This window comes from Streptantibioticus ferralitis (assembly GCF_029223525.1).
GTDB classification, from domain to species: domain Bacteria; phylum Actinomycetota; class Actinomycetes; order Streptomycetales; family Streptomycetaceae; genus Streptantibioticus_A; species Streptantibioticus_A ferralitis.
The window spans coordinates 1-52651 of the sequence record NZ_JARHTQ010000042.1 but is presented as its reverse complement, the minus strand read 5'-3'; the positions used below and the strand labels follow the sequence as shown (position 1 = coordinate 52651).

General features: G+C 69.7%; 23 protein-coding genes and 6 pseudogenes. 14 read left to right on the top strand and 15 right to left on the bottom strand.

The features are described from left to right. Positions 1-27: 27 nt before the first annotated feature. Together P2L57_RS35825 and P2L57_RS35820 are read left to right on the top strand one after the other, a co-directional pair. The gene (locus P2L57_RS35825) at positions 28-29079 is read left to right on the top strand and encodes an amidoligase family protein (protein ID WP_275821956.1); all 29052 of its coding nucleotides are present in this window, start codon (positions 28-30) and stop codon (positions 29077-29079) included. Positions 29080-29829: 750 nt separating this feature from the next. Continuing rightward, positions 29830-30111, top strand: a pseudogene (locus tag P2L57_RS35820) (transposase); the annotation flags it as partial. A gap of 85 nt (positions 30112-30196) precedes the next feature. On the opposite strand, the gene P2L57_RS35815 reads toward P2L57_RS35820, so the two are convergent. The 7 genes and pseudogenes from P2L57_RS35815 to P2L57_RS40460 form a co-directional block, all read right to left on the bottom strand. Next, entirely contained in the window at positions 30197-30667 is a 471-nt protein-coding gene (locus P2L57_RS35815; RefSeq protein WP_275821954.1) for an NUDIX domain-containing protein, read from the bottom strand. Between the two features lie 3 nt (positions 30668-30670). Next, positions 30671-30814 (bottom strand): annotated as a pseudogene (locus P2L57_RS35810) (XRE family transcriptional regulator); the annotation flags it as partial. A gap of 197 nt (positions 30815-31011) precedes the next feature. Further along, a complete protein-coding gene (locus tag P2L57_RS35805; RefSeq protein WP_275821952.1) occupies positions 31012-31653 on the bottom strand; it encodes a helix-turn-helix transcriptional regulator in 642 nt (213 codons plus the stop codon). Between the two features lie 98 nt (positions 31654-31751). After that, a pseudogene (locus P2L57_RS35800) lies at positions 31752-32025 on the bottom strand (IS5/IS1182 family transposase); the annotation flags it as partial. Between the two features lie 4 nt (positions 32026-32029). Beyond that, on the bottom strand, positions 32030-33004 hold the full coding sequence (locus tag P2L57_RS35795; protein WP_275821949.1) for a CPBP family intramembrane glutamic endopeptidase: 975 nt from the start codon (positions 33002-33004) through the stop codon (positions 32030-32032). Between the two features lie 91 nt (positions 33005-33095). After that, entirely contained in the window at positions 33096-33467 is a 372-nt protein-coding gene (locus P2L57_RS40465) for a serine hydrolase (protein ID WP_344184603.1), read from the bottom strand. A 23-nt stretch (positions 33468-33490) separates the two neighbouring features. Further along, positions 33491-33919 (bottom strand): serine hydrolase, encoded by a 429-nt coding sequence (locus P2L57_RS40460; RefSeq protein WP_308292551.1) that lies wholly within the window; start codon positions 33917-33919, stop codon positions 33491-33493. A gap of 494 nt (positions 33920-34413) precedes the next feature. On the opposite strand from P2L57_RS40460, the gene P2L57_RS35785 reads away from it, so the two are divergent. From P2L57_RS35785 to P2L57_RS35770, 4 genes are all read left to right on the top strand, one after another. Beyond that, positions 34414-34782: a hypothetical protein gene (locus P2L57_RS35785; protein WP_275821947.1), complete on the top strand. Its 369-nt coding sequence runs from the start codon at positions 34414-34416 to the stop codon at positions 34780-34782. A gap of 133 nt (positions 34783-34915) precedes the next feature. Continuing rightward, on the top strand, positions 34916-35596 hold the full coding sequence (locus P2L57_RS35780) for a DJ-1/PfpI family protein (protein ID WP_275821945.1): 681 nt from the start codon (positions 34916-34918) through the stop codon (positions 35594-35596). A gap of 45 nt (positions 35597-35641) precedes the next feature. Next, positions 35642-35980: a hypothetical protein gene (locus tag P2L57_RS35775; RefSeq protein WP_275821943.1), complete on the top strand. Its 339-nt coding sequence runs from the start codon at positions 35642-35644 to the stop codon at positions 35978-35980. After that, positions 35977-36573, top strand: a complete 597-nt coding sequence (locus P2L57_RS35770; protein WP_275821941.1) for a DUF3159 domain-containing protein — start codon at positions 35977-35979, stop codon at positions 36571-36573. The genes P2L57_RS35775 and P2L57_RS35770 overlap by 4 nt, the downstream gene beginning before the upstream one ends. Before the next feature lie 161 nt (positions 36574-36734). On the opposite strand, the pseudogene P2L57_RS35765 reads toward P2L57_RS35770, so the two are convergent. Both P2L57_RS35765 and P2L57_RS35760 read right to left on the bottom strand, forming a co-directional pair. After that, positions 36735-36948, bottom strand: a pseudogene (locus P2L57_RS35765) (IS1182 family transposase); the annotation flags it as partial. A 125-nt stretch (positions 36949-37073) separates the two neighbouring features. Then, positions 37074-37535 (bottom strand): DUF8821 family protein, encoded by a 462-nt coding sequence (locus tag P2L57_RS35760; protein ID WP_275821939.1) that lies wholly within the window; start codon positions 37533-37535, stop codon positions 37074-37076. A 616-nt stretch (positions 37536-38151) separates the two neighbouring features. On the opposite strand from P2L57_RS35760, the gene P2L57_RS35755 reads away from it, so the two are divergent. The 3 genes and pseudogenes from P2L57_RS35755 (at position 38152) to P2L57_RS35745 (ending at position 39826) form a co-directional block, all read left to right on the top strand. Beyond that, positions 38152-38787 carry a hypothetical protein gene (locus tag P2L57_RS35755; RefSeq protein ID WP_275821937.1) on the top strand — a complete coding sequence of 212 codons (636 nt, stop codon included), beginning with the start codon at positions 38152-38154 and terminating at the stop codon, positions 38785-38787. Between the two features lie 196 nt (positions 38788-38983). Continuing rightward, a pseudogene (locus P2L57_RS35750) lies at positions 38984-39345 on the top strand (transposase); the annotation flags it as partial. A 91-nt stretch (positions 39346-39436) separates the two neighbouring features. Next, positions 39437-39826 carry an integrase core domain-containing protein gene (locus P2L57_RS35745; protein ID WP_308292550.1) on the top strand — a complete coding sequence of 130 codons (390 nt, stop codon included), beginning with the start codon at positions 39437-39439 and terminating at the stop codon, positions 39824-39826. Between the two features lie 142 nt (positions 39827-39968). On the opposite strand, the gene P2L57_RS35740 is transcribed toward P2L57_RS35745, so the two are convergent. Continuing rightward, complete coding sequence (locus P2L57_RS35740; protein WP_275821933.1) at positions 39969-40907, bottom strand: NADP-dependent oxidoreductase; 939 nt, start codon at positions 40905-40907, stop codon at positions 39969-39971. A gap of 18 nt (positions 40908-40925) precedes the next feature. Continuing rightward, entirely contained in the window at positions 40926-41375 is a 450-nt protein-coding gene (locus P2L57_RS35735; protein WP_275821931.1) for a MarR family winged helix-turn-helix transcriptional regulator, read from the bottom strand. Between the two features lie 134 nt (positions 41376-41509). Here P2L57_RS35735 and P2L57_RS35730 point away from each other — a divergent pair, with 134 nt between their 5' ends. From P2L57_RS35730 to P2L57_RS35720, 3 genes are all read left to right on the top strand, one after another. Continuing rightward, a complete protein-coding gene (locus P2L57_RS35730) occupies positions 41510-41857 on the top strand; it encodes an alpha/beta hydrolase family protein (protein ID WP_275821929.1) in 348 nt (115 codons plus the stop codon). Then, entirely contained in the window at positions 41809-42096 is a 288-nt protein-coding gene (locus P2L57_RS35725) for an SDR family NAD(P)-dependent oxidoreductase (protein WP_275821927.1), read from the top strand. The genes P2L57_RS35730 and P2L57_RS35725 overlap by 49 nt, the downstream gene beginning before the upstream one ends. A 117-nt stretch (positions 42097-42213) precedes the next feature. After that, a complete protein-coding gene (locus tag P2L57_RS35720) occupies positions 42214-42738 on the top strand; it encodes a hypothetical protein (protein WP_275821925.1) in 525 nt (174 codons plus the stop codon). Positions 42739-42836: 98 nt separating this feature from the next. On the opposite strand, the gene P2L57_RS35715 is transcribed toward P2L57_RS35720, so the two are convergent. The 3 genes and pseudogenes from P2L57_RS35715 to P2L57_RS35700 form a co-directional block, all read right to left on the bottom strand. After that, positions 42837-44039: an acyl-CoA dehydrogenase family protein gene (locus P2L57_RS35715; protein ID WP_275821923.1), complete on the bottom strand. Its 1203-nt coding sequence runs from the start codon at positions 44037-44039 to the stop codon at positions 42837-42839. Positions 44040-44228: 189 nt separating this feature from the next. Then, positions 44229-46289 (bottom strand): ATP-binding protein, encoded by a 2061-nt coding sequence (locus P2L57_RS35710; protein ID WP_275821921.1) that lies wholly within the window; start codon positions 46287-46289, stop codon positions 44229-44231. 424 nt (positions 46290-46713) lie between these two features. After that, positions 46714-46839: pseudogene (locus P2L57_RS35700) on the bottom strand (NAD(P)-binding protein); the annotation flags it as partial. A 499-nt stretch (positions 46840-47338) separates the two neighbouring features. On the opposite strand from P2L57_RS35700, the gene P2L57_RS35695 reads away from it, so the two are divergent. Continuing rightward, entirely contained in the window at positions 47339-48301 is a 963-nt protein-coding gene (locus P2L57_RS35695) for an AraC-like ligand-binding domain-containing protein (protein ID WP_275821917.1), read from the top strand. Positions 48302-48737: 436 nt separating this feature from the next. On the opposite strand, the gene P2L57_RS35690 is transcribed toward P2L57_RS35695, so the two are convergent. After that, positions 48738-48902 (bottom strand): hypothetical protein, encoded by a 165-nt coding sequence (locus P2L57_RS35690; RefSeq protein ID WP_275821915.1) that lies wholly within the window; start codon positions 48900-48902, stop codon positions 48738-48740. 544 nt (positions 48903-49446) lie between these two features. Here P2L57_RS35690 and P2L57_RS35685 point away from each other — a divergent pair. Beyond that, positions 49447-52503: a non-ribosomal peptide synthetase gene (locus tag P2L57_RS35685; RefSeq protein ID WP_275821913.1), complete on the top strand. Its 3057-nt coding sequence runs from the start codon at positions 49447-49449 to the stop codon at positions 52501-52503. Positions 52504-52651: the final 148 nt, after the last annotated feature.

Genomic DNA, 52651 nt, shown 5'->3' with positions numbered 1-52651 from the left:
GGTTCGTCTGGCTCGGCGGACGAGCGGGTGGCGGCTTGGCAGGAGTATCAGCGGGCGTCGGCGGCGGTGGTGCGGGCGGAGCAGGACGTCGATCATTATCGGCAGGACGACGGTGGTTCGGGCTGGCAGGCGCGGCAGGCTCTGTACGTCGGGCTGCAGGCCGTGCAGGACCAGGGGCGGGCCGTCGGTGTCCTGCGGGGTCTGGGGATGGACCCGGAGCAGGTCAGGGGGAACCTCGCTGCTGCCGCTTTCGACTCGATGCGGGAGCCAAACTCCGCCCTGGGTGATGCGTCCGACCAACGTGGCGCGCCGGACCAGACCGAGACCCACGACGAGCCGGAGCCCCCGTCCGCGACGGACGCGCCGACGTCCACCGTGGACACCCCCATGGCGCCCGAGCCGTCCCTGGCACCGAGGGCGGTGGGAGGCGAGGCGGACGCCGCTGCTCCTGTCGAATGGAGTTCCGGTCTTGAGGCCCCGCTGGGGGGCGCGCGGTATGAAGGCGTCGGTGACGATGAGGAGGAGTTGCCGACCCTGGTCGAGTACAACGATCAAGGTGAGGCCACCGGGGTTCTGGAGTGGACGGACGTCGTCGCGTCGCCGTGGTACCAGCAGTTGCACCCGGGACAGCGGGAGCGGCTGCGTTGGGTGGAGGACTTCAGCGCTTTGCGGGACGCGCTGGAGAGCACGCGCAATACGGTCGTCGCCGCGGTGGACGGCGGGGCCGGGCCTGAAGACGTCGAGTTCCTGGCGAATGCGCTGCGGTTGCGGGGCAACCTGAACGCGTACGACCCGGTGATGGTCCCGTACATCGAGCAGCCGCTGATGGCACGAGCTGCGGGTGCGGGGTCGGTGTCGCTGGTCGCGGGTTCGTTTGCCGGGTTCGGGCAGCATGTGCCGTACACCGATGTGATCGTTCCGCATCCTGGGCCCTGGGCGATGGAGGGGGGACCAGGCGGTCTGGCGCAGCTCATGGAGCACGTCATGGGGCCCGGCAGCAGGGCCTGGGTGCTGACGGACAACGAGGGTCTGGATGCCAGCCAGGCAGGGGAGCTGGCGGCGAACATCGCAGCAATCAACGAGCGCAACCGGTACACGCCCGGCTACCTCCCCTTGCAGGTCGAGGTCACTGAGCCGGACCTGACGTTCTCCGGAGGCCGTGAGATCACCGATGTGGGCGGCGTGCCGCTTCTCATCCGTCATCATGGCGACTACCGCCTCGTCACCGTCACACGCGCCGCCGCGGCCACGGCGGTCACGACCGCGACCTCGGCCGACACGACCAACGCGACCATGGCCGACACGAGTTCCGTGACCACGAGCGCGGCGGTCACCACCACAACAACGCCGGCCACGGACTCGACCACCACTGCCACGGACTCGGCGGCCACCATCACAACAACACCGGCCGCCACCCCCGTCCAGCAGGTAGCCCCCGACCGGCAGGGCGAAGCGATCGACGCCATCGAGGCGGCGGGACCCGCCTCCGAGCACGAACAGCTCCCGCAGGACGACAGCCTGGGCCGGGACCCGGATCTGGCCGCCGCGGTCAACCGAGCCTTGCAACTGCAGCCGGAGTGGACCGGCGGCACGGTGAGCCAGGAAGCGGTGGCGGAATGGCACGGCAAGCTCCCCGCGCACTGGCGCCGCCCGGTGCCGCGTCTGCTCAAGGACCGGGCCCAGGGGATCGTCGACCTGATGGTCCACGGCGAGCAGCCCCGACTGGGTGGCGGGGCGCCCCCACAGGCCGTGCCCTATCCGACGCAGCAGAGCGCGCCCGGAGGGCAGTGGCACAACGGCGTCGAACTGCCCGACGCCTCCGACGCGGGCACCTTCGCGGAGTCCGGTCCCGTGCCTGACGAGCCGGTGCCGATGATGAACGTCGACCCGGTGCTGTACAAGGCGATGGCCGACCATCTGCCGCCCGGAACACGCGAGTTGGGTACCGGGGAAGGTGCCACGGTGCAGGTGCCGCTGCGGGCGGTGAGTGCGTATCAGCGCGCGATGTGGGCGCAGGGCGAGCACGCGCCGCCGACCGGTCCGGCGGCGTTGCGGGAGGTGACCGACCAGGTCGTCGCGCGGCTGGCCGCTGGGAAGGAAGAGGCCGTACCGTATCTGCTGGAGGACGCCACCGACGGCCTGGCCGACCCCGAACGCGGAGCCATGACCTTCGGTCTGGAGGTTGAGTTCACCTTCCCCGAATCGTTCAGCCGAGAGAAGCGCTTCGAGGGGATTGACAAGATCCTCGCCGATCTGAAGCGTGCGGGGCTCACCCGGCAGGATGAGATCGGTGCTTACCACACGGCGGCCGAGCAGGAGGGTGGGTATCGGGAGGACCCGGGCGGCTGGGTGCTCGAAGGGGACGCCTCGGTCGGTGCCGAACTGGTCTCACCGATTCTGCGTGACACGCCGCGGACCTGGCAGGACCTGGCCACGGCGATAAAGATCATCAAAAGTCACGGCGGGATCGTCGACGCCAGCGCGGGCGGCCATGTACACGTGGGAACCAGCCAGTTCGGCAGGAATCCCGCGCTGCCGGCCGCCGTGCTCGACTTGTTCCGCGGCTACCAGGCGGTCTTGGCCCGGCTGGCCACGAGCACCCGTTCCCAGGCCCACCGCGGCGGCACTTACGCCGCCGAGATCCCGCCGCGGCAGACCTCCGGCGAGCAGAGCCGGCCGGCCGACGCCGTCGCCCCGGACTGGCTGCCCACCACGCACTACGACGCGTTGAACTTTTCCGCTGTGGTCGGCGAGGTCACCGACCATCTGGAGTTCCGGTTGTGGGACGGGACGCTGGATCCGGGCGAGATCCAGGCCAGGGTCAAGCTGTCGCTCGGGCTGGTGCACACGGCGCTGCGGATGGCGGGCGAACCCGGCTGGGAGGCGCCGGCGTACCAACGGATGGGTGAGCATGGGGAAGTCACCCAGCCGGTGCGGTACCCGGCTGACGGCGTCCGGCCGCCCGGGGGCCAAGTGGTTTTCGAGCCGGATGATCCGCGGTACACACCGGCTCTTTTCGCGCTGCTCAATTTGGTTTACCGGCGGCAGGCGGACCGGGACCAGGCCATGGCGGTGTTCGCCACCACCCCTTGGTTCGGCGGCAAGGGCGCGCAGGCGGGCGTCGTCGGCGCCGAGGTCGGCTGGGCCGTCCCGGCGGGGGAGCCCGCGCTGGCCGCGCTCGAACCGCTGGGCCGGCTCTTCGTCCATCCTCTGCCGGGCGGCGCGGTGTTCACCAAATCCGCGGACGAGCCCGCGACCGGCGTGAGTCCGGCGGACGTCTCCGGGGTGCGGGACCGGTTCGGCCAGGACGCCTTCGTGGTCCAGGTCGCGCCCGGCGCCCGGCGCGCGCCGGGAGTCTTCGGCCTCGGCGGCAGTCACCAGCCCACCGGCCAGGAGTTCGCGGCCCTGCTGCCCCATCTCGGCCGGACCGGGCGTCAGCCGCTGGTGATCGCCTACCCGAGCGCCGAACTTCCCGCCTCCCTGTTCCGGTGGGCCCAGGGTGTTGCCGACGCCCTCGGCCAGCCGGTGCACGTCACGGCCACCGACGAGTACCTGCCCGGCGAGATCGACTTCCCGCCGTCCCGCATCGATGGCTTGTTCGTACCCCATGGTGGCCAGGTCCAGATCGAGGACGAGGCGCTGGCCACCGCCCCCGGCACCGCCTTCCTGCGGATTCCGCCGCGCGCCGCGGCGACCGCCGCCCAGGACGCGGTGCGGCCCTCGGGCGCGCGGTACACGCGGTACGGCGACCAACGAGCCGAACCCACACAGACTGCGGCCGGATCCGCGACGACCGCCGCCACCTGGCAGGGCGGGGACCCGATGGCGCCCGACACCGTGCAGTCCGACTCCGTGCGGCCTGACATCGTGCGGTCCGACTCTGTGCAGTCCGGCTCCGTGAACCAGGTCCAGGTGGACGCCGCTGCTCCTGTCGAATGGAGTTCCGGTCTTGAGGCTCCGCTGGGGGGCGCGCGGTATGAAGGCGTCGGTGACGATGAGGAGGAGTTGCCGACCCTGGTCGAGTACAACGATCAAGGTGAGGCCACCGGGGTTCTGGAGTGGACGGACGTCGTCGCGTCGCCGTGGTACCAGCAGTTGCACCCGGGACAGCGGGAGCGGCTGCGTTGGGTGGAGGACTTCAGCGCTTTGCGGGACGCGCTGGAGAGCACGCGCAATACGGTCGTCGCCGCGGTGGACGGCGGGGCCGGGCCTGAAGACGTCGAGTTCCTGGCGAATGCGCTGCGGTTGCGGGGCAACCTGAACGCGTACGACCCGGTGATGGTCCCGTACATCGAGCAGCCGCTGATGGCACGAGCTGCGGGTGCGGGGTCGGTGTCGCTGGTCGCGGGTTCGTTTGCCGGGTTCGGGCAGCATGTGCCGTACACCGATGTGATCGTTCCGCATCCTGGGCCCTGGGCGATGGAGGGGGGACCAGGCGGTCTGGCGCAGCTCATGGAGCACGTCATGGGGCCCGGCAGCAGGGCCTGGGTGCTGACGGACAACGAGGGTCTGGATGCCAGCCAGGCAGGGGAGCTGGCGGCGAACATCGCAGCAATCAACGAGCGCAACCGGTACACGCCCGGCTACCTCCCCTTGCAGGTCGAGGTCACTGAGCCGGACCTGACGTTCTCCGGAGGCCGTGAGATCACCGATGTGGGCGGCGTGCCGCTTCTCATCCGTCATCATGGCGACTACCGCCTCGTCACCGTCACACGCGCCGCCGCGGCCACGGCGGCGCGGCCCGGCGTATATCAGTCCGCCACGCTCCCCGATGCTGCGGCCGCCCTTGAGGAGCACGGCGCCCAGACGCAGGCCCTGCCGCAGCCCCAGACCGAAATGGACGCGGCCACCGCCCCGTCCGGGCCGGTGCAGTCTGAGCCTGCGACGACTCCTGTCCCGCGCCCGGTGCAGTCTGAGCCAGGACCGGCTACGGTCCCGTCCGGCCCGGTCCAGTCCGAGCAGGTGCCGAAGAGCGCCCCGTACGCTCCGGTGTTCGGGCAGCGGGGGCCCGGCGGGGCGGCGTCGGCCGTGCATGAGCCGAGGTACCCGCTGCTGTTCGCCGACCCCGACTACCTGGCGCGCTCGGCGGAGTACGGCCGCGCAGTCGCCGAGGTGCTGCGGGGAGCCGACGCCGTGGACTCCAGCACACGCGGTGCCCTGGAACTGCTGGCGAAGCATGCTCAGGAGCACTACGGCGGCTCCGGCCAAGTGCGCGGGTTCGTTCAGGCGCTGTTCAACCATGAGCAGGCGTTGGCCGGTCTGGCGCAGCACCCCGCGGGTTCCAGCCGGGTGACCGGCCCGAAGAACCCGAAGAAGAGGCCGGTACTGCCCTCCTTCGGAAGGAAGTCGAAGGCCAGGCTCTCCGACGATGTCACCTCCGCCGTGCAACCCCTGCTGCTCAAGGGCGATCGGGAGCGGTTCGAGTCGTCGTTGAAGGCGTTCATGGGCGGTGCGGCCTGGTATGCGACGCAGCACCCGGAGCTGATGCCGGCTGGTCCGCGGTCGCGCGGACCGGAGTGGGACGCCGCGATGCACGCCCGCGGATACCGCGGATTCGCCGATCTGACCGACAGCCAGCGTGAGCAGGCCCGGCAGGTCGAGCTGCTGCTCGGCGTCTACCAGCACGTGGGCGGCTCGGACGTGGACGCGCTGATGTTCCGGGACGCGCTGGCGCACTGGTACATGGCGCAGCCGGACGCCCTGCCGTGGGAGTGGTTCCTCGACGCGTCACACCGGGCCGGGGTGTGGGACCGGGAGATGGAACCCGATCCGTGGGTGACGGACCTCTCGCGGGTGCACGGATGGATCCACGGCGTTCTCGCCCCCTGGGCACGGTCGGAGAAGGCGTCGGACGGGGCGAAGAATGCCGTTGAGAGTCCCCCGCACCTGGAGCCCTACAAGCGGGCCGCCGAAGGGCTGTTGAACGCAGCCCTGACCGGTCGGGGCGGCTGGGCCGACCCGGCGGCACTCATGCACGCCCCGGTCACCAGGACCGGCACCGGTGCCACCTCCCACAGGGATTGGCCGCAGCGCCAAGCGGCCATGCGCGACCTGCTGCGCGGCCCCGGGGCCCTGGACCACCGGTCGGTATTCGGGCCGCTGGCGCACCGTTATGCGCTGAGCCTCGCCGCGGGTCCGGATGCCCTGTTCTTCGAGCCGGGCCTGACCGTGGACCGGTTGCGCGACCTCATCCGGCAGGCGGGGGCGCAGGCCGACCCGGCGGACGTGGCGACTTGGCCGCTGCTGATGCTGCGTGATCCGGCGCTGCGCGACGCCCTCGGACCGTCCGGGTCCCCGGCCGCTGTACGGCAGGCGGTGGACGCGCTGGCTTCCAGCGCGGACGAGCAGCTGCTCGGTGAGATCCGCGGGCACGCCTCTATGGCGGAGGAGGCGCTCGACCGGCGCCCGGCCGTGCCGGCCGACAGCGGCTCGATGTACTACGTGGCCCACGCGCCGGGCCCGCTGCTCACCGCGGACCGAGCCTACGCCGCGCCGGGCCGGGAGGAGGAGCTTCCGCCGTTCGCGAAGTGGACGTCGGACCGCGGGGTCGCTCTCAGGAAGCTGTCAGAGCTGGCGGAGGGGCTGCCGCCGGGTAGCGGCCACCCCGTGCTCGTGGAGCTGCGGGAGCCGGTGTCACTGCGGAAAACGGCACTGCACGCGCCCAGCCCCGGTGAGTTCACCGCGCAGGCTCCTGGGCCCCTCCGGCTGCTGGTCGACCATGCCGGGCTCGGCGGTGACCAGAAACGGGGTCCCTGGTATGCACATGTCGTCGTCGGCGAACTCGCGCCCAAGACGCCCCGTGTCCCGTGGGACCGCGAGATCCTCATGCGCGAGGTGCGCGGCGACGACGGCACCTTGACGGGACTGGAAAACCACAACCTGGAGGAATACGAGGGCCGCCGAAACTTCTATCGCGGACTCCTGCGCCTCAAAGAGTTCGACGTCTGGCCGACGGCCGACTCGGGCAAGAAGCCGGACGGGACGCGGGTTCCCGGGCCGGCTGCCAGCCATGTGGCCGGCAGCCCGAACGGCGCCCACGGATATGTCTTCAGCGCTCAACACGGCGATTCGCAGGGCGTCAGGGGAGTGGGTCGATACGGCCCGGGAATGATCAGCGGCTCGCAGAGCGGCCGCTCTGTCGCCGAGCGACTGACAGCGCAAGGAGTGAGCGCACAGACGTCCCTCCTCCTGTGGCAGTGCTCGGCCGGCATCTCGCCCCCCGGACTGAAGTCCCCGGCGCAGTTGTTCGCCGACCAGCAGCCCGCGGCCCGCCTCGTCCGGGGCGGCAACACCACTGTCGGCTTCTGGGGCAAGAGCACCCATCTGCGCCCCGGATGGGGTTCCGTGCCCCTTTCCGAGATAGCCGTCAACCCTTTCCGGTCGCGGTCGGCAGACGTCCGAGACGTGGCCGCCAACATCGTCGACCCGTACGTCGTGGGGGAGACCGGACAGCACTGGAACTACGGAAGCGCGTGGGGTCCGATCGCCGAGGACTACGAGACCGCGCTCGGCGCACACCTGTCCCGTCAGCCCGACGTGACCGACATCGCGAAGCGGGCCGCCCGAGCGCTGGAGCCATTGCTCGGGCAGCCGGCGCCGGGTGCGAACCGCCCGGACGTGCCGCTCAACGAGCTGATGACCGCCTTCCGCGACGCCTCCCAGCACGCGTACGGCCTGTCGCAGAGCCGCGGCGCCGCGGACGACGCCGCGCAGCGGCGCCTGCTGGAGCAGCGGGGGATCAGGCTCCACATCGGCTCGGTGCCGAGCACCGAGCCGATGTACGCGCTGTACTACGCCCTGGGGCTGCCCAGCGAGGACTTCCCGGCGTTCGTGAAGGCCGTGTTCGCGTACGGGCTGACGACCGGTCGTACGTTCGCCGCGCTGGTCGCGGACCTGAGTGCCTCCGGCATGAGCGCCAACCAGGCCGCGTTGACCGCTGCTCTGGCCAGCAACGGCAGGCACCTGTACGGCCTGGCAGACACCCTGTTCGTGCAGGGAGAGAGCGTGCCGCAGGACCTGGCCGGCGATCTGCGCCCGCCACACCTGACGCTGTACGGGAAGCTCGCGGCACCGATCGACGCCCTCCCCTCCGGCGCTGCCCCGCTCGCAACAGGCGGCCTCGACCCGGCGTACGCCACCGCGCTCCGGTTGCTCGGCAGCGGACCGGACCGAGCCCTGCTGGAGGCGTCGCCCGGCGCTCTCGCCGGGGCGGTGCGCGGCGCTGTCGACGACGCGGTGCGCCGAGGCAGCCTGGGCGACCTGCCGCTGCTGCTGTTGCAGGACCCGGCACTGCGGACATCCGCCAACCAGGCGGCCAAGCTCGACCCTGGCAGCGCCGCGTACACCGAGGTCCACCAGGATCTGCTGAGGCGTGCCGCCGCGCTGGTCCCGGGCCTGCTGGAGCAGATCCCCGTGCACCAGGCCATGGCGGCCGAGGCGTTGAGCCGTCAGCCGGCGTCGAACGGCCTCGCCTACCTCGCCCTGCCGGTCCCCGCCGAGGCTGACGTGGGCGGCCTGACCCGGCTCGACGTGACGTCGTTGGCCCCCGATCCGCAGACCGCCCTGGCCGAGCTCGGGCCGCTTCCGGCCGGGACCCGCCCGGTGCTCGTCAAGGTGGCGAACCCCTCGGCTGGCACTGTGCCGGCCGGCGGTGGGGACCGGTTCCGTTACGCCGTACCAACCGAACTGCGCATCACCGCGCATGGCGGCCGCACCGCTTCCGACGGCGTCTCGTACGACGTCCTGGAGGCGACGGAGGCACCCGCGCCGCACCGCCAGACAGGGCTCGACGCGGTCAAGGCGGCGCTGAGCGCCGCCGAGATGGACAAACCCCCGCGGTCCGTGGCCAAGGGCAGCACCCCGCCGCAGAACACCGCGGTGCCGGTCGGCACATCGACCGACGTGCAGACCGCCGCCGCCCCGTCCGTGGACGCCGTCACCGAGGCCGACCCCTATGGCCGGATGGGCACGGTCCAGCAGCCGATGGCCCCGGACGTGGCGCAGCGCCAGGGCCGGTACGTCCCGGAGAGCCCGTCCGTGGTGCGCGATGCCCGTGCGTTGCTGGGGCGGTTGGCGGGGCCGGGAGTCGATCTGGGTGTGCTGGCTCGGCGGTTGCTGCACCTGGGCGATTCCGCCTCGTTGGACGCTCAGCGGATGAACGCGTTGTTCAACCTGGTGGCGGCGGCTGACGCCGCTGGGCGGGCTGGGAGCCTGGCGGCTATCGGCGCGTTGGACCTGGAGCGGCGGGGTGTGCTGGACGAGCGGTCGCTGATGTACGGCCCCACCGGAGAGGTGGAAGGGCGCGACTACACCGGCAGCATGTCCCCGGCGGCGGACCTGGACATTTACGGTGTGTTCGGTGACGACGGGCGGCCGGCGGGACCCCGCGAGGCCATGCCTTGGGGCTCCAACCGGTGGGCTGTGGCGACCCTCGGTGGGCCCGGGCTCCCGGTCCTGAGGGGAGCGGACGACTCTGAACTGAGGGTCAATGACTGGGACGAGTTCGCCGAACTGATGCGTCACGACTGGGCGCGTCCGGAAGACGCCCCCATGGTCATACTGTCGCCGGACGTTGGCTCCCTGGCCGCGGACGGGCTGCAGATCGTCGCCGATGTGCTGCGGGTCAGGGCTTGGGCGCCGAACGGCGGGTTCCGTCTGCTGCACGATGGCCGGGGGACGGCACACGTGGTCCTGGTGGGGCATGGCGCGGTCTGGGTGTCCCGCGACCCGGCACGCCCCCCGCGCCCGCAGGCGGACACCGCTGGCGATGCGCAGGGCGAGTTGCAGATGGACACCTCGCCTGACATTGGCGTGGATGTTCTTGCTGGCAGGCAGGTCGTTACCGCTGGCGGTGTGCAGGGCGAGGTGCGGACGGATACCTCGTCCGACGCCGGCGTGGATGAGCAGATGGCTCAGCCGCCCCCCTTGGTCGCGGCGTTCGGCGAGGATGTGGTGAACCACGAGCGTTATCCGGTGTTCGCAAGAGCCGTGGCGGTGTTGGAGCGGGCGCGGGTGGGTCATCCCGTCTTTGGTGCGAGTGAGTTGGATCTGGCGGGGATCGTCCGGTGGATCGCGGGGAGGGATTCCGCGGTCCCGGTGGAGCCGGGCGTCTTCGAGGCTGCGCTTGGGATGGTGGACGAGGCCGCCGGGTTGGGGCGGGCGGGGAATCTGTTCCAGCTGGCGGCTCATTACCTGGTGAAGAACGGTGTCCTGGACGCTTCGACGGAGGTGACTGGTACCGGCGGTTCGTTTGCCGGGCGTGATCTGACAGGCGAGGCTCCCCGGGAGTTGGACTTTGGGCAGGTGGCCGTCCAGAACCGCGATGGCCGGATCGGCGCAGCGGTACCGGCGCCGTGGCGCGGTCAACCGCACGTGGTGTGGGCGAAGGTGGCGGCTTCGGGTCGGCCGCTGGTAGGTGGCAGGGAGGTCGATGAGGAGGTATTGGCGGCTCTCATCGCCATGGATCCGAAGCGGCGTTCCCGCGTCGAGGTGTTGCTGCTGATTCCGGGTGCAGGCGGGGGGCTTCGGACCCTGCCGAGGAAGGTCGCGAGTGCGACCTTGGGGAAAGTGTGGGCCCCCGACGGTGAGTTCGATGCGCGGGAGTTGCGCAGGGGCAGTCGGCGCAAGCTCGTTCTGGTCAGCCCCGACCCGGGGAATGTTCCGGTCGGGAGATGGATCCCCAGTCAGCCGGACCCGGTCTCGGCTGCGCCGGAAGCGGCGCAGGCGCGCACGGCCCGCGCGGTGTTGGAGCGGGCACGGGTGGGTCATCCGGTCTTTGGTGCGGGTGAGTTGGATCTGGCGGGGATCGTCCGGTGGATCGCGGGGAGGGATTCCGCGGTCCCGGTGGAGCCGGGCGTCTTCGAGGCTGCGCTTGGGATGGTGGACGAGGCCGCCGGGTTGGGGCGGGCGGGGAATCTGTTCCAGCTGGCGGCTCATTACCTGGTGAAGAACGGTGTCCTGGACGCTTCGACGGAGGTGACTGGTACCGGCGGTTCGTTTGCCGGGCGTGATCTGACAGGCGAGGCTCCCCGGGAGTTGGACTTTGGGCAGGTGGCCGTCCAGAACCGCGATGGCCGGATCGGCGCAGCGGTACCGGCGCCGTGGCGCGGTCAACCGCACGTGGTGTGGGCGAAGGTGGCGGCTTCGGGTCGGCCGCTGGTAGGTGGCAGGGAGGTCGATGAGGAGGTATTGGCGGCTCTCATCGCCATGGATCCGAAGCGGCGTTCCCGCGTCGAGGTGTTGCTGCTGATTCCGGGTGCAGGCGGGGGGCTTCGGACCCTGCCGAGGAAGGTCGCGAGTGCGACCTTGGGGAAAGTGTGGGCCCCCGACGGTGAGTTCGATGCGCGGAAGCTGCGCGGGGGCAGTCGGCGCAAGCTCGTTCTGGTCAGCCCCGACCCGGGGAATGTTCCGGTCGGGAGATGGATCCCCAGTCAGCCGGACCCGGTCTCGGCTGCGCCGGAAGCGGCGCAGCGTCACGGCCGGTACGTCCCGGAGAGCCCGTCCGGGGTGCGCGATGCCCGTGCGTTGCTGGGGCGGTTGGCGGGGCCGGGAGTCGATCTGGGTGTGCTGGTCCGGCGGTTGCTGCACCTGGGCGATTCCGCCTCGTTGGACGCTCAGCGGATGAACGCGTTGTTGAACCTGGTGGCGGCGGCTGACGCCGCTGGGCGGGCTGGGAGCCTGGCGGCTATCGGCGCGTTGGACCTGGAGCGGCGGGGTGTGCTGGACGAGCGGTCGCTGATGTACGGCCCCACCGGAGAGGTGGAGGGACGCGAATACACCGGTGACATCACCCGCGTGGACTTGGACGAGTACGGGCTGCTGGGTGGCGACGGTCAGGTGCGGGGCCCCCGGGCCGCTCCCTGGGGCTCCAACCGGTGGGCGGTGGCGACCCTCGGTGGGCCCGGGCTCCCGGTCCTGAGGGGAGCGGACGACTCTGAACTGAGGGTGAACGACTGGGACGAGTTCGCCGAACTGATGCGTCACGACTGGGCCCGGCCGGCGGACGCCGAGATGGTCGTACTGTCGCATGCCGCCGGCTCCTTGACCGCGGACGGGCCGCGCATCGTGGCCGAGGCGCTGGGGGTCAGGACGTGGGCACCGGACAGCGGGTTCCGTCTACTGCCCGATGGCCGGGGGACGGCACACGTGGTCCTGGTGGGGCATGGTGCGGCCTGGGTGCCCATCGGTCTGGCACGCCCCCCGCACCCGCAGGCGGGGACGGCTGGCGATGCGCAGGGCGAGTTGCAGATGGACACCTCGTCTGACACCAGCGTGGATGTTCCTGCTGACGGGCAGTTCGTTACCGGTCAGCCGGACCTGTCGGGCGCGGGTGGGCAGCTCAGCGGGTCGGACGGGTCCAGTGATGTGGAGATGGAGGACCTGGGACCGGATTTCCAGGGCGGGCAGGAAGAGCAGGGCGAGCAGGGCGAGCGGGAAGATCAGGAGATGTCGGATCTTCCGGCGAACCTGGGTGATCTGGTCAGGTCGTGGGTCCCGGATGAGTCGGGTGGGGATCTGGACCTTGATCTGCCGGATCCTCCGGAGGAGCTGCTGGGAGTGCGGGTCCCGACAGCACCGCTGCAGTCGCCGGTTGGGTCGGTGGTGGAGTCGCTGGTTGGGTCGGGGGTGGGTGTTGATGAGTTGCGGGGTGTTCTCGGGGATGGTGCGGGGGGGTTGGATGATGGGCTGCTGACTGCTGGTGGGCGGGTGCTGGGCGGGTTGGAGCCTGGTCTGGATGGTCAGGCTGGGGTGGCCGATGCGATCGACAGGGTGGCCCGGGAGGTCATGGGGCTTCCGGCGGGCGGGGAGGTTTCCGGGCGGGTGAGGGCCGAGTTGGTGGGGCTGCTTGCTGAGGCGGGTGGGGCCGGGCGTGCGGGCTCGGTGGAGGCGGTGACCGCGTTCTATCTTGAGCGCACGTACAACGCGCTTGGCCGCTCGGGGGGTTCTCTGGTTGCTGGAGTGGACCTTACGGGTGGCAGTCAGGAGGTTGACAGCGGCAGTTACCGGTCGACTTCGGCTGCCCGGTCTGGCGGTGGAGTGCTGCGTGATTCCCGGCAGACTCCGTGGGCTGTCCAGGGTGGTGTTCCCCCGTGGCCGATTGTGGTGGTCCCCCGTGGTCAACTCCGCTCTGGGGCCCGTATCGGACTGGTGGGATGGAAGCGCAGCCACCGTAAAATGGGGAGGGATTTGCCGTGGGGTGTTTTCAATGAGCTGATCAAACATCACAGGAGAAGGCCGAGGGGCGCCGATATCCTGCTGGTGATGCCGACGGTCGATGTGCAAGACCGTTCGCGTTGGGTCAACCTCGGCTCGTATATTGACGATCTGGCCCGGTCCATTGCTGACGCGGTGGGCGTTCGTGTGCGGTGGACGAGTTACAGCACAGACCTGGACAGCGGTGCGGGGGAGCGTCAGTCGCTGGTGGTTTACGGTGTGCCAGAGGCCGTGGGCGGTGAGGTCTGGAAGTCGGTGGAGCCGAGTGGCTCGTACCGGGAAGAGGCCGGTCCGCCGTTGTCCGCGGATCTGGTGCCGTTGTTGGGGGACAGTGCGACGGGGCTGAATACCGGGTTGGTGAACGCGGGTGCGGATTTGCTGCGGCAGTGGGGCGGTCTTTCGGCGGCGTCGATCGCTGCGGCGGCGCGGGAGGTGTTGGACTGGTCGCAGGAGGTCACTGCGGCGGTGCGGGCTGAGGTGCTGACGGTGATCGGGGAGGCGCTTGATGCCGGCCGTGCCGAGTCGATACACGCGGTTACCGCTTTCCAGGTGGAAAGCCAGAACTTCTCCGGGAGGCATCCGTTCGACCGGCCGATGGGCACGCCTGAGCATCCGGTTCAGGGAATCAACGCCACTGCGAGGTACTTCGTTTTCGATGCCGGTCGCTATCAGCGGACGGTGGGCGGCGTGGAGGGTTCACCGTGGCCGGTTGACACGAATCCCCTTGTGGTGTCACGGCCATCTGCAACGGGGCACGTGCCATGGCGAACGCAATTCGGTACCACGGCGCCGGTCAGGCAGCTGCACCCGGAGGCCGTCGCTCATCTCCTCAAGCACTTCAGGAAGCGGCCGCAGGGCGCTGACATGGTGGTGCTGGCAGAGGGAGAGCACAATTTCGAGCCCGGGCAGGTGGTTCCGGGCAGGCGCGTGCTGGCGGAGGCGGTCAAGAACATCGTGGGCGTGAGGGTGTGGCACATACCACACCCGGTCAACATCCATGGTGTCAATGGCCGTGCTGGCGGAGACGGCGGGCTTCGCCCCGTTGGTATCCGGTCCTCGGGCGGCGAGGTAACTGAGCTGTTGGAGCCGGCTGAGGGGGCGTACCGGGAGCCGAAGCGCGCGGTTACCGGGCGGGCAGGCCGGCCGGGGTTGAGTGCCCCCCGGCGTCTGCTCCAGCGCAGGAAGGCGGGTCCGCTGGACTGGGAGCGTCTCAGGGAGGTCGAGGGGGTTGAGTCGTGGGTCCTGGAGGAGCTTCTCGGGAACGAGATGCCGTCTTGGGGTACGGATGCTTCCACCCTGCTGTCTGCTGGTGGGGGTGTGCTGGAGCGGCTGGGAGGCGGCCGTGCGGCTGAGGTGATCGACCGTGTGGTCCGCCAGGTCATGCTGCTGACGGACGAGGAGGACGCCACCACCCCCAAGTGGAGGGCCGAGGTGCTGAAATCCCTTGCACACGCCTACTCGGCCGGTCGCGGGGGCACGGTGCACGCCGCTACCGCCTACTACTTGCAGCACCGCGGCGCACGACACGGTGTGGCCCTCCGGCCGGTGGGCCCTCCGCCGCTCCCGACCACCGGAGGCAACCTCGCGTTTCAGAAGTACGCGATCGACATCAGTCGTTATCGGCTGGAGGGCGACCCCGAGCTCGGGGTGCTGAACACGGGATTGCCGGACAACACGTGGACTGCCGTGGTGAATCCCGGCCGCCGGGACGAGCACGTGAGCTGGCGGGACGGCGATAGGCGGCGGGACATGCCCTGGGGGGTGGTCGCTGAGCTGATCAAGTATGCGGACCGTCCGAGCGAGGCGCCCGTCCTGCTGCTGATGACGAGCGGCGATAGGCAGAACCCGCGCAGCCTGCCGCCTGCATTCGCCGACATGGTTGCGCGCACCGTGGGTGGCGTCCCCGTCTTCTACATCCCCCACTCGACGATTCTCCAGGTTCACAGGGGGGCCCAGTCGCGGAATCCTTTGCGGATCAGGGCCGACCGTACTGTCGGGTCACCCATTGTGCGGGCCAACCCGCCCGACGTGGCGGAGCAGGGACATGGGCTTGCTGGAGGACAGGCGCAGCCGTCCGCCGGACCGTCGGCGGTCCACATCCAGACCGAGAACTCCTCGACCCTGACGTCCCCGGACGACGAGCAGCGCGGGAGCGGGGTCCCGGATCGACAGAGGCCGGTCCAGGGCCGGTCCGGAGCGGACGAGGACGCGATCGAGGTCATCGGGGCGGCCGAGGCCGTCTCCGGTCATGATCGGGCTGTGCAGGTTGCCGTTCCGAGGCTGGAGTACCTGACGTCCGAGGTGAACCGTGTCCTGGAGGCGCGCCCGGAATGGACCAACCGTCCGGAACGGAACGGCGAACCTGTCGACGAGGAGACCGTGGCGGACTGGTATCGCCGGTTGCCGTGGAGCTGGCGTGGTCCGGTGCCGCGCCTGCCGGAGGAGCAGGCGCGGGGGATCGCCGACCTGATCATGGGACGGACACTGCCCGGTCTGTTCGGTGGTGCGCCCGGCACGGGCGCCTACCGGCAGGCGTCGGCGAACCCCTTCGGGGCCGAGGCGGGCGATGTCGCTTACCGCTCCCAAGACGCGGCGTGGGGTGTCATCCGGGATTGGCCGGAGTTGTCCGCGGTTTCCGGCCAGCGGCGTTCGTCGGCGTTGCAGCGGATCGACCACGCTGTGGGCAGCGCCCTCCAGCGGCCGAGCGAGCGTCGTCTGCGGCGGGTGTTGGATGCGGCGTCGCAGTGGAAGGCCGACAAGTCGCCGCGGAGCAGTCGCTGGCAGGCGGTCAGTCAGCTGGAGGCGGCGGTCGGGTCCCTGCTCAGCCCGGAGCCAGCCCCGCAGTACGCTCCCCAGCAGTACGCCTCCCAGCACGGTGCCTCCCAGCAGTACGCCTCCCGGCACGGTGCCCCCCAGGAGCAGGCGGGTCCTGCACATGAGCCGCCGGCAGTGCTGGTTGAGGGGTACGCACCGGCTCTCGGGTTCGAGGCGCAGTTGAACGGGTTCCGCGTCAGGCTGCCGGTGGGCACCGACGAGGAGGACTACGGCGTGCTTGTCCTTGTCGAAGTGCCCGGTCTGCTGAAGGTCGTCCTGGACACGGTCGACGGTGTACCCATCCTGGAGGTCACGTCCGAGCCGGCTCGGGGCCTGTCCGGCGGCCGGCCGGACGGCCGGGCGGACAAGGACGAGGTGATGGCCGCGTTCCGCGACCTCCTGGGGAGGTTGGAGGCGGCGCGCCCTTATGAGTCGCTGTCACGTATTTTCCCGGCGCACGCCGGATACGAGGTCGATCCGCTGGCGGCTGATCTGCGGGTCACGCGCAATGGTGATGTCACGGGCATGCTCATCCACTACACGGTGGCCACGCCCGTGGCCGGAGTCACCGGCGTGATGGGGCATGTCGCGGAGCGCATGCGCACGGAGTCGTATGCCACCCGGACCGCCTACGGTGATCTGTTCGCCGCGCGGGAGTTCGGAGAGTTCGGAGCCCGGGAATTCAACCGGTGGCTTCAGATGTATCCGGGGGCGGTTTCGCGTGGGGTGGATTCGCTCGAACTGGAGAATGCCCTCGCCCTGGCGTACTCCCAGGTCGCCGCGGCCGCTCGCCGACGGATGGGTGGGGCGGCCCTGGCGAAGGAGTTCTCCGGGGTGAGTTCGCGGGATCAGCTGTCCGTGGTGAGGGCCGCGCTGGGGGTGGCTCCCCGGGCGTTCCTGGAGCATATGCAGGAGATATTCAAGGCCGAGTTCGTCGAGACCTATCGGAGGTACACCAGGGATTTGCCCACGCCGGTGGACCTGTTGTCCCGGCCGCTTCCTCACCGGTGGGAGGGGAGGCCGGATGCGACGCTCGGCGATTACCTGGACAACATGCTCAGCGAGTCACCCCGGCATGTGGTGAGTCAGCATCATGCGCTTTACATTCGCACGGAGTTCGGGCGGCTTGACAGCAATCCGGTGGATGGCGAGCCGCTGATCGATCCGGAGGGCGTACGGCTGGAGCTGCGGCATTACGCGCCGCTCGCTTCCACGGTGGAGACCCTCAGCGAGGGCTTCTACACCCTCGCGCAGCTGTTGGTCGACCGCTACAACGACGTGCGTTACGTGTACGGGTTGCCCCCTGTCGGACGGCCCCTTGACTTCTCCGCCTCGCAGGCGCCCCTTCCGAGCGGGTCGTCCCAGCCGGGAAGGCGGCCGGGCGGTTTCCTGCCGGTCACCGAGGCGCTGCACACCGACCCGGTTCACACCGAGGCGCCGCACACCGACCCGGTGCACACCGAGGCCGATGCAGGCTCCGCGACGGCTCAGGCGGGAGCCGCTGGCGGCCAGGCCACCGCGCCCGCGGTCGGTACGGCCCAGCAGGGCAGCACGGGGGGCCAGCAGGCGGCGGTGTCCGGGCCGGCCGCGACGGCGTTCCCGGCCGTGCACGAGCCGCGGTACCCGAACCTCTTCACCGGGCCGTCGCGGGCGGAGTACCAGGCCCGTTCGGACGAGTACGGGCGTGCCGCCGCCCGGACGCTGGCGGCCGATCCGCTGATGCGCGCGCACCTTCAGGAGGCCCTCAGCCAAGTGGTGCAGATCTCCAGGAGCAGGCCCGGCGGTCTGACGCCCGCCTTCCTGAGCCTGCTGCACAGCGGGTCCTCGCTGCACGGTCTCGCCGCCGTAGCCGCCGAGAAGCGGCTGCTGGATCCCGACAATCCGCCTCCGTTCGACGAGCTGATGGCTGCGTTCCAGCGGGTGGCGCCGCACTTCGCGTCGGCGCAGCAACTGCCCGTGGTGGCCGGTATCCAGGCACGCGAGGCCGCGTGGGATGCCGAGATGCGGCGGCGCGGCTACCACGGATCGGGCGAGCTGACAGCTGGTCAGCTGCAGCAGGCTCGGGACGTCGAGCTGATGCTCCGTGTCTATGACGAGTTGCGGATCCCCGGTGGTGACAAGTTCATGTTCCGGGAGGCGGTGGCGGGGTGGTTCCTGTCGCGTCCGGACGCGTTGCCGTGGGAGTGGTTCCTGGACGTCTCGCACCGGGCCGGGGTGTGGGACGAGGAGGTGGAGCCCGACCCGTGGCTGACGGACATGTCCCGGGTGCACGGATGGATACACGGCACGCTCGACCCGCGGGAGCGGCTGCCGCACGGCACACTGGCGGGCGACCAGGCCGTGCGGGACGCGTTGCGGCCGCCGCACGTGGTGATGTACGCGGCGCAGACGGAACCGCTGCTCGGCCATGAGGTGACCGGACTCGGAGTCTGGTTCGATCCCACCCAGGTCCTCGGAGTGGGATTCAATCAGCTCACGGGTGTGACCGGCCGCGCTTCGGAGCTGTGGGGCGCGCGTCGGGAGGCGCTGCGAGACCAGTTGCGCGACCCCGCCACCCTGACGGTGCTGCAGCGGCTGTCGGCCGGGCACTGCATGGCGCTGACGCTGGTCTCCGGGCCCGATGCCCGGTTCTTCGTTCCGGGGGTGCTGGGCGGGGGACCACAGGCGCTGGACCGGCTGCGCGCCGAGTTCCAAGCCGCGGGCCTCAGCACGGACCCCTCGAACAGGGCGCAGTGGCCACTGCTGATGCTGCGCGATCCAGGCATCCGGGCCGTCATCGGCGGGTCAGCTCCGGCAGCCGACCTGAAGGCCGCGGTCGACGCGTTCGTGCAACGGGTCGACGAGCGGTTGCTGGCCGAGGTGCGCGGCCATGCGTCCATGGCCGAAGAGGCCCTGGACCTGCTGCCGGCCAAGCCGGCGGACGGCCGCTCGGCGGTCTACACCCTGATCGCGCCGGGGCCCCTGTTCGGCGGGACGAGCACCTACCCGGGCAAGGGCAAGGAGCTGCCGCTCTCCGCGTTCCACATCGGGTCGTCGGACCGTGCGGCGGCGCTGAAGGATCTCAACGATCGGCTCAAGGGGGTACCGCCGGGGACTCGGCATGGGGTGGTCCTCGAAGTCGTGCGGCCGCTGTCGTCCCGCGAGACGTCGATCTTCTCGCTGACGCCGGGGAAGCGCCAGGTGCAGTCCCCCCGGCCGACCACGCTGCGGACCCTCGGACACTCGTACGGCAGGGACGGGAAGACCGGCCTGTGGTACGAGCTCATCGTCGCCACCGAGGTGCAGCGGCCGACGTCGAAGATCGCCTGGGACAACGAGGTCCTGGTCCGCGGCGTCCGCACGCCGAGCGGAGTGCTGTTCGGCTACTCGAGTCACAACTCTCGGGATCACGCGTTTCGCAGGGACGCCTACGCGCGCTTCCCGTTCGTCAGCCACCACAAGGTTCACGACATCCGGAACGGCAAGTCCGGCCCGCCTCGGCCGTGGCCGCTGCCGGTGGGGGTCAGCCAGCACACTGGCAAGCCGGGCTTCGCGGTGTTCGCCGCGCACGGCTCGCCTCACTTGCTCGCCGTGATCGGCCGTTTCGGTCCCAAACTGCTGAGCGGTACGCAGAGCGGAGCAGAGTCCGCCCGGCGGCTGGCCGAGGCGGGGATCGCCAACGACACGCCTTTGCTGCAGTGGCAGTGTTCGGTGGGCACCAAGCGCCCCGGCCTGTCGTCGGTGGCGCAGCAGGCGGTTGGCGAGCAGCCGCCGCAGCGCGCCTCCTACGCGGGGAACACGGTTGTCGGCACCTCGGGCAGAGGGCAGCAGAACTACGTCGAGCTCGCGCCGGGGTGGAACGCCGCGCCCGATGTGGACGTCGCGAGAGTCCAGCCACCGGCCACGCGGGGTTCGGGCATGCCGGCGCCCTCGACCGAGCCGTACTTCGCCGGCCAAGCGGCGCGTTACCCGGTGACCAGCGAGTGGTTCGGGTACGCGGCGGTCTACGACGCGGCGCTGGGCGAGCGGCTGTCGGGGGATCAGGGGTCGCTGGCGGTTATGCGCCGGGTCGTCAAGGCGATCGCCGACTCCGGCCGGTTCGAGATGGCGATCGATCCCAGCGGACCCGGGGTGACCCTGAACGAGCTGATCGACGTCACCCGTGCCGCCGCGAACGACAGGTCTCCGGCCGACGCCACCCCGCTGATCGTCAGCGCACCGGTGCACAAGCAGCTCCTTGAGGAGCGCGGCATCTCGGTCGCACCGCAGACCCCGCGCACGCGGGCGATGTACCACCTGTACCGGGATCTGGACCTGCCCGGTGAGCGTTTCCCGGCGTTCGTGCGGGCCGTGTTCGGCTGGGCGCTGTCACAGCGGCAGCCCCTCGCCGGACTCCTGCTCGAACTCTGGCTGTCCGGGATGAGCGGGAACCAGGCGGCGCTCACCGCGGCGCTGGCCGGCAACGGGCCGCATCTGTACGGCCTGGTCGACACCATGTTCGCGCCGCGCGACGGGCTGCCTCCGGGGGATCTCGCGGAGCGTCTGCGGCTGCCGCATCGGCGGACCCACTCCGAGGGCATGTCGTGGCTCGCCGCACATCCGGACGGCGTCCAGGTGCCACAGGGTCTGATGCAGGCCGTGCGGCTGCTCTCGGCGTCGGAGAAGCTCCCGCCGGTGCCGGCCGGGGCCGAGCCGCAGCTGGGCGCGCGCACTTGGGCGGACAGGCATTCCGCGGCTCGTGACTGGGGCAGTGGTCTGGTGGACCGCCTCGACCCCGCGCACGTCATCGAGTTGTACCAGCTCAGCCACGACGGCAACCGCTGGCTGCTGGAATCGGGCGCCGACGAACTCCCCTTCGCCGAGGGCGCGGCGGCGCTGAAGCCGCTGCTGTGGAAGGAGATCAACGCGGCGGTGGACCGGATGGAGGAGGGCCACGAGCTGTACCTGCCGCCGCTGCTGCGGCACCCGATCCTGCAACGGCACACCGACCGGCTGGTCGTCGCCCTGCCGGACACCGACGCCTTCGACGAGATCCACCAGGACATGCTCAACACGATCCCCACGCTGGCCCGTGCCCTGCGTGCCCAGCTCCCCATCCATCGGGGGCTGGCGGCGGAGGGCCTGGCGGAACTGCCCCCGGTCAAACGTCCGGTGTTCTACGCTTTCGAGGCACCGGTCGCCGGGGCGGGCGGGAGCCTGGCGAGGCTGAGCGTGCCGCAGTTCCAGCGGGTCGCACTGGAGGAGGCCGACGCGCTGGCGCAGTTGGGAACGGTCGCGGACCCCACTCGCCGGGTCGTGGTCGAAGTGGCGAACTCCACGGCCCGCGACTTCACCGCTCTGGCGCACGATCCCGGTCGGCGCCAGATCCGGTACGCCGCGGCGACCGTGCTGGCGGGACGGTCGCGTCACGGCCGCACGGACGGCGACGGCAACCCCTACGAGCTGGTGCGGGTGGAGGAGCTGCCGTCGGCTGACCCGCGGAACGCGCTCGACGCGGTGAAGGCCGTCGCCACGGCCGCGGAGACCCAGATGGCACCGCTGCCGGGAAGCGACGCGCTCGACCAGAGTTCGGCCGACCGGCACTCCGGCCAACTGACCGGCGCCGCAGTCACCCCGTCATACGCGGCGGCGCGGCGGTCCTCCGACGCGGCCATGGACGACGCGTCCGAGGCGGGGGAGTCCGGTTCCGAAGCGTCCATGGACGACGAGTCGGACGCCGCCGAGTCCGGCACGGTTGTGCGGCGGAGGCGTTCCGGCGACGAGTCGGACGCGGGCGAACGCGACGATCGCGCACCGGCCTACCCCGACCCCCGGTTCCGCAACGACGGCATCGCGGCCTCGCTCGCCGTGGAAGACGCGGTGTCCCGCGTCCCAGGGCCGTCAAGGGACCGCGCCAGTGATGTGGCGTCATCGGCCACGGCGCAGCCCCACGCATCGCAGTCGGAAGCGGCCGCCCCCGTGACCAAGGCGCCGCCGCGGGTGGTCGCCACGCTCCGGCTGCCTCCGTACCTGGAGTCGATGAGGGCTCCGGGACTGGCCCATCTGCACGACCTGAGCGTCCTGCCGTGGGTCGCCGAGCGGATACGGACACTGACCGAGGGCGGCGATCCGAAGCCCGTCATCGACGAACTGGAGTCGAACGGCGGCGCCTTCATCGGTGACGGCGTCCCGTTCCAGGTCCGCGGCGGCGACGGCTGGTACGACGTGACGGTCGCCGTCAACCGCGCCGATCGCGAGAGACGACCGCTGATCACCCTCGTCGACCGGACGAAGGGCGAGGGCCCGGACATCGCCGGTCTGCAGATGGCCACCGGCACCGACGCCCGCTCGACGAAGTCGACCCACGGCTGGGCGGTCAAGGCGAGTGCCACTGTGCTCCTGCCGACGCCGACGCCCGGCCTGCTCGCCGGCGGCACAGCGGTGGTGAACCTTTCGTTCGGCCAGACCTCGCGGGAGTCGGGCGCCCAGGAGACCCTGTCCCTCAACAGCCTGCTGGCCAGCGCCGACGGCTCGGTGGACGTCCCGCGCCAGGTCACGGTGAGCGTTCGGGTGGAGAGGACGGGGCGCCTCGGAGTGCCCAGGGTCTTCCGCGCCAACGGTCCCGCGACCGTCACGGTTCCCGTCCGCTTCCTCGTCGCCGACGGCCCGCAGCCCGGCAGCGCATCCCTTGAGCCGCTGCCCGCGAAGACGGCACGCGCCCTGCGGTTCGCCGACTCGCTGGACATTCTGGGAGTGACCGACACGGGCGGTCAGTTCGCGGGCGGCAAGGGCCTGTTCGACGTGATCCGCTCGCTGGTGCATCCGGCGCTCACCGCACCCGGCGCTCCGGGCCGGTCGACCGCGTTCAAGGCCGGGACGGCCGACCGGCTCACCCACGACCTGCACTCCTTCTTCGAGGGGTGGACGGACTCCGAGGAACTGGTCAGCGCGGACGGGTATCTGCGCGGAGGGTACCGGGCGCGGGGCGAGATCGTCAGGATCGCGCCGGCCTTCCCGGTCGACGACATGTTCTCCCGCCGCTACCGGCAGTCCGACCGGCAGCGGTCGGTGGAAGTCAGCCACGGCATTGGCGGTGAGGTGGGGCTCGGTCCCGCGGTCGGTCTGGGGCTGATTCCCGGCGGCCCTCGGGTGCGACTGGCTGTGCGGCCCGCGCTGATGTCCGCGATAAGCCGGGCGGTTTCGTCGAAGTCGATCGTCACGACGGCAGCCGGGCCGCAGATCACCGGTGGCCGGATCGTCTACCAGGCCCGGGTGCGGATCTGGGCGGAGGGCACGGGCGCGCGGTCCAGCGCGATGCGCGCGGGGCTCGCCGGCGGACCTGCGTACAAGGACGTGACCGCCTGGCTGAGCCTGCGCCCCGACGAGGCCGCGTCGCTGGGGCTGAAGCTGCCCGGCGACATGTCGACGATTCCGCCTCTGCTGCGGCCCCCGGGCTACGAACGGACCATGCCCTTCGGCCCGTCGAGCCCCAGCGTGGCGCTGTCGAAGGTGGATACCGCACAGCTCGTCCAGCACATCGAGGCGCTGTTCGTGGAGGACCCGAGGCTGGATGGATTCCTGCCGGGATTCGGCGACGCCAACAAGTCCGGCTTCTTCCAGACCGCGCCCGACCACGCGCGCATGCGGACCAACCACCGGAACCTGATCAAGGCGCTCTCACCGTCCAACATGACCGCGCGCAAGGGCCAGTTGCTCAGCACGGGCATCCCGGTGCGCCTGCGCCGCAAGGGCTGGACCAGCAACGAGTACGTCCTGGTGCGGGTCAAGGGCCGCTTCGTCACGGCACCGCAGTACAAGGGGGACATCGCAGACTGGAGGATGCGCAGCACCGCCAAGCTGGTTGGCCGTGCGCACAGCGGCGAGGGCGGGCAGTACGGCGCCTCGTTGGTGGGATCGCTGTCGGCCAAACCCATTCCGGGGCACTACTACTTGACGTTCGCCGCGGCGTTCGGCGCGACCCGGGCACGGGTCAACATGGCCGGTCCGAACATGGAAGCCCGATGGCTGACCACCGGCTCCGCCGACACCAGCGCGTACGACTCCGTGCTGGCGTTCGACGTGGAGGTCACATCCGTCACGCGGCCCAGGACCTGGCGGCGGTACGCGACGCCCGGACTGCCCGGCCGGCAGAGCCCCGAGGTGACCGTGATCGCCCGTACCGGCGCCGCCTCGGGCGCGGCCGCCGGAGTGCGCCCGCTGGCTGTCGATCCGGTGCCCGTGCAGTTGACGACCCCGACGGCTCTCACCCTCGCGCCCTCCGCCGTCCATCTGCCGCACATCGCAGCGGATACGCGGACCATTCCGGTGCCCGAGCTGCGCGGGATCAACACGATGTACGACCCCGCGTGGGCCGCTCCCGCGCCCGAGAAGCGGGCGCTGAAGCAGTGGCTCGCGCTGGAGATCGTCGGCGACGGTGCCGAGATCCGCGAACTGGCGCAGGAACTGCTCGCCGACGCCGCCGGCGGCGACGAGGCGTTCACGGTCCCTGGCCTGGACCCGGCGCTGTGGATCGAGGAGCGGTTCAGCGCCGACACGCTCCCGTCGGGTCTGGCCCGCGGCACCAAGAGCGCCTGGATCGCCGACGACCTGCGCTACGAGCGCCGGGCGGGCACGCTGAGCGGTGCGGTGGGCAGCCGCTTCCATGTGGTCAACCCCTCCGTGGTGGAAGTGCTCGACGGACCCGCCACCGAGCAGTGGCTGACGGGCGGTCACCAGGTGGTCAGCGCCAAGGACGCCAGCAGGTTCGTGAAGACCTCGCTGATGCTCGCCGGTGCGGGAGACCCGTCGCAGACGACGTTCTTGTTCGGCGGTCTGGCCCCCAGCTTCGGCTTCAACAAGTCGCTGCAGTCGCTGCTGGCTTCCGCCGCCGCGATCGACCGGATCACCGTCACCGGCGCCGACCAACGGGTCGTGCTGGTCCAGGGAGACCTTGAGGTCCTGATGGCCGCCGAGGCGGCGGTTGGCATCCTGCCGGCGAAGTTGCGCACCGGTGGCCGGCTGCTGTCCCGGTCCGCCGCCGCGCTGCTGACCGAGGAACAGGCACGTGCGCTCGGACTCGGCACACAGATCGACACGCGCCTGAGGGCCCGGGGGATCACTCCGCCGGCGCCCGATGCGGAAGGCTCCGAGGATGCTCCGGAGGTGCCGGTCGGCGACGGTTCGCATGCCGCCGTTCCGGAACCGGCCACGGCTGCGACGGCTGCCGCCGGGGGTTCCGAGGCCGAGCGCACGGCTGCCGAGCCGGCGCCTGCTCCTCAGCCCCAGCTCCAGCCCGAGACCGAGCCCGAGCCCGATCGTGCTGCCGAGCTGCGGTTGGCGGAGGACGGGCCGCTGGGGCTCGGCACGGTGGAGAACGCACCCGATTTCGGACGGCTGCTACCCGCACTGCGCGGCAAGCTGACGGCCCGGCAGGGCAAGCTCACCAAGGACCTCATCCCCGTTGACCTGCTGCCCGAGCGGCTGCTTGACGATAAACGGCACAACACCGAACGGCTCGGAGCGGTGCTCGACGGTGCCGTCGGCCTGCTCAGCAGCCTGATGGACGACGACGTGTCGGTGGAACTGTTCGACCAGAACCGCGGCACCCGGGCCTACTGGGCGCGGTTGGTGCTGAGCCGCGGGGACGGCACCTTCCACAGCCGTCCCCAGCAGGGCCGGGCGATCGCGTACCAGACGACTGCGGTGCTCGACGGCGGGACGACCAGCTCGGAAGGCAGGGGCCCTGGGCTGGATGCCCCCACCGTTGTGGACGGCACCCTCTCCGACAGCGCGGGCGGCCTGGCAGGGCTGCCGGCCGGCGGTACCTCTGCCCAGCGCACCTTCGCCGACACCGTGCGCAAGGCGCTCATGACCAGCGTCAAAACCGTCATCCCGGACAAGGCCGGCATGGTCCACATCAAGATCCCGGTGTCGGCGCGGCTGGAACTGCACCGCGCGGGGTCGCCGGATGACCCACGGCCGATTGTCTCCGTGGACCTGGAGGCGCCGCTCCCCGCGCAGGACGGATCGCCCGTCGAGGACGACCGCTACCTGCTGTTCCGTATCCCGGAGTCGGATCTGCGGGCGCTGATGGGGCTTCGCCCGCCACGCGAACTGCCGCCGGTGGACCAGCCGCTCGCGTCGCTCGCGCCGCCCGCGCAGTGGAGCGCCTCGGGGGTGCGGCTGCCGAGGGAAGCACAGGCGAACGGCTTCCGGGGAGCAGCACAGGTGCGGGCGGGGATGGCCGCCCTGACGCGGAAGCTGGGGGCGTCGCCGAACTTCCAGACCATCGGCAAGGCCGTGGCGTACACCGTGCGGGAGGAGGTGTCCACGGAGTGGCTTGAGTCGGCGCTGCCGGTTCTCACCACGTCCGGGCTGCCGCTGCCTTCGGCGTTCGTCAAGCGGTTCTTCGGCACGGAGGACCTGGACGTCTTCCTGCACGCACGACTCACCGACGGCGAGGTGCTCGGCACCGGTGAGAAGGCCGACTTCGAAGCGGTCTCGGGGGCGAGCCCAGGCAGCATGGGGCTGCTGGACAGCGGGCAGGGCGGCAGGCTGGCGGACAGCGGCGGTGTCGCGGGACAGGGCGCGCCGCTGCCGGCATGGCTGAACTCCGGCGCCCACTTCTACCACGACTACGAGACGACACCGGCCCGCTCAGCCGGGCACAGCACCACCGAGACCGCCCAGCGCAGCAGCGGAAACGTGACCACGCTGGTCTTCTCAGGCCCGTACGCGATGGTCCAGTTCACCGTCGACCTGCGCCTGGTCGCCCGGTTGCGCGACACCGCCAGGCACGCCATGGCGATCAAGGACGCCGAAGCAGAGCTGGACGTGCCGATCGCGCACCCGGTCCCGATCCGGATGACCCGCGACTCGGCAGCCCGGATGCTGGCCGCGGGCGCCATCACCGACCCGAGGAACCATGTGCTGCGGTCCCAGGTGAAGGTGGAGAGGATTCTCGACCGCCACGGGCAGCCCTCAGGACTGATGTCGTACACCCGCGAGGGTGCCGCTGCGCGGCGGGACGCCTATCGGGAGGTCCCGGGCATACGGGAGTACACCCAGTGGCGGCGTGACGCCGACGGCCATCTGGTGAGCACACAGCGCCGGTTGCCGGTGGCGCCGGACGCCAAGGTCGTGGTGTGGGGCTCGCACGGCGGCGGCGGGCGGTTCACGGGTGCCACGGAGGAAGACAAGGCCATCGGCTTCGATGCTGAGGGGCTTCTGTCGCTGTTCGAGGGCGAGTTGCCGGCGGACGCGACGGACATCCTGCTGACGTCGTGCTCCTCCGGTGCCGACCAGAGGACGCAGAAGGAGGTGGCGCGCCGCATCCAGGAGGCGACCGGGCTCGGTGTGCACCTGCCCGAGTACGACAGCTCGGTCACCCCGGCTACCGCGGATGAGCCGGTGCGCATCCACACCCACGAGCGGCCGGACGACAGTCCCACGCGCTTCGTCTCCGCACTTCCGGAGGGCCGTGCTGAGGTCCCGCAGACCGTGGTGGCCGGACCAGCGCAGCGGCAGCCCGACTATCCGGCGGCGCGGTACCGCAATGCCGGCCCTTCGACGGCCCTGGCGGGTGACGCCGGCGTCCAGACCGCCGCGCCCGCGCCCGGCGCGGCCCAGCTCCCCGACGACCTGTACCCCGGGGAGGCGGTGATCGAGCGGCTGAGCGGGTCGATCGAGGGCCACGTCGTACTGGCGAAGGCCAAGGCGAACATCTGGGCCCCGGGCACCTGGTGGCCCGAGCATTGGATGACGCCGGGTCCGGCCCGCCTGCGAAGGGCACTTGAGCGCCGGGTGGTCCGGGGAGAGGTCTTCGGCGACCAGGACCTGGCAGACATCGCCACGCTCTCGCGGGTGGACCCCCAGTGGCTGTCGGACGTGGGCATCGGCGCCCTCGCGGAGGCCGAGGCGTACGCGGACGGCGGCTACAAGGACTGGCTGAAGCTCGCGCCCGGCAAGCGCCTCCTCGTCGCGACCCTCTCCTTCCGCTCCCACGGCCCGGACGCCCGCGCGTCCGGCGAACCCGTGCCGATCAGTCCGGACTACACCCTCGGCCGCTTCATGACCACCCAGGGTGCCGTGCCCCGGGAGGGCAAGCAGCCCCTGTACGACGAGCGCGACGCGCAGATCCGGCAGACCGCCGTCGACACCCTGCACCCGGCCGGGCTCGCGCCGGAACGCCGCCACGACGAGGCGGACAGCCCCGCCGTCGAGGCAGCAGCGGTGAAGGACGCCAAGGCCCGCGAGATCCTCACCGCCGTCCTGCTCGTCCTCCAGCACGGGCTGAAGGTCTACGACCCGCAGCAGCGAATGCACGTCGACTACCGCGAGGGCGACGTGATCCGCGCCCTCGCCCACGGCGGACGGGTCAACATCCGCGTACCGGCACTGCGCGAGGGCGAGTCGCGCGCGTCGCTGACGGACTTCCTGGGCGTCACCGAGGGCGGGCGGCGCGCGAAGTCCGTGGACAAGCGCCGGTTCGCCACCCACCGCACCGCCGTCGGCAAGAACAAGGGAAACGAGCCCGGCGCGTTCCGGGAGAAGGGCGGCGTGGGCGCCTCCCTCACCAACCTGTTCACGCCGTCCGCGCCGGTCCTCGGGCTGGAGCCCCCGGAGCTGATGGGCATCGACATCTCCGGCGGCGGCCTTGGCTCGAAGGATTGGAACGGCGACGTCGTCCTGCCGAACGGCTCGTACGGCCACATGCTGCTGGTCTTCACAGCGCCGACCCCGAAGAAGGACGGTTCCCTGCTGGTCGGCATCGAGACGATCAAGCCCCACGCCGAGAGCCCGGTCGGCTACGAGCACGACTTCCGCTCAACCGAGGCCACAGCCAACCCTGAATCCGTCCTGCACGGCCACAAGGGCGACAAGATCGGTTCTGGCGGGCTGAAGCTCAACGAACGGCTGGTGGACCTGCGGGAACTGGGCACCGCCCAGGGCAGCGGGGACTGGCGTGCCTTCCTGGACCAGGTCAAGCAGGAGTGGGACGCGAAGCTGACCGCGACCGCAGACGGCACGCCGGAGCGCCGGGCGCTGTACGAAGAACTCGTTGGGCGCCGCCGGTTCGACGGCGAGACCGGATAACCGCCACGCTCCGGGGTGAGGAAGTCCGGGAGAGGACCCGAAAGCGGTCTGGTTACGGCCGCGGGCATCGCAGTGTGCGCTCTTGGTCCCGCCTTCCGCGCTGCGGTGTCACGGTTTTCACACCACGAAGGATCCTGGTGGCCAATTTTTCACCGTGGTCAAACAACGAAGGCCGCGGGCCTGGAGCACACCCTCATTGCCGACAAACCAGACAGGAAGCGGCACCTCCGTGACGCTGTGCCAATTAGCCACCAAGAGTACGTCCAGCAGCTCGGGCGTCTGTAGAGATTGAGGAGGTTGAAGGGATGTAACCGAGCGTCAAGCTCAGGGCAGTCAGCCGGTGCAAGTCCGGTCCGGGGAGACGCGCAGGGTCCCCGGTAGCTGACTCCCGGCGTCGTTCGAGAGGGCGGCGTCGAAGTGGGGTGACAAGCGTCCTTCGGGGGCGTGCGACCGACCGGTCCGCAGCATGAAGCGAAGCCTGCAGCGTCGTCAGTTGATCCCGCTCCTGAGGGGCGGCCAAGGAGGAGCCGAGCCTGTTCTTGTTGGGGGAAGGCCATGGAAGGCGTCCGGGAACCGGTTGCGTCCCGGGAAGCGGTGTACGGGTTCCCGCTCGTTCCGGGGGTTTGATCCGGTAACGGGGTGAGGGCCCGGATAGACGAACGGCCACCGGCTGATCTTCAAGACGTCCAAGTCTTTGAAGGAGATCAGCACGATGACCGCACGAGGCAGTCTGACGTTGCACCGCTCACCGAGGAGAACCTCGCCTCGGCGAGTCCGGACCTGCTCCGCTCGATGATCAAGACCTTCGCGGACGCGTTGATGTCCGCCGAGGCCGACGCCCTGTGCGGCGCCGAGTATGGGCAGGTCAGCGAGGAACGCGTCAACCACCGCAACGGCTACCGCCCGCGCGAGTGGGACACGCGGGCGGGGACCGTGGAACTGGCCATCCCCAAACTCCGCAAGGGCAGTTACTTCCCCGCCTGGCTGCTCGAGCGACGGCGCCGCGCCGAGCAGGCCCTGATCTCGCAAGTCATCCGCAAAAGTATGTCTTTTTCTCAGGGGCTTGAGCGGCGTGCTGGCCTGCGGTGACGGGAGTCTGACCTGGGGGTTCATGAGGTCAGCCGAGATACGGTCGGTCGCGGTGCTCAAGGAAGTGACGGAGTCGGAGCAGCTGTGTGTGGTGCATGGGCAGAGCGGCAAGTTCCTCCGGCGGGACGAACCGTAGTTCCGTCGACTCGTCGGAGATCGCGAGCTGACCGCCGACGATGCGGGCGGTGAAGCAGACGTTGAATTGTCGGCGGACCTCGCCGTTCGTGTAGGCGATGACGTGACGTGGGTCGGTGTATGTGCCGACGAGTCCGGTGATCTCTACGTCGAGTCCGGTCCTTTCCTTGACCTCGCGGACTGCCGTTCCCGGTAGCGAGTCGGTCATCTCCATGCCGCCGCCGGGCAGTGCCCATAGATCGTTGTCCCGGCGGCGCTGGAGCAGGATGCGTCCGGTCTCGTCGGTGACGACGGCCGACGCCGCGACAACCAAGCTGTTCGGCTCGGGGGCGTCCGGATCGTCGTAGTACTCGGTCCGCGCCATGGGTCACCCTTCCTGTACCGGCGTCGCTGTCGCCCACACGGCGTCGAAGCTCTGGGCGTAGGTGTCGAACATGCCGCCGTCGCCGTGACGGCGGAGGTGCCAGACGGGCGCGCCGTACGCGTTCACGCCCCAGACGTGGGCATTTACGTGCCCGACTTCGATCGCTTCCGGTCCCGCCACTGCCCGGTCGGCGGTCGCCGTCCCAGCCGCGGGCCTCTTCGGCCACGGGCATCCGGATGTCGACGCGGGCGGGAGCGTCAGACCCGGCTTCGTCGCGGGTGGCGGTGCGGTGCGCCCCTGCAACGGACCGGGACCTCGAACGACGCCCCCAAGGGGATGGCACGTCAGATGAGGCCAGTGCGTATGGCGTAGGAGACGGCGTGGGCACGGTTGCGCAGCTGCAGACGCCTCGTCAGGCCGTAGAGGACGTATTTCACGGTGCGTTCCGAGTAGCAGAGCATGGTGGCGATCTCGGACAGTTCCTTGCCCTCGGCGATCAGGCGCAGTACCTCCACCTCACGCGGGCTGACTGCGGCCGCCGTCAGGCCGTGTGGGGCGGTGACTTTCCGGTGCGTTGACCCGACCTGCTCCCTCAGCGTGCCCTGGAGCGTGTGCGGGAGACTGCCGCCGCCGTCGGCGATGGTGAGCAGGGCGCGGACGAAGGCGGCGGGGTCGAAGGAGTGGCGCCACACCACGGCGCGGACTCCGCGGTCGGCAGCCGTCGAGACGTCGACCTGCCAGCGTTCCCCCACGACCAACATGAAGCGTGCCTCGGGCTTGTCGCACAGGCCGCGCAGCAGATCCAGGGCGGAGGCGTCGACGACCTCGACGGCCGCCACGATGATGTCGGCTTCCTGGATGCTCTCGATTGGGACTGCGCGAACGCGGTGGTCGTCTTCGAGGAAGCTGACCAGTCCGGCGCGGGTGACCGCGTCGGGTGAATGAACCGCCACGCGCACCGTGCCCGTGAGTACCTGCCGAGGCATTCGCCCTCCTCATGAGGTCGAGATCGTTGATGCTGTTATGCGGAATTCCGCTGTGCCGCCTCCGCCGTCGTTTCGTCCGCTATGAGCTCGTCTCGTCCGGTCAGCCTGCGATAGCAGGCGAGGGTGCGGGCGATGCTGGTGAAGGCGGCGAAGCGGTCGGCTCTGCGCTCGCAGCGTCGGTGGCGGCGGCGGCCGGTGGCCATGCAGACGGGAGGTATCCCGCGCACGAGGGGTTCAAGGGCCTGGCTGTCGTGCAGGTTTGCCCCGGAGATGCCGCTCGAGAGGGGGCAGACCGGTTCGCTCGGTGAACAGGTGGATCTTCGAGCCGCTTCCACCCCGATGCCCATCAGGATTCGGACCTGTCAGGTCCCCCGTTTCAAGGCCCACATGTCTGGTGGGCGGCCTCCCGCCCGCGGCCAGAAAGGATCAGCCGCACGCCGACGAGGTTGACGGCGAGCAGGATGATGCCCTGTTCACCGACGAACAGCCACGCGTGCGATCCCTTGGTGGCCGGGCCGAATGCGCCCTGGATGACGGCGTTCCACGTCGCGTGGTAGGCGACGCTCGGCCAGATGCTGCCGGTGCGCAACCGCAGCCAGGCCATCAGCTGGTTCTGCAGCAGGATGGACAGCAGGAAGAGGAAGGCGATGACGGCCACCGGGCCACCGCCCTCGGCGAGGTACACGCCGCCGAAGATGACCGGCAGGTGCCACACGCCCCAGATCACACCGCCGACCAGCACTGGGCGGGGCACTTCCGCGTCGATGAGCCGGGTCAGCAGGTAGCCGCGCCAGCCCAGTTCCTCACCGAGCACCGGAACGACGTTCACCAGCCCGCCCAGAACGGTCACCAGGAACACGGAGAAGGCGACCTGCGCCGCGGCCGGCATGCCCGTGGGGAAGTGGATGCCGAGCGTGTTCCCCGGAGCGATCAGGCGGGCGAGGTGGGTGGCCCATCCCGCGCTGTAGGCGATAGCAGAGATGGCCACGGGGTACAGGGCGCCGAGGGCGATCGCCCGGCCGACGCCCCGGGACCTGAGCTTGAGGGAGATGTCCGAGAAGCCTTCTCTGCGAACCAGGCGGGTGATGATCGCGGCGGCTCCGGGGGACCACATCTCCATGAGCAGCCAGGGGAGTTGCTTGCCGGTGGCGATGGCGCCCACGTCCGAGCAGGCGGTCAGCACCACCAGGAGCAGCAGGTACGTCTTCAGCCCCGCGCGTGCCTCACTGCGGCGGCGCTGCCTGCCGTACGTGCTGCCCCAGGCTGGGGTCGTCGTGTCGGACGCGGGGGCGACGCCAGTGTTCCCGGCGCGGACGGTCCGGCGCTGGTGCGGGCTTCGGCCGGTCGTCATGGCTCTTCCTGCTCTCTTCGGTGGCACGTGTCGGATCGCACGGAGCGGGCGTGAGGGCGGGCTTCCACTCGGTGACGGGCCCGCTGGGCCGCTACTTCCGGTCGGAGGCGCGCAGTTGCCGGCCCAGCAGGTCGACCCGGGCCTGGTCGCTGCTGAGATCGGCGGATCCGTCGCCCGTCGACTCCACCACCACGGTTCGTCGGCCGTCCGCGCTGACGCCGGCGATGTAGCCGGGGATGTCACCGCCGTGGCCGTAGTAAGACCCGCCGCAGGGCAGCGGCGCCTGGATCAGCCCCAGGCCGTAGCGCGCACCGGGCATCGCCGGGTCCAGGTTCGGCGCCGGCACCGTCGTCTTCATCTCGGCCAGCTGGGCCGGCCGTAGCAGCCGGCCGCCCAGGAGCGCCGCGTAGAACCTGGACAGGTCGCCGGTGGTGCTGATCACGGCTCCGGCCGAGCCGGCCACGGTGGGGTCGAGGTCGCTGACGTCTATGGCCGGTCCGGAGCGTTGCCGTTGCCGGACACCACGCCGGGCAGCCAGTGGTCAACGGTGTCGTCCAGCGACAGCCGGTGCTCACCGGCCAACTGCAGGACCACCGTGGCGATGAAGGTCTTGGTGATGCTGCCGACCCGGAACCTGTCGCCGGGGCTCACCGGGTCTCCGGTGGCGGTGTTGGCTACCCCGGCGGTGGCGTAGCTTCGGTCGCCGGGGCTCGTTGACTGGGCCACGACGCCGACAGTTCCGGTCTTCTGGAGCGCGTTTACCTGGTATTGGAGCGTGCTCTGCGTCGGCGTCGGCGTCGACGCGTGCGCAGCGGGCGCCAGAGGCCCGGTGCCGGTGACGGCGGTGACGAGGGCGGCGGCCAGCGCGGTGGCGGCGAGGCCGGAGGTCAGAGAAGTTCGGGTGCGCGAGGTCAAGGGGCGAGATCCTCGGTGAGATGGCGGTGACACCGCGTTCGCGATGTGCTCATCAGCGTAGGAATGGAGTCCGTGCCCACACGATGACGCCAGCAGGACAGTGCCGGGTACAGCCTGCTATACCTCCCGCGTCCTTCCGCGTCCCTGGTGCTGCGTCAGATCACCCAGTGCCGCTCGAAAATACGAGACAGTGCCGAACCGCCCACTCCGGCAACGGTCACCGACCTCCAAGTCCGCCGGATACGACGATTTTCTGTCCTGGGCGGCCTCACGAACGGGTACTGCCACGCGGCCTGACCGGTCAACATCGTCGCAGGCCACAGCACCGAATCGTATTTTCCGGTGGCGCCCTCGGCCTCGATGGGGCCGATGCGATCGACGCACATCTGGTCTCCGGAGGCCTGCCCGGCATCCTGCGCAGTTGGCCGCACGGCATTCCGGCCCTGTCCTTCATCCAGGAGGAGTGCGCCGACCCCGCCTCGCCGCTGTTCAGCGTGCCCGAATCGTCCCTGCTGGCCGAATTTTCCTCGCCCGACCAGGCGCGCCGGGTGTTGGAAGCGGTGGGAAGCGGGGACCGTACCCACGCCAACATCGCCGCAACCGCGGGGGGTCGGCAGGGCTCGCTGCCTTCCGGCTCGCTGTCGCCGTTGCTGCGCCGCATGGTGGAGGAGAAGCGGGTTCTCGCTGCCGACGAGCCGCTGTCGATTCGACCGGGCAAACCCGCGCTGTACCGGGTCGCCGACAGCAATCTGCGCTTGTATCTGGCGGCGCTGCACCGGGACCACCCCGCATGGCTACCGCGGCGCGCTCCCTGGACAAGGGACGGAGCGAGTAGGGCGGACGCTGCCGACGAGCGGCCCTGAACGACGGCACACGACTCGTGGCGAGATCCCGTTGGAATGTGTCATTCGAGCCCATCTCCGCTGTGCGCATCGGCTCTTAGCATCGAGGCGAGGTCGGTGACCGCCGGATCCCGGTCCAATGAAAGGCACTCACATGCATGTCCAGATCGTGTTGTTCGACGGGTTCGACCCGCTTGACGCCATCGCGCCGTTCGAGGTCCTCCATGCCGGCGGCACTGCCTCCGGGGGCGCTGTCAGCGTGGAGCTGGTCAGCGCCGAGGGCCCGCGGGAGGTCGTCAGCGGTACCGGCGGCCTGTCGCTGCGCGCCACCGGCACCCTCGACCCCCGTCGTCCCGGCGTCGTCCTCGTCCCCGGCGCCTCCGGGCGCGTCGGCGACCCCGGCGACACCGCGGACTTCGAAAACGAAGGTACGCAGGACGACGCCATCCCGGTCCGGCTGGCCCGCGCGCTGGACACCGAGCTGCCAGTGCTGCTCAAGGCCGCCATGGAGGACGCGCGGATCACCGTGGCGACGGTCTGCGGCGGCTCGCTCGTCCTGGCCATGGCTGGCTTCCTCCAAGGTCGCCACGCCACCACCCACCACCTGGGCCTGGATCTGCTCGACGCGACCGGCGTCCACGCCGTCCGCGCACGCGTCGTCGACGACGGCGACCTGATCACCGCCGCCGGGGTCACCTCTGGCCTCGACCTCGGCCTGTACCTGCTGGAGCGCGAAGTGGGTCCGCAGATCGCCCACGCCGTGGAGGAGTTGTTCGCCCATGAGCGCCGCGGCACCACCTGGCTGTCTGACGGGCCCGAGCCCGCCGCTGTCTGAGCGTCCCGCACCGCCCGCATGTTACGAGCAAGGAAGCGCCACTTCATGTCCACTGAAATCGAAGGTGTTTGGGACCTGACCATCGTCACGCCCATCGGGCGGATGCGACCCGTCGTCGAACTGCGCACGGAGGATGGGCTGCTGGTCGGCACCGCCCACGGCGCGGGCGAGGACCTGCCCCTGAAAGACATCGCCCTCGACGGCGACCGGCTGACCTGGAAGCAGTCCATCACCCGCCCGATGCGCCTCGACCTGACCTTCGCCGTCACCGTCGACGGCGACAGGCTCACCGGTACCTCCCAGGCCGGTCGCCTCCCGTCCTCAAAAGTCACCGGCCGACGCCGCTCCCACGATGTCGCCGACACCGCCGAGCCAGCGCGATGACAACACCACGCGCCACGTCTGTGGCCACTGCTGCGGCTGCGACAGGGGCACCCACACTGGTGTTCCTGGCCGCAGACGGGATCAGCAGTCTGCGGCCCGCATCTGCCGCCGCAACGGTGACCGCCGTGCTCGTCCTCGCGTGGCGGCTGCGCGCCCGGCGGCAGGTCCGGCACGCGGTCATCGGAGCCCTGCTGGCGACAGCGTGCGCGGCCGTGGCCGCCTGGACAGGACAGGCGCGGGGGTTCTTCCTGCTCCCCATGCTGATTCCAGCCGTGGCGATGGCGGCATGCCTGCTGTCTCTCGCGGCCGACCGCCCTCTGGCCGGTCTGGTCGCGAACAGGGTCGTGGGCGGCCCACCCGGCTGGCGCTCGCACCGGGTGCTGCACCGCTTCTATGCGGTAGCAACGGTAGTGATCGCGCTCGTGAGCCTGGCCGCGCAGGTGGCACTGTATCGCTGGAGCGAGGTCGCCTGGCTGGGGCTCCTACACATCCTCATGGGACCTTTGTGGGCCGCCATCACAGCACTCTCCATACTGTTGGCCCGCATGACGGTCACCCGCGAGCGGAACGCCGCTGAGGCCGGCGACTGCTGACGGCCGGCCGGATCAGCCGCCAGCGCCCGCCCATCGCCCTGGTCGAGGCAGCTGATGCGACACGCTCACGCAGCCAGCCTCGGGGGCGAATGACAGGCAAACCGGGGGGAACGCAGTGGCTGAGCGACGCTGCAGCACGAACGGGACCCGATGGACGGCCCATCCGCTGCCTGGCGGTCCGTCAGTCGCTCGGCAAAACTGCATCACCGACACCAGCGCGAGCATGCCCGGCGACAAGCCCGGGCCGCCCCGCGTGGGGAACGCTGCCGCGAAGTCTGCGTCCTGGAAAAGCACGCCCAGCTCGCCAAGGAACCGCATCGCCAAGCAGCCCTTGGGGAACGCCGCCCGGGCCACCCGCGCCGTGGCCTCCGGGATCCCGGGAACAGGGACAGGGTGAAGCGAGTGGAGACGCAGGATGCACGCTCTATCTGGGCGGAGTTGAGCCCATTCGCGTCGAACCGGTCCAGGACTGAGCCTGAATCCACCGGGTTGGTTCGGGCTCAGTATTCGCCCTTGATCACGAAGAAGGAGCCGCGGATCACGCCAGCCAGCTTTGACTTTTGGCGTGCGAACTTGAATGACGCCAGTTCCTCGGGAATTTCCATGCCTTCTGAGAGCTTGAACCCGACTGCGCGCTTCTCCCCGGCCTCGATGCCGTACATCACGTTGATTGACAGGCCGGACTCGTAGAACACGTAAACCATCCGAAAGCCGTCCACCTCGAAGGAAGTCACCTCGAGCGGACGGGCGGAGATGACGATGTCGCGCTCTTGGGCAAGGATGCGGTTCAGCCAGTCGAGCGCTTCCGGTGCCTCGCTTGCGGGGCTGACGGTGAAGACGTGATCGTACTTGTTCTTGTAATAGCGCGCCTCGTTGGCGCGTAGTCCAGCGAGAGCCTCCGCGACCGGGGACGATTCCAAGCCGACAGTGGACACGTTCCCGAAGTCGACGATGTGCGGCATGCGCCCTCCTGGTGACGATCTATCAAGGCGAATTTAGCGGATAGGCCACTTTAGTCGCGCGTACCTGAGGCACACGATGTCTGGAGAGGGACCAGGAGGGGACCAGAGGATCGCACTTACGGGATGCCCGGTGTATCCGGGCTGAGCCGGATACACCGAGCCCCAGCATCGCCGGACCAACATCACACGGTCCCGGGATCGCGCTGAGCCCCACCTCGTCCACAAGTCCTGACTATTGCTCTTTCCAGGCTTTGTGAGGAGTCGACCGGGACAGCGGCCCACAAGATGAAGCATCCCGCCTGCGAACTCGTCAGGCGGGCTGCACTCGCGGAAGTGACTGGAGTAATGATCGCGCCGCCGTTGATACACGCCAGCAGGATCCGAACTTGCGACCCCCGCTTCAGGAGAGCGGCATACGCAGGTGTTGGCAATGCTCCGGTGTCGATTGTCGCGACGTGTATGACGTTACGTCACGGGGCTGTAACCGGTGCTGACGTGGGCTGTTGTACATGCCAAGGTCGTTGCAGCCCCTGGTGATTGCGTCCATCCGGGGGCGGGACCGGACTCATCGCCACCGGATGCGGGGCGACACCGTCGAAAGCGAAAGAGGGACATCATGCCTACCAAGACTGCTCGTTGGGGACTGTCGACTGCCGTGCTCGTCGCAGCGGGGCTGGCACTGACCGCGTGCGGACCCAACGACGCGCCCTCCGCGGCCGGAACCTCCACCAGTTCGTCCGCCCCCACGAGTTCCGCACAGCCCAGCAGCCAAGGCTCCGCCCACGGCAAGCCGTCGGGCACCCCCAAGAAGCCTGGGGTGAGCTGCACCGACCAGATCAAGTACGCGGGAGACCGGAGGTCCAACGCCGAAATCAACACCATAGGCGAGCAGACCGGCTACTGCCCGCCGGTGTCCGCCTCCGGCGGGAGCGGCGTCGCCAACGCGGGTGACCACCACACGATCGTCGGCACGCTGGAGTACCTCGCGCCCGGCAAGCTGATCGTCAAGCCCCAGGGCGGCGGCATGGACCAGGCATTCTTGGTCTCCAACGCCACGCGGATCCTCGGCGCGGCCGCGATCTGCTCCGACACCGACGGCCGCGTGACCATCGGCCACGACGGCTACGGCACCTCGAAGTGCACCGTGGACCAGCTGGAGAAGGCCGCGAAGACCGACAGCGTGACTGTCCGCGTCACCATGAACTCCCAGTCCGGCGGTGCCGAGACGGTCGAGGAGAAGTACCACCCGTAAGCCCCCGGCACCCCATGCCATGCGTGCCCCGTGGACCTCTCCCCGGCCTACCGGGAGCCGGGAGAGTTGTCCTGGGTGAGCGAAGCTCAGCGCGCAGCGCCGCCGTAGGCGCTCTTGGCAACTCGGCGCGGGCCACACACTCCATGAGCGGGCAGCCCGAACGCGCTGAAGGCGGTCACCGCGTTCGCGAAGACACTACGGCGTCAAGCTCCCCCAAGGCGGTCAAAAGATCACCGATGTGGACGAGCCGCTGGCGTTCTACGACTTCCCCGCCGAACACTGGATCCACCCGCGGACCACGAACCCCATCGAGTCGACCTTCGCCACGGTGCGCCTGCGTACGAAGGTCACCAAGGGCGTCGGCAGCCCGGACGGCGCGCTCCCATGGTCTTCAAGCTCGTCGAGTCAGTTCAGCAGGGGTGTCGGGCCGTCAACGCACCGTACTTCGTGGCCCTCGTCCGCGTCGGAGCCCGCTCCGAACGCGGTCACCTCGTGGAACGCCCCGAAGCTCACGCCTGTGCCGCTCGAAAATGCGGTTCGTGCTGTGACCTGTGCTGATGTCGTTGGTTCAGGCAGCTTGGTACACATTCTCGGGACGACCTCCCATCCGGACGGGCCCTGGCCCACGCGGCAGATTCGCAACCTCCTGATGGACCTTGGCGACCGCGCTACCGAATTCACATTTCTTGTACGAGGCCGGGCGGGCCGGTTCAGCGCGATGTTCGACGCTGTCCTGGCGGGCGCGGGGATCGCCGTGGTGAGGGTCCCTTCGCGTGGCCCACAAGCGAATGCGTACGCGGAGAGGTTCGTGCTCACCGTCCGCTCGGAGGCTACCGGCCGGGTGCTGATCTTCGGTCAGCGGCATCTACGGACCGTCCTGGACCAGTACGCCAAGCGCTGCAACGGACGCCGACCCCACCGCGGACAACGTCTGCACCCGCCACGCCCCGACCACCTCATCGCCGATCCTTCCCACAAGCGGATAGAGCGACGCCCAGTTCTCGGCGGCCTCATCAACGAGTACGAGCCAGCGGCGTAGAGGCGCAGCTCAGCGTAGGTGGCCGTGTTCCGGAACCCCACAGGCCCCCGTCGACGCCGGGCGCGCCGCCGACACCTCCTGAACCGCTCGCGCGACGAACGGGACGGCCGGGACACCATCCGTGTCCCGGCCGCCGTGCTGTTCAAGGGACGAGGACGATCTTGCCGTGGGTGTGGCGTTGTTCGAGCTCGGCGTAGGCGTCGCGCACGTGGTCGAGGGGGTAGGCGGCGGCGACGGTGATCTCGATGCGGCCACCGGCGGCGAGGTCGGCCATCTCGGTAAGGACCTCGCGGTTGGAGCCGACGGCGCTGCCGTCGTGCTTGGTGCCGTACCGGGCGGCCAGCTCGAAGGAGATGATTGTCTCGATGCGGTCAGGCGGGATGCCCAGGTCGACGGCGAGTTGCACGTACTGGGGCCCGAACAGGTCGATGAAGACGTCGATGCCGCCCGGTGCGGCGGCGGTGAGGCCGGCGGCCAGGTCCTCGCCGTAAGAGACAGGAACCGCCCCGTTGGCGGTCAGCCAGGCGGAATTGGCCGACGAGGCGATGCCGAGGATGCGGGCGCCCCGCAGGCCGAGGAGTTGGACGACGATGCTCCCGACGCCACCGGCGGCGGCGGAGACGGCCACGGTCTCTCCCGGCCGGGGGTCGACGGCGTGGACGGCGGCCCAGGCCGTGCAGGCGGCGACGTAGAGGCTGCCTGCGACAGGCCAGCTGAGGGCCTCCGGCTTGCGGATGAGCTGGGCGGCCGGAACGGCCGCGTGGGTGGCGTGGCTGGAGCGCTGCCACGAGTAGCCGAGGACCTCGTCGCCGGGCGAGAAATCGGTGACGCCGTCGCCGAGTCCGACGACGACGCCGGCGAGGTCGCTGCCCTGACCGGAGGGGAAGGTGGCGGGGAAGCGGTCGTGGAGCGCACCAGTGCGGATACGGGTCTCGCCCGGGTTGATGCCCGCCGCACGAACTTCGACGAGAACCTCACCGGGGGCCGGGTGGGGCATGGGGATGTCGGCCAGGTACAGGACGTCGCGGTCGCCGTAGCGGTCGAAGCGGACGGCTCGGGCGTGCGTAGGGAGGGCGGGCATGGCGACTCCTTGGGGTGGTCAGGATCCATCAGCGGGGTCGATCGGGTGGGGTGTCGCGGCGCGGAGGGCGGTGAGCGCGGTGGCGAGGTGGGCCAGCTGGGCGCCGGTGAGCGGGGCTGCGAGTCGGGCTGCGATCTCCTCGTCGAAGATCAGACCCGCGGCGGCGGTGAGTTCCTGACCGGCCGGGGTGAGCTGGACGATCGAGGAACGGCGGTCGCTGGGGTTGGGTTGACGGGCGCACAGGCCACGCTTCTCCAGGCGGTCCACGGCCTGACTCGCGCCGCCGATGGTGATGGACAGGGCGGCGGCGATGTCGTTGACCCGGCAGTTCGCGGTGCGCTCGACGACGAGCATCACGTTGAAGCTGCCCAGGGGCAGGTCGGTGTCGCGGCGCAGCCGGGCGTCGACCCCGTCCCACAGCTCGGTCTCGAACCGGACCAGGTCGTCGAAGATCTGCCGCAGGTCCATGCGTCCTCCTCTTGCCATATTCATTAGCCCTAATTAGATTAGCACTAATGCACCTGGGCGCTCCAGAACTGAGTGCCCGTGCGTTTTTCTTCGTTCAGCGGTCCCCACAGGGGCCGTGTCAGAAGGCAGCAATCATGACTCAGCAGCAGCGCAACACGGTTGCTCAGATCCTGCGCAACGCCCCGCTCGAACTCGGCGGTGAGGTCGCCGAGCAGCGCGAGCGGTTCCGCGATCTGGTCGCGGCGAACCCGGTCCCCGGCGACGTCACCATCGAGCCGATCTCCCTGGGCGGGGTCCCCGCCCTCGCGATCGCAGGCCCTGAAGGGACGGCGAACGGCACCGTCCTGTACTTCCACGGCGGCGGCTTCGTCGTCGGCTCGGCGCGCGCTTCGGCGGGCCTGGCGGCCAGCCTGGCAGCTCGGCAACCACCCGGATGGTCCTTCCCGGCCTCGGCGCGTACGCCGCCAGCAAGGCCGCCCTGAACATGCTCTCCGCCACCGCGCGCCGTGAGCTGGCCGCCGACGGCATCACCGTCTCGACCATTCTGCCTTTCGTCACCGCGACCGAATTCCACCAGACCCTGCGCGCCGGACAGGTCGTCTCCGCCGCGGACTCTCCCGTCCACAGCGCCGACCATGTGGCCGCGGCCATCCTCGACCTCATCCACACTGGGAACGCCGAAACAAGCCTTCTGCCCGAGTCCCTGACAACAGCTCACTGAGGTCTTCTCCGCGAAATGATCTCCGCGAAGCTGTGCGATCCAGCTGGCCCCCGACCAGCGGCGCCGCGCTGTCGGCAGGCGTGAAGCCTCTGGTAGGACAAGTCTCACCACAAGATCATGTCCGCAACTACCAGAGGCTCCACGTTGGTCACCTATGCTGCCATGCTCGACGTCCCGCGCTGCACCGTCGAGTTCGTCGCCCGTCGGCTCGCTACGCGCCGCCGTCGGCTGCGGACCTCGCGCGGTTCACGCGCGTTGAGCCCGTCCCGCCAGGCCGTGCTGGTGCTCCGCTGGTTCCGCGAGCGCGGCTGCGTACACTGCCTGGCCCGCGATGCCGGCGTCTCCCAGGCCACCGGCTACCGCTACCTGCACGAATGCATCGGCGTGCTCGGCGCCCAGGCTCCCGACCTGTATGACGTCCTGAAGCGATGTCAGGGCACTGGCATGTCACAACTGGTCCTGGACGGCACGCTCGTCGAGTGCGACCGGGTCGCCGGGGTCCGCGGCAGCGGCCGGCCTCTGCATCGATGCCGCGGCTTCGCCCGGCGTGCCCGGCACAGAGCTGGGCTCGTGACAGGCGGGCACCTCTGGCCGGGGTGGGCCCGGACGAGGAGTGTGGGTGCCTCGGGGCGGCACAGATAGTTCTGCCACCCGGCGAAGGCGTCCGCAGCGGCCGGGTGGTGCTTCCGGAGCAGGGAACGGACCAGCCCCGAACGACGGCCACCGCCCTGAGACGTGTGCTACAGCAGCATCGCTCGCGGTTCGTTGCCCATGACGACGGAGCCGAGCAGTCCGAGGTGGGTCTCGTAGTTGAAGTGCGCGTGGTTGGACAGCATCGCGGCGTCGCGCTGGTGGCGCTGGCCGACGATGTCGAGTCGGAACGCGGTGGCACCCCCGATGCGGGACAGAGCTGTCGTCGCGTCGGCCGAGAGGCGCGTCGCGTACGCCACCGCCGCGCGGACTCGGACGCGCTCTTCGGTGCTCACGGGCGTGCCCTGGATGGCGTGCAGGTGCAGTGAGGCGATAGCGCCCCGCGAGATGGCGAGAGCCGCCTCGATCGCCATGCTGATCTCTCCGACCTGGAACTGCGCCACGGGGCTGGTCGACTGCGGATCGGCGTTCTCGAAGGACGTAGTGCGCTTCGGGGCGCGCGCCAGGAAGGACTCCAGCGCGCCCTGGGCCATGCCGATGGGGGTGCCCGCGCTCGCGGCCAGCAGAAACGGGAAGACCGCGTAGGAGTACTCGGTGATTCCGCGGTTGGCCTCGGAGACATGGTCGCCGCCCAGCAACTGGGCGAAGGGCAGGGCGCGTTCGGCTGGGACGAAGACGTCCTGGGCCATCGAGCTGTTGCTCCCCGTCCCCTGCATGGCGCTCATGTGCCAGTCGTCGAGGATCTTCATCTCGGCGGTGGGGACGAGAGCCATGTAGGGCTCCTTCGTGCCGTCTTCGCGTGGCAGGACGGCGGACAGAACGTTCCATGTGGCGTCCAGGACCCCGGTGTTCCACGGCCACTTGCCGGTCAGGAGGTAACCGCCGTCGGTGGGAACGAGCTTTCCTCCCGGCGCCGCCACCCCCGCGACACGCGCTTGCGGGCCGCTGAAGACCTCGTCCTGTACCGAGTCCGGGAACAGCGATGCCCAATAGCCGCACACGGCGTACAACGCCGTCACCCACGACGTCGAGCCGCAAACGCGGGCGATGGTGCGGACGACCTCGAACTCGGTCGCGAGGTTCACCTGCAGGCCGCCGTAGCGCTTGGGCACGGTCAGCTGAGTGATTCCAAGGGATTCGAGCGCCTTGAGGTTCGCAGGGGGAAGCCGCCGCAACCGTTCCGCTTCGGCGGCGTTTTCACGCAGCAAGGGGAGCAGCTCCTCGACGGACTGGACCAGTGCCCAGTCCACGCTGTCCTGAGGCATGCGGGACTCCGACGAGGTGTTGCTCACGTCTCCTCCAGAAGGACTCAGCCGGACGGGCAGCGCCGTGCACGCGCCGGGAGCGTGTGGATGATCACGCACACGCTGGAACGCTCCATTCTGATCAGCCGACTGGTCACCCGACAGGTCATTCACTGCTCAATCGGTGCTGCGGTCTGCTGTTCGTCGAAGGGAGATCGCCAAGGGTCCGCGTCTTGATCAGTCGGGGGTGTGGAGCGGGCCGTGGAGCTCGCTGTACCACAGCAGGTCACAGACGCGTTCAAGTCCGCGGGTGAGGTGTCGACGGTAGGTGCTGAAGGGCAGGTTGAGTCGTTCCGCTGCTGCTTCTTGGGTGGCGGTGCCATGGAGGAACGTGACGGTCACCGCGCGTTGTGGCTTTTCCCCGCCTCTGTCGCCGCCCAGCCTCTCGATCGCCTCGGACAGCGCCGTACGCAACGCTTCGACCGGGTCGTCGGCGGTGATTTCCCCCACCAGCCTGGTACGGATGAGCGGGTTGGCCGCCAGGGCGTCGGGCCGGTGCCACGAACGCAACGCGTTGCGCACGGCCGTGTCGAACTCGGGCCGGGAGAGGACCTCCAACTTGCGGGTCCGTGCGTCGTGTGCGGGCACCGCTCGACTCGGACCGTCCTGGCGGGAACCGAGGAGGTCCATCCGGTCGAGCCATGCCTCGACGGGTTCCGCTCGCCAGTCCCGGCCGAAGAGTCCGTATGTCTGGGCACCGACCTGTGCCACGGGCGGAGGGTCCATGTGGGTGAAGAGCGATAGCCGCCACTCGTCGGGATTGGGAAGCACGAGACAGGACCAGGCGAGAAGGTCGGCGTGGATGAGGTGGGCCAGGATGCGCGCGCTGATCAGGTCACCGGTCGGCGACGGGTTCGGCCGGCGGCTGACCATGAACCGGGCGATCCCCAGGTGCTCCTTGCCCCGCAGCGGGTTCGTTGCGCGCACGTGGGCCCACGCGGCCGCCACCACGGGGTCGGCCGTCAGCTCCTCCTCCTGCGGCACCGTGAATCGCAGCCATGCCAGGAAACCGGCCAGTTCTCCGGATTCGGTGCACCGGTAGACGGTGAACGCCCCCGGCTGCCGATCGAGCCAGTAATCCGCGAGGGCCACCGACTCCTCGTTCGCGTGCTCAGCCGCGAGTGCGAGCACCTCCTGCCGGTCCTCGGGCCGCAAGACATCCTCGAACACCTCGCCGTCGAACTTCCCGCTGAACCAGTGCGGGGCGAGTCCGGCATGGCGCTGCAGATGCAGCAGGGCCGCCGAGGAGGCGAGGACGGTGGAACCGGAAGCGGTGCGGGCCTGTTCGATGAGCTGGCGGAAGAGCCTCCGATGCATGGTGGCGTAGCGCTGCGGATCGCGCCACCGCAGGTCGGCGTCGAGAAGCTCGCGCACCAGATCATGCGGACGGACCCCGGAGGGGCCCACCTTGATGAACGGTAGTCGCCTCAGCCAGGCGAACAAGGCGCCGGTATCCGCGCCGGGCAGAGCAGCCCGCAACAGCCCCTCGGTCGTGCTGTCGACGTGTGCACAGACCTCCAGCGCCTGTCGGTGCTCCGGCGAGGGCACCTCACCCACCAACTGGTGCACCAGCGTTCCGATCACCTCATGGCTCGGCCTCCACCCGGTGTTCCTGCCGCCCTCCCGCCTGACCATCTCGGCAGCGAGGGACAGGGCCAGCGGGTGGCCTTTGGCGAATGCCACCACCGCACCATGCAGCGCTGCCGGGACGCCGCGCGCCGTCAGCATGGCGACCGCGTCCTCCGGGGACAGGTCAGCGAGGACGACCGTGCGCAGGACCTCGTCCCAGCCGGGATCGACCCACCCGACTCCCGGAGGCTGCCGCCCCGCCAGCACTACCACCGAGCCCGTCGGCAACCGGGGAAGGAAACGGTCCCGCAGCCAGTCTTCGATCGGCTGGTACGCCTCGAAGGTGTCGACCAGCAACACCACCCGGTCACCGGTCAGGGCTTCGGCGGCATCGGCTTCGAAGACCGCCGGGACCGCTTCGCCGCCATGCCCGTCGACCTCGACCACGACGCGCCCGGCCGCGGCAGCCTCGTCCGCGAAGCGCCGCAGCAGCGTCGACTTGCCGACCCCGCCCGGCCCGGTCAGGAAGAAGACCGTGAAGGAATCGGCCGCCTGGAGTGCCGAGCGGAACGCGTCCAACTCAGCGGTGCGCCCGGCGAACGTGCGAAGCCGCTCGGCGCGTAGATGCTGTCCCAGATAGCTCGGCCATGGACCATCTTTCTTCGCCATTCTCTGCCGGGGCCCGGCACCCTCGGGGGCAAGGGCCCTCCTCATTTCTTTCGTGCTTGTGCCGTCGCGTCGTGCTTGTGCCATCGCGATTGAACGGGCCCAGGCGTTCGGCCACGTGTCGTAGGGGAACTGATGTTATGCCGGAAGGAGTAATGCGGGAGTGGCGGTGGGAAGCGCGCGGAGCACAGAGGGTAGCCCGACGGGCCAGGCGCTACGGTTTGAGGCCTGCGCCGCACCACAAGGCACTTCGCCCGGGCCTCTTCAGCTGGCCTCGGCTGGCCGCGTGGTCGCCCCAGCAAGGCCCGCCGCGGGCTCCTTTACAAGGTGCGCCGCACGCTCCGCGATTCCCAATACGGCCGCGTTGGTGTTCGCTGAGACGACGGAGGGCATGACAGACGCGTCCGCGATGCGCAAACTCCGGCCCGTCGGGGGCGCCCGCTTCCAATAACGCCACACTTGCCTGCGGGTTCTCCGAGAGGCGCGCGGCCAGTACGCTGCCCGCCGTACCGCCGCCGACGACGATGTAGTCAAAGTCCTCTGGCCCAGCCATCCAGCGTTCTCGTTTCATGAAGCGCAATGTGGTGGGCCACTGGTGGCAGGCGCTCGCGCCCAACCGTCCGATGGCCATCCGTCATCGGCAACATCAGCAGATGCTGTTGCTCAAGTCCCAGATCATTCGTTGCTCATTCCACACTTCGCTCGCCCCGAGGCTTGCTCGGGTGCCGTCGGGCGGATCGCTGCTCAGGCGCCGGGCATTTCTCAGTGGTGATGGGGTGTCGTGCGCTACGGGACGGCCCGGCGAAAGCGCGCAAGTGGGCGTCACCTGGGCCAACTCCCGCTTGCACAGCCCAGGCTGGGCGGCGGATGCACAGCCCTTGTGGACAGCGGCCGGATCCAGCCGCATGTGCGCACTATGCTGCAGGCGGACCTCGACCCCGGCGTGATGCCTGCCTTCGCAGCCCCCGGTTTCTCGGGCACGGTCCCCGCCCCGCCCGTGATCTTGTCCGACCCTGGCACGGCAGTGCTCGACTGCCGGGAGGAAGATTCACATGACCATTGTGCTGTCCACGGACTCGGTAGCCCCGAACGAGAGGCTCGCTTTCTGGCATGACGTCGTGAGCCGCACGTTCGGGCCCCACACAATCGAGACAGCCCAGCGCACGGCCTTCAGCGGCAGCGTCACCACCGGCCGGCTGGGAAGCCTGGAACTGTTCACCGTTGACGCCGATCCCGAAAGCGTGTCCCGCACATCCCACTCGATCGTCCAAGGCGAAGAACATTGCGTCAGCGTTGGCATACCACTCGACGGCCCCGGCTTCGTGACGCATGACGGCCGCCAAGCTCGCCTGGTCCCGGGGGACTTGGTCCTGTACGACTCGGCTCGTCCCGTCACCCTTCAGTTCCCCGAACGCTACCGGATACAGGTCGTGCGGATACCTCGCGACGCCCTGGCCGTGAGCGACCAGGACCTTCGGGGCGTTACCGGGATCACCATCTGCGGCCGAGAGGGCTTGGGCCGACTGGTCTCCACCTTCCTTGCCAACCTTCCCGGCTGCGCGGGGGAAGGGGCGACCACCGCAGGCCAACGAATCGCTGTCAACGCCGTGGACGTGCTGCACACCCTGATCGCGCAGCGCGTCGGTAGCCCCCACCCGGCCACCGACACCCAGTCCGCCCTCATCCTGAGCATCCGCGACTTCATCGACCGGCATCTGTCCGACTGCGACCTGGTGCCCGCGACGATCGCCGCAGCGCACCATATCTCCGTGCGCCACCTGCACAATCTCTTCCAGAACCAGGGCACCACCGTCACCCGGTGGATCCTTCAGCGCCGCCTGGAGGAGTGCCGCCGCGAACTCGCCCGCAGCCCAGGTGCCATTGCCGCCGTCGCCCACCAGTGGGGATTCCGCAGCCCTTCGCACTTCAGCACCGCTTTCAAGACGGCCTACGGAACCACCCCCCGGGCATGGCAGAAGCAGCACGGCCGACCGCACCCCGGCGCCAACACGTAGGTTCTCACCGGTCGGCACGGCCAAATCGACGCCCGCCAGGGGCAAGTGTGCGCTGCGGCGAAACTTCCCTGCGCGGTCACGCAATTTCGCCGAGCCAAGCCCTTTTAGGCTCTCGCCGAGACAACCACCTGACGAGCGGTGGACCGGTCGCGGCACGCCGTCCGCGATCCTGCGGCTCCTGAAAGCCCACGGGCTTCCTTCGGTTCTCACCGGCCCGCGTGCCGGGGCACGCCCACAAGGCCCTCACCAAGGAGAAGTCATGCCCTGTACCTCCGTCGCCGAGAAAAGCACCAACATGGATCTGTACTACGAAGACCACAGCCGGGGACAGCCAGCCCTGTGATCCACGGCCACCCGCTCGTCGGACACTCCTGGGAGAAGCAGAGCGCCGCGCTTCTCGCGGGGGCTAACGTGTCATCACCTATGGCCGCCGCGTTCAGGGCAGTTCGAGCCAGTCCACCACCAGCAACGACGGCGACACCTTCGCCGACGACCTCAAGAGCCTCCTCGACACCCTCGCCGTCACCGAGACCACCCTGGTCGGCTTCTCAGCGGACACCGGAGAGGTGGCCACTACCTCGCCCGCCACGGCTCGAGGCACATCGCCAAGGCTGCGTTCTCGCCTGCCTGGGACCCTTTCGCCTCAAGACAGCGGAGAACTCCGTAGGCGTACCGCAAAAGGTCTTCGACGGCATCCGCGCGGCCGTGACCACCGACCGGTATGCCTGTTTCACCGACCCCTAAAAGGACTTCTACATCATCGACGACAACCGTGGGCGCCGGATTGTCCGAGGGATCCCTGCGCAACAGCTGGCAGGCGCCGTGGGATCTTCCTGGTACGCCGCTCGCGCCGCTGTGTCGACCTGGACCACGGACGTCCGTGGCGACATCCCGAAGACGGGGATGTACCAGCGCTGACCCTGCAAGGAAGTCGTCTCCGACTGGGCCTTCCCGGGAGATTGGTGTCCCGGGCCGGATGATCCCGGAGACCACAGCTCTGTTGGGGCACCAGGAGTTCATGACGCCATGGATTCGAGGGGCACAAGCTCTTTGCATCACGATGCTGTAGCCCGGCGGCTGACGCTTGCGTTCGGCCAACTGCCACTGCTGGGCCATTCCCGTGACCGCGATAAAGGAAATTGACGTTGAACCAGCAGACCAGCAGGGACCGGTCCGGGGAATCGAAGGGGCCCGCCATGGAGCCGTCGTACAGCCGATCCGTCGCCGTACATGAATGGCTGTTTTTGGGTATAGCGCCCGACCGCAGCGTTATCAACCTTCTCGTCGAGGGCGAGGGTGGGCTGCGGCCCGAGGAACTGACCCGCGCCGTAGCCGTCGCCTCGGAAGCCAACCCGGGTGCCCGGTTGGTGCTTGAGGGCAAGCGCTGGGTGGACAGCGGCAAGGCGCCGGAGGTGCTTGTCTTTGATGAGGAATCGTTCAATCGGGAGCGCCTCGACTCGTCAGCGCTGCGTACCGAGTTGCCCGAAACCGGTCCGACCTGCGAAGTACTGCTGTTTCCTGGTGCATCGACGACCGTGGTGTTCCGCGCGGCGCACGCCGTGATGGACGCGCGTGGCCTGCTGATGTGGGCCAACGATGTGTTCAGGGTGCTGCGCGGCCAAGACCCGATGGGAGCGACCTCTCGTATTGACGGCGATGAGCTGATCAGGCAGGTCTGCGCACCCGACGCCGCGCCACCGCCGTCCGAACCGCCGACGGCGGAATTCGCCTCCCCACTGGGGCCGCGCCCCATCAGCTCACCGGGCCCGATATGGCGGCGCAGAACAGTCGACGGAACTCACCTCGGCGCCACGGCGAAGGTGATTTCGGCGCTCGCGGCGGCATACGGCCCTGGCCGATTCATCGTGCCGGTGGATCTGCGCCGCCACGCCCCGCACGTCCGGTCGACCGCGATGCTGGCCCAGGCCCTCCACTTGGAGGTTCAGGTTGGCGATGGCTGGGAGGAGGTGCAGCGCGAGATGCTGACCGGCCTGGCCGAACGGCGGGAGCTGGCCTCCGGCGCGGACCCCGTCATCATGAAAGTGCCGCTGCCAGTGCTGCGTATGGGCGCCGAAGAGCTGGACAAGGACGCGGCGCAGTACAATAGTTACCCCGGCCGCGCCTACGTCTCCCATCTGGGCACCGTCAACCTCGACGATGTGTCCGCCAACGACTTCCAGGCGACCTCCGTCTACGCCTTGGGCAACGCCAACCCCGGCAGCCCACCGGAAATCGACCTCGTCGAGACCCCGGGGCGCACGGAGATCACGCTCGCCTGGCATGACGGCCCCGGCGCCGACGCCCGGGCCGACGCGCTCCTCGACATCATCGAGGAGGCGCTCTCCCCCCGGGAGCACCGCGGCTGGGCAGGCAACCGTACCGACCGGGCACTGCCCACTGAGCGCTCGGTGGTCCAGCTCTTTCGTGAGCGGGTCGAGCGGGCCCCGGACCGGGTCGCGCTCAGCGGCCCGGAAGGCTACGTCACCTATGCCGAGTTGAGCCGCCGGGCCGACGCGGTCGCCGCGGAGCTACGGCGCCGCGGGGCCGGCCCGGGCACGGTGGTCGGCCTGCTGGCCGGTCGCACGGTGGCCGCCATCGCCGGACTGTGGGGCGTACTGCGCGTCGGCGCCTGCTACCTCCCGCTGGACGTACGCCACCCCGACCTGCGCCTGACCGAACTGCTGACAGACGCCGGGAGCAGGTACTGCCTGGTCGAGCGGCCCTACGACCAACGCGACTGCGTCCCCGAGAGCTGCCAGTCACTGCCCCTGGACGACCTGGCAGGCGTCGAAGGACCGTCGGCCGAGAGCGCCGACGCCACCATCAACCCAGATGACCTCGCCTACATCATCTACACCTCCGGGTCGACGGGGCGCCCGAAAGGCGTTCAGATCGAACACCGCAATCTGGTCAACTACGTCCACTGGGCCACCCGCGAGTTCGGCATCGACGACCAGACCCGGATGCCACTTTTGACCTCACCCTCCTTCGACGTCTCCGGCACCTCCGTCTTCCTGCCCCTGCTGGCCGGTGGCGAGGTGGTGCTGATGCGGGACGACCCCAACCACCTGTCGCTGCGCCGGCTGTTGACCGAATCCGGGGCCAACGCGCTGAACCTGACCCCCTCCCACCTCGACCTGATCGGCCACCTCGACCTGGCTCCGACCGGCTACCGCAGCATCATCGTCGTCGGCGAACAGCTCCGCGTCGAAGTCGCCGCCCGCGCCCAGCGGATGTTCGGACCCGACTGCCGGATCATCAACGAGTACGGACCGACCGAAGCCACCATCGGCTGCACCGCACACACCTACACCCCCCGCACCGACAGCAGCGCATCGGTCGTGCCCATCGGCCTCCCGGCTGACAACACCAAGGTGTTCCTGCTCGATGCCGAGCGCCGGTTCGTCGCCCCCGGCGAGGTGGGCGAGATGTACCTCGGCGGCGCGCAACTGGCCCGCGGCTACCTCGGCCGCCCCGACCTGAACCGCGAACGCTTCCCCATCCTGGCCGACGGCACCCGCGTCTACCGCACCGGCGACCACGCCCGCCTCCTGGCCACAGGAGAGCTGGAGTTCATCGGACGTATCGACGACCAGGTCAAGGTACGCGGCCACCGGGTGGAACCAGCCGAGATCGCCCAGGCCCTGGAAGATCACCCTGCCGTCGACCGGGCCGTCGTCGTAGCCCGCACCAGAAGAGGCCAGACCGGCAAGGCGCTCTATGCCTACGCCCTCACCAACGCCACTGTGACGCAGGAGCAGTTGACGGACCACCTGGTCGCGCGACTACCCGCCTACATGGTGCCCGCAGCAACCGTGGTGGTCCCCGAACTGCCCTACACCGTCAGCGGCAAGGTGGACATCCGGGCCCTGCCCGACCCCTTCGACACCAACCCCGACACCGCTGTCGGCGGCGACGCCGAGACAGCAGACCCCCTGCACGAAGCGGTAGCCCAGATCTGGTCCCGCACCCTCGGCGTGGACCGCGCCCGACTCGACGGACAGGCCAACTTCCACCGGCTCGGTGGCGACTCGATCTCACTGCTGGCAATGCTCGCCGCAGTCAGCAGGGAACTACTGGCGACCGCAGGAGAGGACGCCTTCATGGCGGAACTGCCCGCGATCCTCCGCGAACCCACCCTGGAGCGCGTGGCCGCACTGGTCCGCCAGGCACGCGACGAGGCAGGCACCGTGCGACAGTAAAGCCACTTACGCGAGCTTTCAGGGAGTGTCATGAATCAGGTGGGCACCCGATCAGAAGGGACCCCAGATGGACACGAAGAGCAGTCACCTGATCGAGGACGCTGACGGCGTGTCGGTTGCGGTGTTGGGCAGCGGCGTTGACGGTGCT

What these genes read in the sequence shown, in the direction of transcription:
- P2L57_RS35815 (WP_275821954.1), bottom strand. Translation starts at nt 30,667, where the DNA reads ATGGCGCGGACCGAGTACTACGACGATCCGGACGCCCCCGAGCCGAAC.
- P2L57_RS35805 (WP_275821952.1), bottom strand. Translation starts at nt 31,653, where the DNA reads ATGCCTCGGCAGGTACTCACGGGCACGGTGCGCGTGGCGGTTCATTCA.
- P2L57_RS35795 (WP_275821949.1), bottom strand. Translation starts at nt 33,004, where the DNA reads ATGACGACCGGCCGAAGCCCGCACCAGCGCCGGACCGTCCGCGCCGGG.
- P2L57_RS35780 (WP_275821945.1), top strand. Translation starts at nt 34,916, where the DNA reads ATGCATGTCCAGATCGTGTTGTTCGACGGGTTCGACCCGCTTGACGCC.
- P2L57_RS35775 (WP_275821943.1), top strand. Translation starts at nt 35,642, where the DNA reads ATGTCCACTGAAATCGAAGGTGTTTGGGACCTGACCATCGTCACGCCC.
- P2L57_RS35770 (WP_275821941.1), top strand. Translation starts at nt 35,977, where the DNA reads ATGACAACACCACGCGCCACGTCTGTGGCCACTGCTGCGGCTGCGACA.
- P2L57_RS35760 (WP_275821939.1), bottom strand. Translation starts at nt 37,535, where the DNA reads ATGCCGCACATCGTCGACTTCGGGAACGTGTCCACTGTCGGCTTGGAA.
- P2L57_RS35755 (WP_275821937.1), top strand. Translation starts at nt 38,152, where the DNA reads ATGCCTACCAAGACTGCTCGTTGGGGACTGTCGACTGCCGTGCTCGTC.
- P2L57_RS35745 (WP_308292550.1), top strand. Translation starts at nt 39,437, where the DNA reads ATGGACCTTGGCGACCGCGCTACCGAATTCACATTTCTTGTACGAGGC.
- P2L57_RS35740 (WP_275821933.1), bottom strand. Translation starts at nt 40,907, where the DNA reads ATGCCCGCCCTCCCTACGCACGCCCGAGCCGTCCGCTTCGACCGCTAC.
- P2L57_RS35735 (WP_275821931.1), bottom strand. Translation starts at nt 41,375, where the DNA reads ATGGACCTGCGGCAGATCTTCGACGACCTGGTCCGGTTCGAGACCGAG.
- P2L57_RS35730 (WP_275821929.1), top strand. Translation starts at nt 41,510, where the DNA reads ATGACTCAGCAGCAGCGCAACACGGTTGCTCAGATCCTGCGCAACGCC.
- P2L57_RS35725 (WP_275821927.1), top strand. Translation starts at nt 41,809, where the DNA reads ATGGTCCTTCCCGGCCTCGGCGCGTACGCCGCCAGCAAGGCCGCCCTG.
- P2L57_RS35720 (WP_275821925.1), top strand. Translation starts at nt 42,214, where the DNA reads ATGTCCGCAACTACCAGAGGCTCCACGTTGGTCACCTATGCTGCCATG.
- P2L57_RS35710 (WP_275821921.1), bottom strand. Translation starts at nt 46,289, where the DNA reads ATGGCGAAGAAAGATGGTCCATGGCCGAGCTATCTGGGACAGCATCTA.
- P2L57_RS35695 (WP_275821917.1), top strand. Translation starts at nt 47,339, where the DNA reads ATGACCATTGTGCTGTCCACGGACTCGGTAGCCCCGAACGAGAGGCTC.